General features: G+C 67.3%; 57 protein-coding genes (2 of these 57 running past the window's edge). 29 read left to right on the top strand and 28 right to left on the bottom strand.

Annotation, left to right across the window (positions count from 1 at the left end):
• Both ACZY1G_RS23350 and ACZY1G_RS23345 read left to right on the top strand, forming a co-directional pair.
• Nucleotides 1-136, top strand: partial view of a hypothetical protein gene (locus tag ACZY1G_RS23350; RefSeq protein ID WP_463817464.1) — the 3' portion only. It extends 914 nt beyond the left edge of the window; only the last 136 of its 1050 coding nucleotides appear in the window; its start codon lies off the left edge, out of view; the stop codon is at nt 134-136.
• A gap of 18 nt (nt 137-154) precedes the next feature.
• Nucleotides 155-796, top strand: a complete 642-nt coding sequence (locus ACZY1G_RS23345) for a GPR1/FUN34/YaaH family transporter (RefSeq protein WP_463817463.1) — start codon at nt 155-157, stop codon at nt 794-796.
• Between the two features lie 290 nt (nt 797-1086).
• Here the strand turns inward: ACZY1G_RS23345 and ACZY1G_RS23340 are convergent, their stop codons facing one another.
• The 4 genes from ACZY1G_RS23340 to ACZY1G_RS23325 are packed head-to-tail and all read right to left on the bottom strand — an operon-like array spanning nt 1087 to nt 5588.
• Nucleotides 1087-2397: an NtaA/DmoA family FMN-dependent monooxygenase gene (locus ACZY1G_RS23340; RefSeq protein WP_463817462.1), complete on the bottom strand. Its 1311-nt coding sequence runs from the start codon at nt 2395-2397 to the stop codon at nt 1087-1089.
• 1 nt (nt 2398) lies between these two features.
• The gene (locus ACZY1G_RS23335; protein ID WP_463817461.1) at nt 2399-3718 is read right to left on the bottom strand and encodes an LLM class flavin-dependent oxidoreductase; all 1320 of its coding nucleotides are present in this window, start codon (nt 3716-3718) and stop codon (nt 2399-2401) included.
• Nucleotides 3715-4053 (bottom strand): hypothetical protein, encoded by a 339-nt coding sequence (locus ACZY1G_RS23330; RefSeq protein WP_463817460.1) that lies wholly within the window; start codon nt 4051-4053, stop codon nt 3715-3717. The genes ACZY1G_RS23335 and ACZY1G_RS23330 overlap by 4 nt, the downstream gene beginning before the upstream one ends.
• Nucleotides 4050-5588, bottom strand: coding sequence for a sodium:solute symporter family protein (locus ACZY1G_RS23325; protein ID WP_463823736.1), 1539 nt, complete (start codon nt 5586-5588; stop codon nt 4050-4052). Before ACZY1G_RS23325 ends, ACZY1G_RS23330 begins: the two co-directional genes overlap by 4 nt.
• Nucleotides 5589-5842: 254 nt before the next feature.
• Between ACZY1G_RS23325 and ACZY1G_RS23320 the strand changes: the two genes are divergently transcribed.
• Nucleotides 5843-6133: a WhiB family transcriptional regulator gene (locus ACZY1G_RS23320; protein ID WP_463817457.1), complete on the top strand. Its 291-nt coding sequence runs from the start codon at nt 5843-5845 to the stop codon at nt 6131-6133.
• The gene (locus ACZY1G_RS23315; RefSeq protein WP_463823735.1) at nt 6130-7461 is read left to right on the top strand and encodes a glutamine synthetase family protein; all 1332 of its coding nucleotides are present in this window, start codon (nt 6130-6132) and stop codon (nt 7459-7461) included. Before ACZY1G_RS23320 ends, ACZY1G_RS23315 begins: the two co-directional genes overlap by 4 nt.
• Before the next feature lie 3 nt (nt 7462-7464).
• On the opposite strand, the gene ACZY1G_RS23310 is transcribed toward ACZY1G_RS23315, so the two are convergent.
• Genes ACZY1G_RS23310 through ACZY1G_RS23285 form a run of 6 tightly spaced genes read right to left on the bottom strand, consistent with a single transcriptional unit; the run spans nt 7465 to nt 14149 of the window.
• Nucleotides 7465-10152 carry a fumarate reductase/succinate dehydrogenase flavoprotein subunit gene (locus ACZY1G_RS23310; protein ID WP_463823852.1) on the bottom strand — a complete coding sequence of 896 codons (2688 nt, stop codon included), beginning with the start codon at nt 10150-10152 and terminating at the stop codon, nt 7465-7467.
• A complete protein-coding gene (locus ACZY1G_RS23305) occupies nt 10149-10883 on the bottom strand; it encodes an ABC transporter ATP-binding protein (protein WP_463817454.1) in 735 nt (244 codons plus the stop codon). The genes ACZY1G_RS23310 and ACZY1G_RS23305 overlap by 4 nt, the downstream gene beginning before the upstream one ends.
• A 5-nt stretch (nt 10884-10888) precedes the next feature.
• Nucleotides 10889-11746: an ABC transporter permease gene (locus ACZY1G_RS23300; RefSeq protein ID WP_463817451.1), complete on the bottom strand. Its 858-nt coding sequence runs from the start codon at nt 11744-11746 to the stop codon at nt 10889-10891.
• Nucleotides 11743-13164, bottom strand: coding sequence for an ABC transporter substrate-binding protein (locus ACZY1G_RS23295; RefSeq protein WP_463817450.1), 1422 nt, complete (start codon nt 13162-13164; stop codon nt 11743-11745). The genes ACZY1G_RS23300 and ACZY1G_RS23295 overlap by 4 nt, the downstream gene beginning before the upstream one ends.
• A 17-nt stretch (nt 13165-13181) precedes the next feature.
• The gene (locus ACZY1G_RS23290; protein ID WP_463817449.1) at nt 13182-13409 is read right to left on the bottom strand and encodes a 4Fe-4S dicluster domain-containing protein; all 228 of its coding nucleotides are present in this window, start codon (nt 13407-13409) and stop codon (nt 13182-13184) included.
• Nucleotides 13409-14149, bottom strand: a complete 741-nt coding sequence (locus tag ACZY1G_RS23285) for a GntR family transcriptional regulator (RefSeq protein ID WP_463817448.1) — start codon at nt 14147-14149, stop codon at nt 13409-13411. The genes ACZY1G_RS23290 and ACZY1G_RS23285 overlap by 1 nt, the downstream gene beginning before the upstream one ends.
• A gap of 282 nt (nt 14150-14431) precedes the next feature.
• On the opposite strand from ACZY1G_RS23285, the gene ACZY1G_RS23280 reads away from it, so the two are divergent.
• Together ACZY1G_RS23280 and ACZY1G_RS23275 are read left to right on the top strand one after the other, a co-directional pair.
• On the top strand, nt 14432-15160 hold the full coding sequence (locus tag ACZY1G_RS23280) for a sensor domain-containing protein (protein WP_463823734.1): 729 nt from the start codon (nt 14432-14434) through the stop codon (nt 15158-15160).
• Between the two features lie 18 nt (nt 15161-15178).
• Nucleotides 15179-15877, top strand: a complete 699-nt coding sequence (locus ACZY1G_RS23275) for a sensor domain-containing protein (RefSeq protein ID WP_463817445.1) — start codon at nt 15179-15181, stop codon at nt 15875-15877.
• On the opposite strand, the gene ACZY1G_RS23270 is transcribed toward ACZY1G_RS23275, so the two are convergent.
• The 3 genes from ACZY1G_RS23270 to ACZY1G_RS23260 all read right to left on the bottom strand — a co-directional run bounded on the left by ACZY1G_RS23270 (nt 15874) and on the right by ACZY1G_RS23260 (nt 18965).
• Nucleotides 15874-17373: an APC family permease gene (locus ACZY1G_RS23270; RefSeq protein WP_463817444.1), complete on the bottom strand. Its 1500-nt coding sequence runs from the start codon at nt 17371-17373 to the stop codon at nt 15874-15876. The genes ACZY1G_RS23275 and ACZY1G_RS23270 overlap by 4 nt on opposite strands.
• Nucleotides 17374-17472: 99 nt before the next feature.
• Entirely contained in the window at nt 17473-18210 is a 738-nt protein-coding gene (locus tag ACZY1G_RS23265; RefSeq protein WP_463823733.1) for an SDR family oxidoreductase, read from the bottom strand.
• 14 nt (nt 18211-18224) lie between these two features.
• A complete protein-coding gene (locus ACZY1G_RS23260; protein ID WP_463817442.1) occupies nt 18225-18965 on the bottom strand; it encodes an SDR family oxidoreductase in 741 nt (246 codons plus the stop codon).
• Between the two features lie 102 nt (nt 18966-19067).
• Between ACZY1G_RS23260 and ACZY1G_RS23255 the strand changes: the two genes are divergently transcribed.
• Nucleotides 19068-19958, top strand: a complete 891-nt coding sequence (locus ACZY1G_RS23255; RefSeq protein WP_463817441.1) for a LysR family transcriptional regulator — start codon at nt 19068-19070, stop codon at nt 19956-19958.
• Between the two features lie 6 nt (nt 19959-19964).
• Here the strand turns inward: ACZY1G_RS23255 and ACZY1G_RS23250 are convergent, their stop codons facing one another.
• Together ACZY1G_RS23250 and ACZY1G_RS23245 are read right to left on the bottom strand one after the other, a co-directional pair.
• Nucleotides 19965-20228: an ANTAR domain-containing protein gene (locus ACZY1G_RS23250; RefSeq protein ID WP_463817439.1), complete on the bottom strand. Its 264-nt coding sequence runs from the start codon at nt 20226-20228 to the stop codon at nt 19965-19967.
• Nucleotides 20229-20303: 75 nt separating this feature from the next.
• Entirely contained in the window at nt 20304-22289 is a 1986-nt protein-coding gene (locus ACZY1G_RS23245; protein WP_463817766.1) for a glycoside hydrolase family 15 protein, read from the bottom strand.
• Between the two features lie 133 nt (nt 22290-22422).
• Between ACZY1G_RS23245 and ACZY1G_RS23240 the strand changes: the two genes are divergently transcribed.
• The 6 genes from ACZY1G_RS23240 to ACZY1G_RS23215 all read left to right on the top strand — a co-directional run bounded on the left by ACZY1G_RS23240 (nt 22423) and on the right by ACZY1G_RS23215 (nt 26738).
• Nucleotides 22423-22638 (top strand): hypothetical protein, encoded by a 216-nt coding sequence (locus tag ACZY1G_RS23240; protein WP_463817438.1) that lies wholly within the window; start codon nt 22423-22425, stop codon nt 22636-22638.
• 120 nt (nt 22639-22758) lie between these two features.
• The gene (locus ACZY1G_RS23235) at nt 22759-22851 is read left to right on the top strand and encodes an Ms4533A family Cys-rich leader peptide (RefSeq protein ID WP_370464399.1); all 93 of its coding nucleotides are present in this window, start codon (nt 22759-22761) and stop codon (nt 22849-22851) included.
• 126 nt (nt 22852-22977) lie between these two features.
• Nucleotides 22978-24006, top strand: coding sequence for a sulfate ABC transporter substrate-binding protein (locus ACZY1G_RS23230; protein ID WP_463817437.1), 1029 nt, complete (start codon nt 22978-22980; stop codon nt 24004-24006).
• Complete coding sequence (cysT, locus tag ACZY1G_RS23225) at nt 24003-24851, top strand: sulfate ABC transporter permease subunit CysT (protein ID WP_463817436.1); 849 nt, start codon at nt 24003-24005, stop codon at nt 24849-24851. Before ACZY1G_RS23230 ends, cysT begins: the two co-directional genes overlap by 4 nt.
• Nucleotides 24848-25660 carry a sulfate ABC transporter permease subunit CysW gene (cysW, locus tag ACZY1G_RS23220; protein ID WP_463823732.1) on the top strand — a complete coding sequence of 271 codons (813 nt, stop codon included), beginning with the start codon at nt 24848-24850 and terminating at the stop codon, nt 25658-25660. The genes cysT and cysW overlap by 4 nt, the downstream gene beginning before the upstream one ends.
• A 31-nt stretch (nt 25661-25691) precedes the next feature.
• Complete coding sequence (locus ACZY1G_RS23215) at nt 25692-26738, top strand: sulfate/molybdate ABC transporter ATP-binding protein (protein WP_463817434.1); 1047 nt, start codon at nt 25692-25694, stop codon at nt 26736-26738.
• A 14-nt stretch (nt 26739-26752) separates the two neighbouring features.
• On the opposite strand, the gene ACZY1G_RS23210 is transcribed toward ACZY1G_RS23215, so the two are convergent.
• The 8 genes from ACZY1G_RS23210 to ACZY1G_RS23175 form a co-directional block, all read right to left on the bottom strand.
• The gene (locus ACZY1G_RS23210; RefSeq protein WP_463817433.1) at nt 26753-27028 is read right to left on the bottom strand and encodes a metal-sensitive transcriptional regulator; all 276 of its coding nucleotides are present in this window, start codon (nt 27026-27028) and stop codon (nt 26753-26755) included.
• 38 nt (nt 27029-27066) lie between these two features.
• Complete coding sequence (locus ACZY1G_RS23205) at nt 27067-27915, bottom strand: sulfite exporter TauE/SafE family protein (RefSeq protein WP_463817431.1); 849 nt, start codon at nt 27913-27915, stop codon at nt 27067-27069.
• A 3-nt stretch (nt 27916-27918) separates the two neighbouring features.
• On the bottom strand, nt 27919-29307 hold the full coding sequence (locus tag ACZY1G_RS23200; RefSeq protein WP_463823731.1) for an MBL fold metallo-hydrolase: 1389 nt from the start codon (nt 29305-29307) through the stop codon (nt 27919-27921).
• A 92-nt stretch (nt 29308-29399) separates the two neighbouring features.
• A complete protein-coding gene (locus ACZY1G_RS23195; protein ID WP_463823730.1) occupies nt 29400-30404 on the bottom strand; it encodes a hemolysin family protein in 1005 nt (334 codons plus the stop codon).
• Nucleotides 30397-31779 (bottom strand): hemolysin family protein, encoded by a 1383-nt coding sequence (locus tag ACZY1G_RS23190; protein ID WP_463823729.1) that lies wholly within the window; start codon nt 31777-31779, stop codon nt 30397-30399. Before ACZY1G_RS23190 ends, ACZY1G_RS23195 begins: the two co-directional genes overlap by 8 nt.
• 93 nt (nt 31780-31872) lie before the next feature.
• Nucleotides 31873-32592 (bottom strand): sirohydrochlorin chelatase, encoded by a 720-nt coding sequence (locus ACZY1G_RS23185; RefSeq protein ID WP_463823728.1) that lies wholly within the window; start codon nt 32590-32592, stop codon nt 31873-31875.
• Nucleotides 32589-33284, bottom strand: a complete 696-nt coding sequence (locus ACZY1G_RS23180; protein WP_463823851.1) for a phosphoadenylyl-sulfate reductase — start codon at nt 33282-33284, stop codon at nt 32589-32591. The genes ACZY1G_RS23185 and ACZY1G_RS23180 overlap by 4 nt, the downstream gene beginning before the upstream one ends.
• Before the next feature lie 18 nt (nt 33285-33302).
• Nucleotides 33303-34988 carry a nitrite/sulfite reductase gene (locus ACZY1G_RS23175; RefSeq protein WP_463823727.1) on the bottom strand — a complete coding sequence of 562 codons (1686 nt, stop codon included), beginning with the start codon at nt 34986-34988 and terminating at the stop codon, nt 33303-33305.
• A gap of 315 nt (nt 34989-35303) precedes the next feature.
• On the opposite strand from ACZY1G_RS23175, the gene hemW reads away from it, so the two are divergent.
• On the top strand, nt 35304-36494 hold the full coding sequence (gene hemW, locus ACZY1G_RS23170; protein WP_463823726.1) for a radical SAM family heme chaperone HemW: 1191 nt from the start codon (nt 35304-35306) through the stop codon (nt 36492-36494).
• A 325-nt stretch (nt 36495-36819) separates the two neighbouring features.
• Here the strand turns inward: hemW and ACZY1G_RS23165 are convergent, their stop codons facing one another.
• From ACZY1G_RS23165 to ACZY1G_RS23155, 3 genes are read right to left on the bottom strand one after another with little or no spacing between them, the layout of a single operon-like run.
• Nucleotides 36820-36999, bottom strand: a complete 180-nt coding sequence (locus tag ACZY1G_RS23165) for a response regulator transcription factor (protein WP_463823849.1) — start codon at nt 36997-36999, stop codon at nt 36820-36822.
• A 31-nt stretch (nt 37000-37030) separates the two neighbouring features.
• Nucleotides 37031-39139, bottom strand: coding sequence for an ATP-binding protein (locus ACZY1G_RS23160; RefSeq protein ID WP_463823725.1), 2109 nt, complete (start codon nt 39137-39139; stop codon nt 37031-37033).
• Nucleotides 39140-39183: 44 nt separating this feature from the next.
• Nucleotides 39184-40044, bottom strand: coding sequence for an LLM class F420-dependent oxidoreductase (locus ACZY1G_RS23155; RefSeq protein WP_463817422.1), 861 nt, complete (start codon nt 40042-40044; stop codon nt 39184-39186).
• An 83-nt stretch (nt 40045-40127) separates the two neighbouring features.
• On the opposite strand from ACZY1G_RS23155, the gene ACZY1G_RS23150 reads away from it, so the two are divergent.
• Entirely contained in the window at nt 40128-40997 is an 870-nt protein-coding gene (locus ACZY1G_RS23150; RefSeq protein WP_463817421.1) for a 1-acyl-sn-glycerol-3-phosphate acyltransferase, read from the top strand.
• A 4-nt stretch (nt 40998-41001) separates the two neighbouring features.
• Here the strand turns inward: ACZY1G_RS23150 and ACZY1G_RS23145 are convergent, their stop codons facing one another.
• The gene (locus tag ACZY1G_RS23145; RefSeq protein WP_463817420.1) at nt 41002-41316 is read right to left on the bottom strand and encodes a type II toxin-antitoxin system VapB family antitoxin; all 315 of its coding nucleotides are present in this window, start codon (nt 41314-41316) and stop codon (nt 41002-41004) included.
• A 154-nt stretch (nt 41317-41470) separates the two neighbouring features.
• Between ACZY1G_RS23145 and hrcA the strand changes: the two genes are divergently transcribed.
• The 14 genes from hrcA (at nt 41471) to ACZY1G_RS23075 (ending at nt 54177) form a co-directional block, all read left to right on the top strand.
• A complete protein-coding gene (gene hrcA, locus ACZY1G_RS23140; protein WP_463817419.1) occupies nt 41471-42502 on the top strand; it encodes a heat-inducible transcriptional repressor HrcA in 1032 nt (343 codons plus the stop codon).
• 52 nt (nt 42503-42554) lie between these two features.
• The gene (dnaJ, locus tag ACZY1G_RS23135; RefSeq protein ID WP_463817417.1) at nt 42555-43697 is read left to right on the top strand and encodes a molecular chaperone DnaJ; all 1143 of its coding nucleotides are present in this window, start codon (nt 42555-42557) and stop codon (nt 43695-43697) included.
• Between the two features lie 3 nt (nt 43698-43700).
• On the top strand, nt 43701-44441 hold the full coding sequence (locus tag ACZY1G_RS23130; RefSeq protein WP_463817416.1) for a 16S rRNA (uracil(1498)-N(3))-methyltransferase: 741 nt from the start codon (nt 43701-43703) through the stop codon (nt 44439-44441).
• Between the two features lie 67 nt (nt 44442-44508).
• Nucleotides 44509-45546: a PhoH family protein gene (locus tag ACZY1G_RS23125; RefSeq protein ID WP_463817415.1), complete on the top strand. Its 1038-nt coding sequence runs from the start codon at nt 44509-44511 to the stop codon at nt 45544-45546.
• An 8-nt stretch (nt 45547-45554) separates the two neighbouring features.
• On the top strand, nt 45555-46109 hold the full coding sequence (gene ybeY, locus ACZY1G_RS23120; protein WP_463817413.1) for an rRNA maturation RNase YbeY: 555 nt from the start codon (nt 45555-45557) through the stop codon (nt 46107-46109).
• Entirely contained in the window at nt 46106-47410 is a 1305-nt protein-coding gene (locus ACZY1G_RS23115; protein ID WP_463817411.1) for a hemolysin family protein, read from the top strand. The genes ybeY and ACZY1G_RS23115 overlap by 4 nt, the downstream gene beginning before the upstream one ends.
• Before the next feature lie 46 nt (nt 47411-47456).
• Nucleotides 47457-47720 (top strand): cytidine deaminase, encoded by a 264-nt coding sequence (locus ACZY1G_RS23110; RefSeq protein WP_463817764.1) that lies wholly within the window; start codon nt 47457-47459, stop codon nt 47718-47720.
• Nucleotides 47717-48628, top strand: coding sequence for a GTPase Era (era, locus tag ACZY1G_RS23105; RefSeq protein WP_463817410.1), 912 nt, complete (start codon nt 47717-47719; stop codon nt 48626-48628). The genes ACZY1G_RS23110 and era overlap by 4 nt, the downstream gene beginning before the upstream one ends.
• A 36-nt stretch (nt 48629-48664) precedes the next feature.
• Nucleotides 48665-49342 (top strand): TetR/AcrR family transcriptional regulator, encoded by a 678-nt coding sequence (locus tag ACZY1G_RS23100; RefSeq protein ID WP_463817409.1) that lies wholly within the window; start codon nt 48665-48667, stop codon nt 49340-49342.
• 143 nt (nt 49343-49485) lie between these two features.
• The gene (locus ACZY1G_RS23095; protein ID WP_463817408.1) at nt 49486-50343 is read left to right on the top strand and encodes an ABC transporter substrate-binding protein; all 858 of its coding nucleotides are present in this window, start codon (nt 49486-49488) and stop codon (nt 50341-50343) included.
• A 6-nt stretch (nt 50344-50349) separates the two neighbouring features.
• On the top strand, nt 50350-51150 hold the full coding sequence (locus tag ACZY1G_RS23090) for an amino acid ABC transporter permease (RefSeq protein WP_463823724.1): 801 nt from the start codon (nt 50350-50352) through the stop codon (nt 51148-51150).
• Nucleotides 51147-51911 carry an amino acid ABC transporter ATP-binding protein gene (locus ACZY1G_RS23085; RefSeq protein WP_463823723.1) on the top strand — a complete coding sequence of 255 codons (765 nt, stop codon included), beginning with the start codon at nt 51147-51149 and terminating at the stop codon, nt 51909-51911. Before ACZY1G_RS23090 ends, ACZY1G_RS23085 begins: the two co-directional genes overlap by 4 nt.
• A gap of 8 nt (nt 51912-51919) precedes the next feature.
• Nucleotides 51920-53515: a gamma-glutamyltransferase family protein gene (locus ACZY1G_RS23080; RefSeq protein ID WP_463817405.1), complete on the top strand. Its 1596-nt coding sequence runs from the start codon at nt 51920-51922 to the stop codon at nt 53513-53515.
• 23 nt (nt 53516-53538) lie between these two features.
• The gene (locus ACZY1G_RS23075; protein WP_463823721.1) at nt 53539-54177 is read left to right on the top strand and encodes a YoaK family protein; all 639 of its coding nucleotides are present in this window, start codon (nt 53539-53541) and stop codon (nt 54175-54177) included.
• Nucleotides 54178-54182: 5 nt separating this feature from the next.
• Here the strand turns inward: ACZY1G_RS23075 and ACZY1G_RS23070 are convergent, their stop codons facing one another.
• Nucleotides 54183-56680: the 3' portion of a LuxR C-terminal-related transcriptional regulator gene (locus ACZY1G_RS23070; RefSeq protein ID WP_463823720.1), read on the bottom strand. Its footprint extends 121 nt past the window's final position; 2498 of the gene's 2619 nt are visible here — the last part of the coding sequence; its start codon lies off the right edge, out of view — the gene reads right to left on this strand; the stop codon is at nt 54183-54185.

Below are 56680 nucleotides of genomic sequence, written 5' to 3'. Positions count from 1 at the left end.
CGCGGAGTTCCTCCCGCACTTCGGTATCGGTACCGAGTGCGGCCTGGGCCGTCACACACCGGAGCAGCTCACCGTCGTTCTCGATGCGTGGCAGAGCTACAGCGCCGCCCGTCAGCCCGCACTCGCCACCCGTTGACCTTCCTCAGGAGAGATCATGACCGACATCGTCGAATCACCCTCGTTGACAGCACTTTCCGTCGCTGATCGCACGGAGGACACCGTGGCGCCGCCGGACGGCAACCCTGGTCTGATCGGACTGCCGCTCATCATCGCCGGCGCGGTGGGGCTGGGATTCACCAACACCGGCATCGTGTCGACGGCAGCGGCACCCGTGCCTGTCCTACTGTCGGGGACGGCGGTGGGGTTGCTGATCACCACGATCTGGGCGGCCGCCCTGCGGCAGAACGTCACCGCGACGATCTACGGGACGTTCTTCGGCTTCTACGGGAGTTACTCGGTGTTGTCGCTGGGTCTGGCGCACAACTGGTTCGGCATCCCGGCCGCCGGCGTACAGGAGACGGTGTCCCTGTGGTTGGCGAGCTGGCTGCTGACCATCGGAATCCTCACGGTCCTGACGGTCCGACTTCCGTGGACCTTCCCGGTGCTGTTCGCCGTGGTCGATGTCGCATTGGCGCTTCTGCTGCTGGGTAACGTGACCGGAAGTGTGGCCGCCACCCGGCTCGGCGGATGGGCCGTGTTCGTGTTCGTCGCCTTCGTGATCTACTTCTGGGTCGCCGCGCTCTGGCAGGAAACCGGTGGACGTGCCCTGCCGCTGGGGCGACCCCTCAAGGCGTGACCGTTCGATCCCCTCGCTGCTTTTCCTCAGGCTGATCTGATTTGCTGATGCCACGAAAATCGTTACAGCAGAGATTGTTTGAGACCACAATGACGGCCGTCGGTCTATTCCACGCGCCGGTGACAAGCCGCTTTTCCTAGCCTGTGGACATGGAGGATCCAGCGACGCCGTGGGTCATCGCGGAATTGTCGGTCACGAGGATGTCCGAACGGTGGGCGTGGACGGTTCTTGCGTTGGGTGTGGCCTTCGTTGCCATAGGTGCAATCTTGATCTCCTGGACGTGAGGACGGCTAGTCGCTGAGTATGTTGTCGCGGAGCGTCTTTGCCGGGTAAGCGTGCCGATAACGGCCGCGCCGCTGCAGTTCAGGCACCACCATGTCGACGAACTCCTCGAAGCAGCCCGGCGTGTAGGTCGCAAGCACCATGAAGCCGTCAGCGCCACCGTCGTCCATGAAATGCTCGAGCTGATCGGCCACCGTGGCCGGCGAACCGATCACCTGCGGCATCGAGAATCGGAACGAGTATGTGTGTGCGGCTTCGGCGATCGTGACGCCGGCACCTGCGCCGCTCGCCACCAGAGCGTCCTTGACGCCCTGGATTCCCGGCACCGGAATGTCGTCCAACGGCGTCGACGGATCGTAGGTGGAGAAGTCGATGCCCAACTGTCCGGACAACATCGCTAGCGTCGCCTCCGGGTGTACCAGCGATTCCAGATACTCGGCCTTCGTGTGCGCCTCGGCGTCGGTGAGTGCCACGATCGGTTGCACGCCGTAGTAGAACCTGACCGACGCAGGGTCGCGTCCCGCCGCTGCGATACGCGCTCGCATATCGCGGGTGTAGTCACGCATCGTCTCGACCGTCGGATGGATCGCGAACACCGCCTCGGCGGTCGCCGCTGCGAACCGGCGCCCTTCGTCTGACGAACCCGCCTGCCACAGCACCGGCCGGCCCTGCGGCGAAGGCGCGACGAAATGCCGCCCGCGGCAGCGGAAGTATTTCCCGGTGAAGTCGATCTCGCGAATCTTGTCGGGATTGGCGTAGATTCCACTCGTCCGGTCGGCGACAACGGCACCATGCTCCCACGAGTCCCAGAGCGCACAACACAGGTCGACGTACTCAGCGATCCGCTCGTAGCGGGTCGACCGCTCGGGCATCTGCTCGCCGTAAGCTGCGAACTCCGATGGGGAGTAAGACCCTACGATGTTCCACGCGACCCGGCCACCCGATAGGTGGTCCAGCGTCGAGAGCCGGCGCGCCATCGAGTACGGGTGCTCGAAGGCGGTCGAGAGCGTGACACCGACCCCGAGATGCTCGGTGGCGCCGGTGATCACGGTCGTCAAGGCACCCGGCTCGTGGGTCGGCGCCTGCACCGCATAGCGCACCGTTGCATCGGAGCTGCCGGCAAACGAGTTGTACGGGGCCAGCTCGTCGGCAAGGAAGATCGCGTCGAACAGCCCTCGCTCCAGAGTTCGGGCCATGTGCTGCCAGTACTTCGGGGACGCGTAATCGTAGCCGACTTTGTCGAGGGGATGGCGCCACATTCCCACCGAATGGCTGCTGACGCCGTGCTGCAGAAATGCCAGAAAGTGGGCCTTGCGCAACTCAGTACTCTTGCAGGCTCTCGCGCAGCGTCGTTCCGGGATAGCGGGTCCGGAAGCGGCCACGGCGCTGCAGTTCCGGCACCAGCAGCTCGGTCATGTCTGTGAAACAGCCTGGCGTGTCAGTCGCGAGCATCATAAACCCGTTGCAGCCGCCCTCGTCGACGTACTGCTCCATCTGGTCGGCGACATCTGACGGGGTCCCCACCGCGACCGGCGCACCCATCGACACGCCGTAGATCTGCGCTGCCTCGCGCACGGTCACCGGCGCCCCGTCCTTGGCCTCGAGAATCGCATCGAACAGGCCTCGGATGCCCTGCACGTCGGCGTCGACGACGTTGTCGTCCAAGCCGAGAGTGGAGAAGTCGAATCCTGTGTGGCCGGACAGAATTCCCAGTGCGCTTTCGATCTGCACCTTTTCGACGAACTCCGCGTAGCGGTCGTTGGCCCGCGACTTGTCGCGGTCGATGATCGTCTGCAGACCGTAGATGAGTTTCACCGAATCCGGATCGCGGCCGTGATTGTCGGCGCGGGTTCGGATGTCGTCCGCGTAGGCCCGCATGCTCTTGGGTGTCGGGAAGATGCCGAACACGGATTCGGCGTGCTTCGAGGCGAATTCGCGCCCCTGCTCGGAGGACCCGGCCTGCCACAGCACGGGCCGCCGCTGCGGTGACGGAGCGACGAAGTGGCGACCTTTGGACTGGAAGAACTCGCCCCGGAAGTCGACCTCGCGGACTTTCGAAGGGTCGGCGAAGATCCCGTTCTCGCGGTCGTACACGATCGCGTCGTCGTCCCACGAATCCCAGAGCTGGTAGAGCAGCTGCATGTACTCCTCGACCACCTCATATCGCTTGTCCCGTGGCGTCAGGTTCTCTTTGCCCATCGCCTGGAACTCGCTCTTGGAGTACGACGTCACGATGTTCCAACCGACCCTGCCGCCGGTGAGGTGATCCAGCGTGGACAGGTGACGGGCCATCATGTACGGCGGCACAAAGGACGTTGACAACGTGATGCCGATCCCGAGGTGTTTGGTGAACGCCCCGATGATCGGCACCAGTGTCGCAGGCTCATGCACCGGACACTGCCCGGCGTATTTGACGACGGGATCGGAATTTCCCTTGTAGGTGGTGTAGGGGGCCAGCTCGTCGGCGATGAACATCGCGTCGAACAGTCCGCGTTCCATCGTGCGGCCGAGGTCACGCCAGAATTCGGGCCGCGACCAGTGGTAGCCCACCTTGTCCCGGGGGTGCGCCCACATCGTCGACGCGTGGTTCATCACCCCGTGCTGGACGAAGCCCAGCAGGTGCATTTTCTTCGTGCTCATGAACTCTCGTTCTGTGTCCGGCGTTCCACAAGGAACGCGGTGATGACGGCGACGGCTGCGCCGACGGCGAGCAGGGGCGGCAAGTACCAGAAAACGCTGTTGACTCCGAGCAGCACGATCACCAGCGTCGAGGCCAGCACTGCGCCGACGGCTTTCCAGGTGAAGCCGCCTTCAGGTAGCGCGTCCCCGGAATCGAGCGGGAGTCCGGCGCGGTCGCCGACGGCGGCGTCGGAGAGCACCTCGCGACGCACCCGTCCGAACGCCTGCACGCCGAGAGTGATGTAGACAGCGGCGACGACGACACCGATCGCGACGGCGATCCAGAACGCGATCATCGGACCGGATCCGGGTCGCCGCTGGTGATCTCGCGCTCGGGCACGATCGCTCCGCCGAAGTCGACCGCGTGGTCGGATTCGATCAGCGCCGAATTCCGGCGGGTCAGGGAAGCGAAGTCGAACGTCTGACGTTGCGCCAGGCTGATTCCCACGGCAGCCACTAGGGAGATCGCCTCCAACGTAATGATTCCCTGCAACTCACCGACGAATTCGCGGACCGGGTAGCCGACGGCCACTGCCAAGACGAGGCTGGACACGAAGGCCTGCGCCGTCATTCGCCGCCAGAAGATCGCCAGTGCCAATGGAATTATGAGCGCCGCCTTGATGAAGTAGACGGTATTGACGAGTTCAACATAGTCGATGCCCGAGCTGACGACGACGCCGCCGATGACGCCGGCGATCAGAATCGAGCTCTTGGTCCATCGGAACAGGGTCTTCGGTGCGATGTCCGGCTTGGCCCGCTTGAGGATGTCCACGGCCACCACGGAGGACAGAGCCGAGAATGCGCCGTCGATCGAGGAGTAGCACGCGTTGAGGATGATCAGCACATACAGGGCGATCAGCACGATCGGCAGCCCGAGGTGGCTGATCACGTACGGTCCGACGCCGCCGGGGCCGGCCGCGCCGAGATCTTCGAGGCTGACGCCGTAGCCCAGACCGACCAGGCCGAGCAGGCTGAGCACGATCGGAATCGGGTAGAACCACAAGCCGGCCCACACGAAGGTGCGTCCCAACGTCGCCGGCTTGAGCGCCCAGGCCTTCTGCCAGAACGTCTGGTCGGCCATCGTCGAGGCGAGCAGGCCCAGCGACAGCGAGATGCCGAAGCCCGCGGCCGCGGCACCGTCGAACGCGTTCAAGGTGTTCGGGCCCGCCTGGTCGACCTTCTGGAACACGAGGCTCGGCCCGCCCACCTTGGCCAGCACGTACAGCACCACGATGGCCGCCGGCACCGTGATCAGCAGCGTGTTGAACGTGGCGGTGATCGCCGAGGTCCACAACCCGCCGAAGTAGGAGTAGATCGTGACGGTGGCAAGGGTGACGATCAAGACGACGGTCGGGTTGATGCCGAACACCACACCCATCACGAGGACCACACCGAACAGGTTGATGAAGATCTCGGCGAGCAGACCCAGCAGCATCGCCACCAACGCGATCGTGGTCGCGGGCTTGTTCTGGAATCGCTCGCGAATGAACTCGACGATCGTGTACCCGGCGGGCATCTGACGGCGCAGCCTGATCGCGAACGGCACCATCAACATCACCGCCAGACCGTTGGGCACGACGAACCAGATGAGACCTGACGTCCCGAAGGTGAAGGCCTGTGCCGAGGACATCATCACCGCCATCGACCACGTCCACACAGCGATGACGGAGCCCACACCGAAGCCGAAACCGATTCTGCGGTCAGCGATCACGAAATCGTGAGTGTTCTTCACCATTGACTTCACCACATAGGCGACGAAGAACATGAATGCGCCCAAGCCCAGCATCAGGGCAAAGCCGATGCCAGGCGACAGATTCGATGGGTGGAACACAGGACCTCCTGTGGTGCGCGCTCGCTGTGACCGCGTGCTGACGGGAAAGCGCGGCAGGAGACTGCGCCGCGAGGGCCGGAAGAGACTGTGACAGGCCCAGTGATTCGCTGTGAGCATTTGAATCACGGCGAATCAAACCACGGTGTCTGGTTACGACCTCCCGGGCGAGCTGCCACCGAGCGCGCAGGTGTGCGTTATCACTCACGTCGAGCAGATATCTGGGGGGCCACGGCGAGGTCGGAGACGATGCCACGGTGACTGCTGCACTGCCCATCGAGCCGCCGGACGAATTCTGGAGTTGGCAACTGCACGGGCGCTGCCTGGAGTTCCCGTCCGAATTGTTCTTTCCCGAGAGCGATCATCGGTCGATCCGGCGGCGCCATGAGGAAGAAGCCAAACGGATCTGCCGCACTTGCCCGGTGCTGTCCCGCTGCCGTGAGCACGCAATGAGCGTTCCGGAACGGTACGGGGTGTGGGGTGCAACCACACCCCGAGAGCGCGGCGTCGCCCCGACGCGGCGTACGGCCGGAAGGAGTTCGCGATGACGCAGATCGCCGGGCCGAGCGTGGCCGTCGACGACGTGCGGCGCGGCATCGTTGACGGCACGTTGACCGAGATCGAGGTCGCCTGGAGTGATTCTTTCGGGCACTCCGCAGGCAAGCGGATACCGGCTCGACAGTTCCTCGACCGCGCCACCGGTACCGGCTTCGCCTTCTGCGAAGCTGCGCTCGCCTGGAACACCGACGGCACGGTCATCGATTCGCTGGCGCTGACCAACTGGGCCGGCGGCTACCCGGACGTCTACGCCGTTCCCGACCTCAGCACCTTCACCCGCCTCCCGTGGCGCCCCGGCGTGGGGCACGTGATCTCCGACATCGTCACCCACCACCGCACGCCGTCGCTGCTCGATCCGCGCGGCGTGCTCAAACGTGTGCTGGCGCGACTGGCGAACCTCGGCTACACGGCCAAGATCGGTGTCGAGTTCGAGTTCTACCTGCTCGAGACCGACGGCACACCGATCATCGACGCCATCCAGGCGTACTCGCTCGAGAACGCCAACGGGCTCGACCCCCTGATTGCCGACCTCTACGAGACCCTGAGCGCCTTCACGCGATTGGAGGGCATCCAGACCGAATACGGACCAGGTCAGGTCGAGACCAATCTCGTCTACACCGACGCGCTGGCCGCCGCTGACGACAGTGCCCGTCTCAAGTACGCCGCCAAAGAGGTCGCGCGCCGGCACGGCAAGCTCGCGAGCTTCATGCCCAAACCGTTCTCCGAACATTCCGGCTCGTCTGCGCACCTGCACATCTCGCTCTGGGAGGGCGACCGCCCGGTCTTCGCGGCGGTCAACGGCGCCGAGAGCCAGATCGCCCGTTACGCGATCGCCGGCTTGTACGAGCATCTCCCGTCGATCACGCTGTTCGGCGCTCACTCGGTGAACGCCTACCGCCGTTTCGCACCGGACACGTTCGCTCCCGACACGGTGAACTGGAGCCGGGACAACCGCAGCGCGGCGATACGTTCGCTCGTGGACGACGCGCCTGAGGCGTCGCGGATCGAGTTGCGTTCCGGCGCGGCGGATTCCAACCCGTACTGGCTTGTCGCGTCAGCCCTGGCAGCCGTCGTCGCAGGATTGGAGGCCCGTCGGGAGCCACCCGAACCCGCCGCGGGAAACCTGTACGGCAAGGGTGTGCCCCTGCCCGATTCGCTGGGCACCGCGGTGGCGCTCGCCATCAAGGACGACACCATTCTCGACATCCTCGGTGAACAGTCCGTGCTGGACTTCGCGGTACTCGCACGCAGCGAATGGGACGCCTATCTCGGGCACGTCAGCGACTGGGAGCGCACGCGCTATCTCACCCGCTCGTGATGGTCAGTGTGCGGACTCCAGAGCTCGGCGGGCATAAGCCCGGACATCGGCATCGCCGTCATCGAGGGCACCGGTCAGAGCCGCGCGCGCGGCCTCTTCCGACGGCGCCCACCGGGTGAGGCTGAGCACCGCGGCCTTGCGGACGTCGAGGTGCGGGTCGGTCAGCGCACGTGAGAGCGGCGGCACGGCGGCCGACGGTGATGGTGCGCCGGCCAGCGCCCGCGCCGCCCCCTGACGGATCTGCCAGGCGGAGGAGCCCAACGCCTGCTCGACGGTCGCTCCGTCACCCTCGTGCCAGCCGATGTCGCCGATCGCGGCCAGCGCCGCAGCGCGGACCAGTGGGTCGGGATCGTCGAGCAGCAGCCGGACCGTCGGCGCGCCTGCCCGCAGTGTGCCCAGACCACCGGCCACCGCGATGCGCACCTCCCGGTTGGGATCGGTGTGTGCGGCAGCCACGCCGTCCGCGTCGTCGACCGACACCAACGCGCGGACGGCCTCGATGCGGACCCGATGATCGGGGTCTGTGACCAGGCGGCGATACGTCTCGACGTCACCGACGCGGCGCGAACTCAACACGTAGATCGCGGCGCCTCGAACCCCCGCGTCGGCCGAATCGACGACATGGGCAACCGATTCCGGGCTCGGCAACACCTCGACCAGTTCGCGTAACCCGTCTGCAGCGACCCTGCGGACCCCGGCGTCGTCATCGGACAGGGCGCCGACGAGCAGTTCGGCGTACCCATCGCACAGGTGCTCGGTCAGGACGTCGACGGCTGTGCGCCGCACTCCGGGGTCATCGTCGGTCAAGAACTGCGCGAGATCGTCGACGGACGGCTCGTCGAGCGCGAGGACCGCGGCGATCCGTGGCGAGGGTGGCGGCCCGGCAGAGTCGATCACCCGCGACAGTTCTGACGCGGGTGCCCGTCCGCCGACCAGCGCCGGCTCGGTGATCACGACCGGTTCGTCTGTGTCGCTGGGAATCTCGTCGAGCCCGGGGACGGGCACGAAGTAGGGCGCGACGGGGCGCTTGAGGAATTCGATCTCACCGCCGGGCGTCTTGCGCAGATTGAGGTGGTAGCGCCACGCCTCGTCGTCGCGGTCCGGCAGGTCGCTGCGGTCGTGGTAGAGACCCCACCGGGATTCGGTGCGGGTGAGCGACGACCGGGCGGCCATCTCGGCGCAGTCGCGGATGAAGGACACCTCCACAGCCCGCATCAGCTCGTGCGGTGTGGTGGCACCGATGCCGGCGACCTCGGCGCGCATCCGCTCGAACGTCTCCACCGCCAATGACAGCTTGGCTGCCGTCTTCGGCGGCGCCACGTAGTCGTTGACGAACCGTCGCAGCTTGTACTCGACCTGCGGCTGGGGCGGGCCGTCGGGCTGACGGAGCGGCCGGTAGATCAGCTCGTGCGCGGCCGTGATCTGATCTGCCGGCAGCTTCTGCGGCGCAGCCAGTTCCGTGGCGGTGGACGCAGCGTCGGCACCCGCGAGCTCACCGTAGACGAAAGCCCCGATCATGTAGTTGTGCGGGACGCACGCGAGGTCGCCGGCCGCGTACAGGCCAGGCACCGTGGTGCGAGCGTTCTCGTCCACCCAGACTCCGGACGCGGAATGGCCACTGCACAAGCCGATCTCGGAGATGTGCATCTCGATGTCGTGGGTGCGGTAGTCGTGACCGCGGTTGGCGTGGAAGGTGCCGCGGGTGGGGCGCTCGGTCGAATGCAGGATGCCTTCCAGCGTCGACAGCGTCTCGTCGGGCAGGTGGCTGACCTTCAGATAGATCGGACCGCGCGCGGATTCGATCTCGCTCTTGACCTCGGCCATCATCTGACCCGACCAGTAGTCGGAGTCGACGAAGCGCTCTCCGAGAGCGTTGACCTGGTATCCGCCGAACGGGTTCGCCACGTAGGCGCAGGCCGGACCGTTGTAGTCCTTGATCAACGGATTGATCTGGAAGCACTCGATTCCCGACAGTTCGGCGCCCGCATGCAGAGCCATCGCGTAACCGTCACCGGCGTTGGTCGGGTTTTCGTAGGTGCCGTACAGGTAACCCGACGCGGGCAGCCCCAGCCGTCCGCACGCTCCTGTCGCGAGGATCACGGATTTGGCTCCCACGACCACGAATTCGCCGGTGCGGCTGTTGAGTGCGGCCGCACCGACCGCGCGGCCCGCCGACGTGAGTACCCGCACCGGGACCAACCGGTTCTCGATGCGGATCTTCTCCCGCATCGTGCGCTGCCGCAGCACGCGATAGAGGGCCTTCTTGACGTCCTTGCCTTCGGGCATCGGCAGTACGTAGGAGCCCGAGCGGTGCACGCGGCGCACGGCGTACTCACCGTGTTCGTCCTTTTCGAACTTCACCCCGTAACGTTCGAGGCGCTGGACCATAGCGAAACCGCGGGTGGCGGTCTGATAGATGGTGCGCTGGTTGACGATTCCGTCGTTGGCCCGGGTGATCTCGGCGACGTAGTCCTCCGGGGTGGCCTTGCCGGGGATCACGGCATTGTTGACGCCGTCCATGCCCATGGCCAGCGCGCCCGAATGCCTCACGTGGGCCTTCTCCAGCAGCAGAACGTTCGCGCCGTGTTCGGCGGCGGTGAGCGCGGCCATCGTGCCGGCTGTCCCGCCCCCGATGACCAGGACGTCACAGTCGAGCCGAATCGCGTCGTCGAGCGAGGGAATCTGCATCAGGACACCAACTCCGAATTCTCGAGTGCGGCAATGACCTCGGCGCGCAGCGCAGTGCGCGGCACCGAGGGATCGCGAGGATTGGGAACGTCGAGCAGCGCGCGCAGCGGTTGACCGGCGCGGCCTAGTACGGCGACGCGGTCGCCCAGCAGCAGTGCTTCGTCGACGTCGTGAGTGACGAACACGATCGTGGTCGGATGCGCGCACCAGGTGTCGATGAGCAGTCGCTGCATCGTGGCGCGGGTCTGGGTGTCGAGCGCGCCGAACGGTTCGTCCATCATGACCGCGCGGGGCGCGCCGGCCAGCCCGCGGGCCAACTGGACACGCTGCCTCATGCCACCGGACAGGCGCTTGGGCAGGTAGTCCTCGAAACCGGCGAGGCCGACGTCGGAGATCCACCTCAGCGCTTCCTCACGACGGAACCGTCGGGGTCGGCCTGCCAGGGCGAGCGCGAGTTCGACGTTGGATTGCACGGTGCGCCACGGCAACAGCGCGTTGTCCTGGAACACCATGGACCGGTCGCGCGAGGTCGTGACGATGGGATCCCCGTCGCCCAGCACAACCCCCGCATCCGGAGCAAGGAGGCCGGCCAGAGCGCGCAGAACCGTCGATTTGCCGCACCCCGACGGGCCGGTCAACACCAAGATCTCACCCGGCGCGACAGTCAGGTCCAGTCCGTCGACCACGGGGGCGCCGCCATAGCTGAGGGTGACGTCGCGAAGCGTGAGACTCATCCCGGTCACCGGTCGTTCTCCTCGCCCCGGGGGAGCCACCGTGTCACGCGTCGCCCGACCAGTTCCACCCCGGCCGAGGTGGCGAATCCGAGCACGCCGATGGTGATGATGCCGACGAACACGTCCGGATAGGCGAGCACGGTGTAGGCCTGCCAGGTCCGGTACCCGACCCCCAATCTGCCGGAGATCATCTCCGCGGAGATGACGCAGATCCACGCGACTCCGATTCCGACGGACAATCCGCCGAACACACCGGGCAGAATGCCGGGCAGAACGACCCGGACGAGGACATCTCGACGGGTTCCGCCCAGCGTGCGCACGGAGTCTTCCCACAGGGTCGGCAGGGCTCGGACAGCGTGGCGGGTGCTCACCATGATCGGGAAGTAGGCAGCGAGGAACGTGATGAACACGATCCCGGCCTCGTCGGTGGGGAACAACAGGATCGCGACGGGAACGATCGCGATCGCGGGGATCGGCCGGGCCAGTTCGGTCAACGGCCCGAGGACGTCGGCCGACCTCGGCGATCGACCGAGCAGGATGCCGGTGATCACGCCGGCGATCGCGGCCAACCCGAAGCCGGTCAGGATGCGGATCAGCGACTGGCCGAGATCGAGCCAGTAATCGGGCGTGCCCAGTCGCGCGGCGAACGCGTGGACGATCTCGGTGACGGTCGGCAGAGTGTCGAACCGCAGCCACAACCGCACGTCGTTGGCGGTCAGCAGCTGCCACAGCCCGATCGCGGCGGCGACCGACGCGACACGCACCAGCGCCGACGGCCAACTGCGGCGGCGTGCCGGTGGGGGTGGCAGCGCCACTGTCGCCGGCTGTTCCGCGGCGCCGAGCACCGCCGGGACCGTCGTCATACTGCACCCGCCAAGGCCTGCTGGTAGTCGACGACGACCGCGCCGGGGTGCGTAGCGGTGTAGCGGCTTGCTCCCGCCGCCGTGTCGAACGGTAGGTGGCGAGTGCCATCGCGGACCCAGACGGACTTGTCGGCAAACCAGCGGGTGCCGAACTCGGAATCGGGCACGTAGGCAGCGCGGACGGTGTCACCTCTGGCGGCGGCATCGCGGACGGCGCGCAGCAGGCAGTCGGGGTTCGCCGCCGCTTGCGTGGTGTCCTTGCCATCGATCCACACTTCTCCCGCGAGCGCCGCATCGGTGACCTCGAGGCCGCACACGGGATCACGGCCGCGCAGCACCGAGGGGTTCGCGGTCTTGTCGAGGGTCGCTTCGTAGTCCTGGCCTCGGTCGGCGTACGCCTTCTTCAGCGGATCGGCATTCACGAAACCGGGCACGTCGAGCGGCGCGAACTCACCGATCGATTGCAGGTACGGCACGTCACCCTGAAGAGCCTGTACGAGAGAGGGTTTCAGGGTGGCGTCGAAGCTGGTGCCGCCGGGGCCGTTGTACAGATAGACGACTTCCGGCGGAAGTCCACTGTTCTCGGCGACGAGGTTGGCCGACTCGAGAGGGTGTTGGTTGAGGTAGTCGGTCGCATCCAACTGCGCCTGGAGGAACGCATCGAGCACCTCGGGGTGGCCACTCGCGTAATCACGGCGTACGACGACCCCGTGGAAGGTCGGGTACTTTCCCTCAGCGCCGTCGTAGAGCAACGTCGCCTTACCCTGGAACGCGAGCAGACCGGGCCATGCCACGAATTGTGAAAGTGCGTTCACCTGACCGGATTCCAGCGCGGACGCGCCGACCTGCGGCTGCTGGTTGAGCACCTCGACCCCGTTCTTGGGGTCGATGCCGGAATTATCGAGTGCACGCACGAGTGTGCCGTGCCCGGCTGAACCGACACTGGCTGAGACTTTCTGGCCCTTCAGGTCGGCGATGGTGCGGGCCGGCGAACCGGGCGGAACGACCACCATGTTCAACGATCCCGTCGGGCTGTAGCCGGTGACCGACACCAACTCCGTGCGTGCCCGCTCGTTGGCTTGGGTCTTGGACCCGTTGATCAGTAGCGGATAGTCACCCATGGAGCCGATGTCGATCTTCTCTGCGACCATCTGGGCGGTGATCGGCGCACCGGTGTCGTAGTCCTGCCATTCGACCTGATAGGTCGTGCCCGAGGACTTTCCGAGGTCGGAGAGTCGCTTCTCCAGAAAACCTTTGGCGCGCAGCAGTGTTCCGGCCGTCACGGTGTTGATGGTCTTGGACTGATATCCCACGACGACGCGGATGGTGTCGGCCGACGATGATTGACCGCCGAGTGAGCATGCGGCCAGCGAAGCGGTGGTGACGGCGGTGAGCAGCAGAGAGAGTGGGCGTTTCATCGAACGTGCCGGCGTTCTCATCGCAGGAGGTAGGGCATGTTGACGGTGACGGCGCCGGTGGGGCAGCGGGCGGCGCACGGCCCGCAGTACCAGCATTCGTCGACATGCATGAACGCTTTGCCGTTGGCGGGGTTGATGGCCAGCGAATCCAGCGGGCAGATCTCCACGCACAGCGTGCATCCCTCGATGCACAGGGATTCGTCGATGGTGACGGGAACGTCTACGCGCTGGGTGACCTGGGCCATCATTCTCCTCTGATCAGGTTGCTGCGCAGCGTGATTCGATCGCCGCGAAGCCGGATGTACTCGAGGTCGACGGGCCTTCCGTCGTCGAGGTGGGTGAGCCGCTCGAGGAGCAGCAGGGACGCGGACTGCGGCACCTGGAGGATGGCGGCGGAATGCGGGTCGGCCGACACGGCCTCGACCGCGACATCGGCGCCACCGAGCCGCTGGGCGGTGACGAGCTCGATGAGGGCGAACACATCATTGTGCTCCAGAGAGTGCTCCAGGACGGCCTCGCCGATGTCACGCGCGAGGTAGGTCATGTCGAGGCTGAGGGGCAACTCGCCGAGAAAGCGGAGCCGCTCGATGAACACGACGGAGTCACCGGGTTTCACAGCGAGTCGGGCCGCCACCGACGGCGGGGCGCTGACCGTCATCGAGGCGCGGACCTCGTTGCGGATGTCGCCGTAATCGCGAAACGTCTCCTTCAGTCCCACGAGGTGATTGAGCCCGTGGTCGTACTTGCGGACCGCGACGCGGGTACCGACCTTGGGTTCCCGGTCGATCAAGCCTTCGGCCTTGAGCACCGCGAGTGCCTCGCGCACGGCGTTGCGCGACACGAGGAAGTCGGCGGCCAGGTCGGCTTCGGTGGGCAGACCGTCGGGATAACCGCCGGCATGGATCTGGTGGCGCACGACGTCGGCCACCAGGCGTGCCTGGTCGGCGCGCGGTCTGCGCAACGGAGTCGGCGCGGGCTCGGTCATCGTTCACCTCCTGTCGGAACAGCGTTGGTGGCGACGCTAAAGGGGGCCGAGACGCGAGCCGTCGCCGTCACGGTGAGTGCCGGCCACGCTGCCGACAATGCGCCACCCGATAGCGGCTCGGACCTGCGCGGACAGCGCCGAACATCGCCAATGCGCCACCATCTCGGCGGCGGGCGAATTTGCGATCCCGCTGAGCAGAAGTCCACGCTGGCGTTCGCTGATGGCGACCGTGTTCTCGCCGAACCGGTCGCGCCCGCACGCCCAACGTGCTATCGAAGGGGTGTGTCCATCAAACTCGCGGCGGCTGCCGGCGCCTGCCTGGTGCTCGCCGGCTGTGCGGCCGCGCCGGTGGACGACCGGCCCGTGGTGAGGATCGCCGAAGCGGCTCAACCGACACCGGCTCTTCCGCTCGGCCAGTTCCTCCCGACGACGCCCGAGTTGGCGGCGCAATTGGGCACCCCACCCAGCGGCTTCGCCGGCCACCTCGTGCAGGGCGGATCCGACATGCTGCTGCGCAGCGTCGGCGCCGGCGAAGCGTCACCGCCCGACTGCCTCGGTGCCGCGTACCGGATGCAGCAGGCGGTCTACGACGGCAGCCCCGTCCAGTCGGTGGCCACCAACTCCTGGGCGGGTGGCACCTTCGACGGACCACCGGTCAGCGCTTTCTTCGGCATCGTCCAGATGGGCAGCCCGTCTGCCGCGCAAACGTTCTTCGCCACCACCAGCGAGCGCTGGCGGCGATGCAACGGGGTCACGGTCGCTCGTGATCAGCTCGGAGCCGGCGAACTCAGCAGGATCGCCGACGTGGCCTTCGACGACAGTCAGATCGTGTCGGCTAACGTGCTGCACACCTCGGCGGGTACTGCGTCGCCGACCGCTCACCGTGCGGTCGCCCTGGCCGGCGACTGCATCGTCGAGGTCGAGATCGCCGACCCACGCCCCGCGGGCCAGGATCGGTCCGCCGTCGGCGTCGCCGAACTGATCGCGAACAAGATCGCCGCGCACCGCTGACGGTGCGAGAATGGCGCGGTGAAATCTGTGCCGTGGGTGAGCGGTGTGCTGCTCGCCGCATCGACTGTGCTGGCCGGGTGCGTCAGCACGGTCGACGGTGCAGCCGTGCGGGCCAGCGGGGCGGGCCGCGAAGTACCCGTGCTCGACGACGCCGCGCTGGACCGGCTCCTGCTCAGCATCGGTGAGGTCAACGGGATTATGGGTAGCACCCAGATGCAGGTCGCCGGCGATGTCGACGAGATGACCGACCACTCCGACAGTGTGTCCGACGTCGACTGCCTCGGCGCCGTCTACGCAGCTGAGGAGCCCGTCTATGCCGGTTCGGGCTGGACGGCGGTACGTGACAGGGTCGCCCGAGAACCGGACGACGACAACCAGCACTGGGTCGAGCAGACCGCGGTGCGCTACCCGGCGGCACGCGACGCGCAGGCATTCTTCGAGTCGTCGTCGCAGACATGGCAGGGGTGCGCGAATCAGTCGATCGGCACCAACAACGGCGACTACAGCTGGGCGCTCGGTGCCGTCGACGTCGACGTGACCGAGGGCGGCGCGCCTCTGCTCACCCAGACGACCGAGCAGTCCGGCGCTGCGGGCTGGCAGTGCCAGCATGCCCTGTCCGTGGTGTCGAACGCGACGGTCGAGGCGTGGGCCTGCGGCTACCGCATCGACGGCGAGGCGGCCGACATCGCAACGGCGATGGTCGCCAACGCGGGCTAGTGGGTTCCCGATGATGCTGTCGTGCTTGGTGATTGGCTGACATCGAGGGTGACGTTCGGACGTCTCACCGCGATCGTGGCGCCGCCTGCGAACGCCGCGACGAGCAGCGCCACGACACCGATCGCGACCGGTGTCGAGCCGCCGACCAGGGTCGGCAGGTTCTGGAACACGAGCAGCAGGACCGCGATCAGGCCGACGAGGCCGATGCCCGGCGCGACGAAGGCCCGCCACACCGAGACATCTGAGGCGCCGGTGCGCCGCCGGCGGGTGAAGAACGCGAGAACCGCTGCGCTGGTGGCGATCAACAGGATGATGATGCCGACGGTCGAGATACCGGCGAGCCACGTGTAGAACTGGGTCACCGGATCGAGGCCCAACGCGATGCCGGCGATCACGAACAGCAGCACCACGATGCCGTCGATCCCCGACGCCAGATGCGGGGACGCGTGGCGCGGGTGGGCTTCGCCGAGCGCACCCGGGAACACATTGCGGTTCGACAGGGTGAAGACGTAGCGCGCCACCACATTGTGGAACGACAGGATGCAGGCGAACAGGCTGGTGACGAACAGCACCTGCACGATGTGCAGACCAGCCGAACCGAGATACTCCTCGGTGGCTCCTGGGAGCAGGCCCGACGGATCGGCGGCTGCCTGCTCGACCACCCTGCTGTCACCCCACGCCGTGATCAACGCCCACGTCGACACCGTGTAGAACACCCCGATCAGCAGCAGCGCGACGAAAGTGGCACGGGGGATGGTCCGTAGGGGGTCGCGCGCCTCGTCGCGGAACACCGCGGTGGCCTCGAAACCGATGAAGCTCAAGAACGCGAATAGCAGCGCTATTCCCGGTGCGCCGGAGGTGATCTCGGACGGCGACAGGAATCCGGTCGACAGTCCTTCATGGCCTCCGGTGAACGCGACGACGGCGTCCAACACGAGGACGATGGCAACCTCGGCGATCAACAGGACGCCCAGGACGTTGCGGGACAGATCGATGTTGCGATGCCCCAGCACCGTCACGACGAGCAGGGTGACCAAGGCCCAGACACCCCAGTGGATGTCGGGTGCGCCGTAGGACGAGAACAGCGCCTGTGCACCCTGGCCGATCAGACCGTAGACGCCGATCTCGAGGGCGAGGTAGGAGATCAGCGCGACGAAGGCGAATCCGAAGCCGGTGACCCGACCGAGGCCCTTGCCGATGTAGGAGTAGAACGCACCGGCATTGGGCACATGCGGGGTCAGCGCAGTGAAACCCACCGCGAACAGCAGCACCAGAACGGTACTGACGATGAAGATCGCCGGAAAGCCCGTCCCGTTGCCGCTGGCGATACCCAGCGGCACCGGACCGCCGATGACGCCCAGCGGGGATGCCGCCGCCACCACGACGAAAACGATGCCCCACACGCCGAGGGTGCCCCGTAATCGCCGGTGGGATGGGGGGTTTCCCGTGTCAGTGGCGGTGCGTGCATCACCGACGTCGTCAATCCGATTCGCCATGGTTCGTCCTCGAGGCCGGGCAACAGGTCGACGGACAGTAACGCCTCCTGGGCCCGGCTCCGGAGAGTTGCGATCAGCACGATTGCGACGGGGCCGTGATCACAGATCTGATGCGCCGCCGTCGACCAGGAACTCGGTGCCGGTGGTGTAGGTGGCATCGAATCCGAGGAAGATGATCGCCTTGGCTACTTCCTCGGGTTCGCCGAATCTGCCCATCGGATTCGTGGGCTTGATCTGTTCGAGGAACTCGCGGGCGGCCTCCGCCGACATCGTGCGTTCGAGGATGCCGGTGTCGATCGGACCGGGGGACACCGCGTTGACCCGCACGCCGCTGTCGAGGAGTTCGCGGGCGAATGTCCGTGTCATGGAACGCAATGCCGCCTTGGTCGCCGAGTAGACGCTGGTCGTCGCAATCCCCTTGGTGTTGCTCACCGACGTCGTGAGCACTACGGAGCTGCCCGCCGGTAGCAGAGGAAGGAATTTCTGCAACGTGAAGAACGGCGCTTTGGCATTGAGTTCGAAAAGCCTGTCGTACATCGCTTCTCCGGTGTCGGCGACCATCGCGGTATCGGTGCCGCCCGCATTGAGGACCAGCAGGTCGACGCTGCCGAACTCGGTCCTCACCCGCTCCACGAGCGCATCGATCCCGGACACGGCATCGCTTTCGACGACGACGGCGCCCTGGCCCAGTGTCGCACGCGCGGATTCCAGCGAGGAGGGGGTTCGACCCGTCACCAGCACGCGTGCGCCGCCGTCGAGCAGGAGTCTGGCGGTGGCCAGCCCGATTCCGCTCGTTCCGCCGGTGACGACCACCCTTTTCCCATCGTAGACAGTCATGTTCGCGTCTCCGCTCATAGTTGTGATTCGCCCCCGTCGACGACGAGCTCTATTCCTGCGACATAGGTCGCGTCGAAGGCCAGAAACGCCATCGCAGGGGCGAATTCGTCGGGATGCCCCCACCGTTGCATCGGACTGCTGGCCTGGAACTCGGCCTTGAGTTGCGCGGCCTTCTCCGGTGCCTCCTTCTCGAGCTTGCCGGTGTCGATCGAGCCGGGGCTGATCGCGTTGACACGAATTCCCCTCGGCAGCAACTCCTTACTGAGAGTCCGGGCCATCGATCGCAACGCCGCCTTGCTCGCCGAATAGACGCTCAGAGCATCCCAGCCGGTCTGATTCGCGATCGAGGTCGTCAGCACCACGCCGCTGCCCTCGGTCAGCATCGGAGCGAGCTTCTGCACCGTGAAGAACGGCCCCTTGGTGTTGATCGCGAAGACGTCGTCGAAGGTCTGCTCCGTGACCGCGAAGAACGGGTCGAAGCTGCCGATGCCCGCATTGACGATCAACGCGTCGAGGGTGCCGAATTCGCGTCGGACGCGAGTGGCCAGATCATCGATCGCCGCGAGCGAGCCCGCGTCGCTCTGCACTGCGATCGCACGCTCGCCGAGCTGGCGGGCGGCATCGTCGAGCGTGTCCCGATTCCGCCCCGTCACCATCACCCGGGCACCGTTGTCGATCAGATGACGTGCGGTGGCCAGTCCCAGGCCGCTGCTTCCGCCGGTGATCACCACGCTCTTGCCGTCGTATCTGCTCATGGCATCGAGTCTTCGACGCACGGCGGCAGCTGTCCAAGGCCTGTTCGGTACCCCGCCATACCGAAACGGAATACTCGCGATCGGCGTCGGGTTGGACGGCGGGTGAACGATCTCGGCGTCGATCTGGAACTGCGGCTGGTCCGGTATTTCACCGCGGTCGCCAAGCATTCGAATTTCAGCCGCGCTGCCGACGAACTCCATGTGGGGCAGCCGTCCCTGAGCAGGCAGATCCAGCGCCTGGAGCACCGCCTCGGTGTCCGCCTGCTCGACCGCACACCGCAGGGCGCGACGCTGACCGAGGCGGGTACGGCGTTCCTCCCCGAGGCGCAGGCCCTCCTGCACGCGGCCCGCCAGGCGGCGCGCACCGCGCGTGCCCATGCGCCCTCGGGCACGATCGTCATCGGCTACGTCGAGGATCTCGTCGTCACACCCGCCGTCCGCGAACTGCGCCGAGCGCATCCGCAGGCCGACATCGTGACCCGACACCTGGAATGCCACGAACAGGGCGTGTTCACCGACGGCCAGGTCGACGTGCTCGTCGCCCGGGCGCCGCTGTTCATCCCGACCGACGACGTCCGTGTGTCGGTCCTCTACGAGGAGCCGCGCATGCTGGTCCTGCCCGCCGATCACGAGCTGGCCCACCGGACGTCCGTGTCGTTGGATGACTTCGCGAAGGGCGAGACGATCATCTGCTCGCACGGCGGAACCCGAGCGGTCTTCCCGGTCGAGACCTACCAGCGAGCAGACCCGGGGCCTGTGTCCGCCGGTCCCGTCGTCGAAAGCTTCGAGGACAGAATGGAACTCGTCGCAAGCGGCCAGGCCGTCGCGGTCCTTCCCGTGGGCGACCGCCGTAGCTCGGTCCGCCCGGACCTGGCCACGGTCCCCCTCGAGGGTTTCCCCGTGAGCAGCGTGGTGGTCGCGACGCGGATCGGTGAGACGAACCCGCTGGTCGCCGACTTCCTCGCTGCGGCGAGAACGTCGCTTGTCAGCTGAGCGCGCTCAGCTGACGGCGCTCAGCGCCCGCCGTTCCCGCCCGACCGCGTCGCCCCACGCAGCGAACGCTTCGGCGTGCTCGGCCGTCGACGCCCCGGTGGCGACTGCGACCAATCCGGCAGCGGCACTTCCCAATCCGATGCCGGTTTCGCGGACCACGCGAACCAGCTCGTCGAACGCTTCCGGTCGGGAGTAGCCCCGTACGCCGATCAAGATGCCCACGGCTATGTCGATGAGCTGACGAGACGTGTCGTCTGAGCGCACATTCATCCGTCGATGGTCAACCCTCGCGCCGTCTCGCGGAAAGCGTTGCGCGCAGGCAGACGCAAAATCGCGACCCTCTTGTTACACAGGCCCGTTCGCCGGCTGGAAGACCCCCGAGCTGTCGGCTTCCTCCTCGGCGCGGATCACGTGCACCACGGCATTGATCAGAGCCAGGTGGGTGAACGCCTGGGGGAAGTTCCCGAGATGCCTGCCGGTGCGCGGTTCGATCTCCTCGGCGTAGAGGTGCAGCGGGCTGGCGAACGACAGCAGACGCTCGCACAGGTGCCGGGCCTGATGGATCTCACCGATCTCCACCAGCGCCGACACCAGCCAAAACGAACAGATCGTGAACGTGCCTTCTTCGCCGGCCAGACCGTCGTCGGTCTCCTCGACGCGGTAGCGCAGCACCAACCCGTCCTCGGTCAGCTCCTCGGCGATGGCCAGCACGGTGGCGCGGATCCGCGGATCCTCCGGCGGCAGGAAGCGGGTCAGCACCGCGAGCAGCAGCGAGGCGTCGAGCGCGTCGTCGCCGTAGCGCTGGGTGAGCACGCCTCGGGAGTCGACCCCGTGCGCGAGGATGTCGTCCTTGATCTCCTCGGCGATGGCTCGCCACTGCTGTGCGTAGGACTTCTCGCCTTCCAGTTCGGCGAGTTTCGACCCGCGGTCGAGCGCCACCCAGCACATGATCTTGCTGGAGGTGAAGTGCTGCGGCTCGCCGCGCACCTCCCAGATGCCGCGATCGGGCTCGCGCCAGTGCTTGATCGCTTCCTCGACCTGCTCTTTGAGGACCGGCCACAGTGTTTCGGGGATCTGCTCGCGGGACTTGGTGTGCAGGTACACCGAGTCCAGCATCGTGCCCCAGATGTCGTGCTGCATCTGGTCGAAGGCGCCGTTGCCGATGCGCACCGGGCGGGCGTTGTCGTACCCGGAGAGGTGGTTGAGTTCCTCTTCTACGAGGCTGCGTTCCCCGCCCACCCCGTACATCACCTGCAGCGGATGGCGCTGGCCGTTGTTGGCGCCCGACACATCGGCGATGAACGCGAAGAAGTCGTCTGCCTCACGGTCCAGGCCCAACGTGTAGAGACCCCACAGAGCGAATGTTGAATCGCGCACCCACGCGTAGCGGTAGTCCCAGTTGCGTTCTCCCTGGGGCGTTTCCGGCAACGAGGTGGTGGGTGCGGCGAGCAGCGCGCCGGTGGGGGAGTAGGTCAGCCCCTTCAAGGTGAGCGCACTGCGCTGCAGATACGACCGCCACGGATGATCCGGGAAGTCGCCGACGTTGATCCACTGCCGCCAACACTCGCTGGTCTGCCACATCTTGTCGGCGGCCTCGTCGAACGTCTGTGGCGCGGGATGGCCCGACCAGCTCAGCGCGACGAAGACCTTGTCTCCCTCTTTGAGCCGGGTCCTGGCGCGCGCCTCACGGCCTTCCAGCCCGATTCGCAGGTTGGTGGTCAGCCGCAGCGTGGGGTGGGAGTCCGGGTTCTTCGTCGCCCGTGCGATCGCCTCCCCGTACGCCTGTGCCGAGTACTCCCAGCTGGCGCTGGTGCGGTGATAGTCGAACGACGGCTCGCAGTTCATCACCAGCTCGACGGTCCCGCTCACGCAGCGCACCGTGCGCAGCAGGATGTGCTCGGCATCCCAGTCCATCGGGGTGCGGCGGTGGGTGCGCGACCGTCGTTCGAGGTCGTGCCACGGACCCATGACCAGCGCGTCACGCACGATCAGCCAGCCGGTGTGGGTCTGCCAGGTAGTCTCCAGGATCAGGCTGCCCGGCAGGTAGCGGCGGGCGGCGGGAACAGACACCCCATAGGGCCCCAACCTGAAGTGGCCCGCGCCGCGGTCGAGGATCGCGCCGAACACGCTCGGCGAGTCCGGCCGCGGGACGCACAGCCATTCCACCGACCCCGCCGAGGAGATCAGGCAGGTGTTCTCGCAGTCGGACAGGAACGCGTAGTCCGCGATCGGCGGGAAGGGGTTGCGCAGCGGAGCCGAGCTGGCGTACGCCGGGGCGGTGGCCAGGGCGAACGCTGACGACTCTCCGTTGGCGCTCACGGCGCTCGCCATGGAGTCGGACACGGCCTCGCTGGGCTGGGAAACCATTTGCTCATCATCGACTGCCCGGCGCCCTGGCGTCTACTCAAACGCCGGAGTGCAGCGCGAGGGACCGATGCGAACCCGGTACGCATAGTCTGGATCGGTGGGCGGATTCCTCGGGTGGTGGGACGGCGTCGAACTGTGGCTCACCGGGCTGCCGTTCGTCCTGCAGACCGTGGTGGTGATGCCTGTGGTGCTGGCGCTGGCATACGGGGCGGCCGTCGTGCTCGACATGGTGGTCGACGGCGGGACCAAACTGCAGGCCCACCTGCGCCGCCCGCGGGCAGACCCGACGGGCGACGTCGAGGAAGGCCGGTGAGTGGTATGCCGCGGTCGCGGGTGACGCTTGCGCTGATCGCGCTCATCGTGCTGGTGATCCTGATGTGGTTACTGACTCGCTGACCACCAACTGACACAGGGTGGTGTTATTCTTCGCGCCATGCAGACGGCGAGCGGCGTCAACGGGGGTCACATCGTGGCCCTCATTGCCGTGGGTTTCTCGGCCGTCGCTGACGTTTGTTGTTGTTGCTGACTCCTCACCCCGTTCGGCGGTCAGGTGTTCGGCAACCGTGTCTCGTGCCGTTCGTGCACGGTCAGCCCCCACCTTCCGCGTGACCGGATTCCGCTCGACGTTCGTAGAAACCCGGAAAGGTCGCTCATGAAACTCCACAACCGCTGGCGCGCGGTAGCAGCGCTGGCCCTCACCACGTCACTCGTCGCGGCATGCGGTGGTGGCGGCTCCAGCGATGTCGCCGGCGAAGGCGGCGGAGCCGCCGCCGACACGACGTTGACGCTGGTGGCCTACGCGGTGCCCGAACCCGGGTGGAGCAAGATCATCCCCGCGTTCGCGGCCACCCCCGAGGGCAAGGGTGTGGCGGTGACGACCTCCTACGGCGCCTCGGGCGACCAGTCCCGCGCCGTCGTCGACGGTAAGCCGGCAGACATCGTGAACTTCTCGGTCGAGCCCGACGTGACCCGTCTGGTGAAAGCCAAGAAGGTGGCCGACGACTGGAGTGCCGGCGCCACCAAGGGCATCCCGTTCGGTTCGGTCGTGTCGCTCGTGGTGCGCAAGGGCAACCCCAAGAACATCAGGGACTGGGACGACCTGTTGCAGCCCGGCATCGAGGTGGTCACGCCCAGCCCGCTGAGCTCCGGTTCGGCCAAGTGGAACCTGCTTGCGCCGTACGCGGCCAAGAGCGACGGCGGCAAGAACTCCGAGGCGGGACTGGACTTCGTCAACAAGCTGGTCACCGAGCACGTCAAGACGCGGCCCGGATCGGGTCGTGAGGCCACCGATGTCTTCCTGCAGGGCACGGGCGACGTGCTGATCTCCTACGAGAACGAGGCGATCAACGTCGAGCGGCAGGGCAAGCCCGTCGAGCACGTCAACCCGCCGCAGACCTTCAAGATCGAGAATCCCGTCGCGGTGGTGACGTCGTCGCAGCACCAGCAGCAGGCCAACGCCCTGAAGAACTTCCTCTACACCCCCGAGGGGCAGAAGCTGTGGGCCGAGGCCGGTTTCCGGCCGGTCGACCCTGCGGTCGCCGAGCAGTTCGCAGGCGATTTCCCGACGCCGCAGAAGTTGTGGACGATCGCCGATCTCGGCGGGTGGGGTGACGTGGACCCGGCGCTGTTCGACAAGGACAACGGCTCGATCACCAAGATCTACAAGCAGGCGACGGGATGACGTCGATCGCCGTCGAGCCCGCAGCACCGAGTGCGCCCCCGCGGGGGCGTAACCGGCACGGCAGTACGTCGCTGCGCGTGGGCGCCGCGACGCTGTGGTTGTCGGTCATCGTGCTGCTCCCGCTCGCGGCGATCGTCTGGCAGTCCGCGACGGGGGGATGGCACGCGTTCTGGTTGGCCATCACCTCCAACGCGGCGATCGAGTCGTTCAAGGTGACGTTGACCATCTCGGTGGGAGTGACGCTGATCAACGCGGTGTTCGGGCTGATCGTCGCGTGGGTGCTCACCCGCGACGACTTCCCGGGCAAGCGACTCGTCGACGCCGTGATCGATTTGCCGTTCGCCCTGCCCACGATCGTGGCCAGCCTCGTGATGCTCGCGCTCTACGGGCCGAACAGCCCGGTCGGGCTGCACCTGCAGCACACCAAATGGGGTGTGGGGATCGCGCTGCTGTTCGTCACGCTGCCGTTCGTGGTGCGGTCGGTGCAGCCGGTGCTGCTCGAACTCGACCGTGAGGTGGAGGAGGCGGCTGCGTCGCTGGGCGCCACCAACCGCGTGATCTTCCTCAAGGTCATCCTGCCGGCGCTGCTGCCCTCGCTGCTGTCAGGCGCCGGTCTGGCGTTCTCGCGGGCGATCGGAGAGTTCGGCTCTGTGGTGCTGATCGGCGGGGCCGTTCCCGGAGAGACCGAAGTGTCCTCGCAGTGGATCCGCACTCTCATCGAGAACGACGACAAGGTCGGTGCCGCGGCTATTTCTATCGTGCTGCTGGTGATCTCGTTCTTGGTGCTGTTCGTGTTGCGGGCCCTCGGTGCTCGGGCGGCCAAACGGGAGGAGCTCGCACCGTGATCCTGTCCCCGGCGGTGAAGCTGCTGCTGCGATGGGTGGCCATCGGCTACGTCGCGATCCTCGTCTTGGTGCCGGTCGGGCTGATCCTGTGGCGCACCTTCTCCCCGGGGATCGGCGAGTTCTTCGCCTCGATCGGCACCCCTGCGGCGATCTCGGCGCTGCAGCTGTCCCTGCTGGTGGTCGCGATCGTGGTGCCTCTGAACGTGTTGTTCGGAGTACCGACCGCGTTGGTGTTGGCGCGTAACCGCTTCCGCGGCAAGAGCGTTCTGCAGGCCGTCATCGACCTGCCGTTCGCGGTCTCGCCGGTGGTGGTGGGTGTCGCGCTGATCCTGCTCTGGGGATCGGCGGGGCTGTTCGGCTTCGTCGAGAACGACTTCGGGCTGAAGATCATCTTCAGCTTCCCCGGCATCGTGCTGGCCAGCGTCTTCGTCACCGTCCCGTTCGTCATCCGCGAGGTCGAGCCGGTCCTGCACGAAATCGGCACCGACCAGGAGGAGGCCTCGGCGACGCTCGGCGCGCAGTGGTGGCAGACGTTCTGGCGCATCACGCTGCCGTCGATCCGCTGGGGCCTGACCTACGGGATCGTGCTGACCATCGCCCGCACCCTGGGCGAGTTCGGCGCGGTGATCATGGTGTCGTCGAACCTGCCTGGCCAATCGCAGACGCTGACGCTCCTGGTCGCCGACCGTTACAACCGCGGCGCCGAGTACGGCGCCTACGCGATCGCCACGTTGTTGATGAGCGTCGCCGTCCTCGTCCTGGTCGCGCAGGTGATCCTCGACGCCCGCCGGGCCAAGGCCGCACAATGAACATCGACCACGACCCGGGAGTCACACCCTCATGACCCACGCGATCACCGTCTCCGGCGCCAACAAGCGTTACGGCGATTTCGCCGCGCTCGACAACATCGACTTCGTCGTTCCCGCCGGGTCGTTGACGGCGCTGCTGGGGCCCAGCGGATCGGGTAAGTCGACGCTGCTGCGCGCGATCGCCGGACTGGACGAACCGGACACGGGCACCATCACGATCCACGGTCGTGACGTCACCGACGTGCCGCCGCAGAAGCGTGGCATCGGGTTCGTGTTCCAGCACTACGCGGCCTTCAAACACCTGACGGTGCGGGAGAACGTCGCGTTCGGACTCAAGATCCGCAAGCGGCCGAAGTCTGAGATCAAGGACAAGGTCGACAATCTCCTCGAGGTGGTCGGGCTCGCCGGATTCCAGACCCGCTACCCGAACCAGCTCTCCGGCGGTCAGCGTCAGCGCATGGCGCTGGCTCGCGCGCTCGCCGTGGACCCGCAGGTGTTGCTGCTCGACGAGCCGTTCGGCGCGCTCGATGCGAAGGTGCGCGAGGACCTTCGCGCCTGGCTACGACGCCTGCACGACGAGGTTCACGTCACGACGGTCCTGGTCACTCACGATCAACAGGAAGCGCTTGACGTCGCTGACCGGATCGCGGTGCTCAACAAGGGCCGCATCGAGCAGGTGGGTTCGCCCACAGACGTTTACGATCGGCCCGCCAACGCGTTCGTGATGGGTTTCCTCGGTGCGGTGTCCACGCTCAACGGGGCGCTGGTGCGCCCGCACGACATCCGCGTGGGCCGCAATTCGGACATGGCGATCGCCAGCACGGACGATTCCGTGCTGTCCACCGGCGTCACCAAGGCGGTCATCGATCGCATCGTGATGCTCGGTTTCGAGGTGCGGGTGGAACTCACCAACGCCGCTACGCACACGCCGTTCACCGCGCAGATCACGCGCGGCGATGCTGAGGCGCTGGGGCTCAAGGCCGGTGACACCGTCTTCGTCCGGGCCACCCGGGTGCCGCAGCTGCCCGAGGCGGCGACGACAGAGGCCGCGGTTGCCGAGGTCGCGCAGATCTCGTAGGTCAGGCCCTTTCGTCAGGCCAAAGCCAGGAAGAGCTTCTCCAGCTCCTCGACACTCATCTCGCGCGAACCGCCGTCGGACGCTTTGCCTTCGGTGATGCACTCCCGAAGGCCGGTCGCGACGATCTTGAAACCGGCGCGGTCGAGTGCCCGAGACACCGCGGCGAGCTGGGTCACGACGTCCTTGCACTCCCGGCCCTGCTCGATCATCGAGATCACGCCGGCCAGTTGGCCTTGCGCACGACGGAGTCTGTTCAAGACAGCGCCGATGGCTTCTTCGTCACCGACCATGACGGTTCCTTCCGGGGGTTCGGGGGTTGCCGACGATCTTACCCACGGGGGTATAACGCTCGGATCGGGCAGAAGTATCCCAGCCGGCAGGATGCGTACATCGCGCCCGTCAGAACCGTGAGTGCCGCCGTCAGGACGCCGACGAGCGGATGGATCTCCTGGGCCAGGATCAGCGAGGCCATCATCAGGATGAACCAGCCGAAGCCGGTGCGCAGGACCTCGACGCTGGCCAGTGTGGTGAGCCTGGCTCCGGCCAGGCCTCCGACCACCGCGGCCCCGGTCACCGCTGCCGCCAACCCCCAGTCGATCGTCGTTGTCGACAGATGGCCAGCCAGACCGGCGAATGAGTTCATGACGATCACCACCAGCGAGGTGCCGATCGCGGTGGGCATCGGCAGGCCGCCCAGCAGGGCGAGCGCGGGCACCACCAGGAATCCGCCGCCCGCGCCCACCAGGCCGGTGACGAGGCCGACGGCCGCGCCCTGCAGCAGCAGAGCGCTCGGTCGGCCGGTGGGGGAGTCCACCGTCTCGGCGGAGCGGCCGCGCAGCATCGCGATCGCCGCGGTGATCATCACCGCGGCCAGGCCGACCAGCAGCAGCGAGCCGGGAAGGAACTGGCTGACCCAGCCGCCGGCGTAGGCACCCGCCATTCCGGCCGCGCCGAACACCAGTCCCGTCCGCCACCGCACGTGTCCGGCGCGCGCGTGCGATATCGCGCCGACGGCGCTGGTCACGCCGACCACCACCAGTGACGTCGCGATCGCGTCGGCGGCGTCGAGGCCTGCCACGTAGGCGAGTAGCGGGACCGTCAGGATCGAACCGCCACCGCCCAGAAGGCCGAGCGACAGCCCGACCCCCAGGGCGAGGACGACGGTCAGCGCGATCATGACTCAGGCGTTCTGAGTGGTCTCGGCCCACGCGCCGAATCCGCCGAGGATGTCGCTGACATCGGCGAACCCGTTGCGGCGCAGCACACTTGCCGCCACGGATGAACGGTAGCCGCCTGCGCAGTAGACGACCGTCGGTGCCGACGGGTCCAATTCGACGAACCGGCCAGGCAATTGGCCGACGGGGATGTTGACCGCGCCGGGGATCATGCCCGCCTCGGTCTCTCCGGGATTGCGGACGTCGACGATCTGGAGACCGGCGATGCCGGCGGCCCGCTGATCGAAGTCCTCGGCGGACAACCGGGATGCGACCTGCACGTGGTCGGGGTGGGTCAGCATCGCCTGCTCGGGGTTCTCGAGGTAGCCGATCACCCGGTCGAACCCGATGCGGGCCAGGCGGTTCTTGCCTTCGAGCTCGTAGCCGGGGTCGGTGATCAGGACGATGTCGTGGTCCGGCGTGACCACGGAGCCCGCGAATTCGGCGTAGCGGCCCTCGAGTCCGATGTTGACCGCCTCGCGGAAGTGGCCCTGCGCGAATTGCACCGGGCTGCGGCCGTCGACGAGCACAGCGCCTGCGGCCAACCGTTCCTCCACCTCGGCGTAGGTGAGCGCCGGGGGCGCCTGATCCTCGTCGAGCAGGGCGCGGTCCTTCCGGTTGAGGGTGGCGTCGTAAGCGAAGTAACCCGGCGCGGGTGGCTGGCCCTCGGTGACCAGCGCGATGAATGTCTCCCGGTCCGGTGCGTTCAGCGCGTAGTTCCAGCGCTTCTGCTCGCCGATGGTCGAGGACAATTCGGTGGACAGGTTCTTGCCGCATGCCGAGCCGGCGCCGTGTGCCGGGTAGACGCGGGTGTCGTCGGGCAGCGTCATCAGCTTCTGGTGCAGCGAGTCGTACAGCATCGTCGCGAGCTGCTCGCGGGAGTAGCCGACCGACGCGAGCAGGTCGGGTCGGCCGACGTCACCGATGAACAGGGTGTCGCCGGTCAGCACGCCATAGGGCGCCACATCGGCGGCGCGTTCGTAGACCACGGCGCTCATCGACTCGGGTGTGTGGCCGGGGGTGTGCCGGAACTCGAGAGTGACCCCGCCGTCTGAGCCCAGCGTGTACCGCTGCCCGTCCTCGACGCCCAGGACGTCGAACTCGGGCGACGCCACCGACGAGTAGACGATCGTGGCTCCGGTGGCATCGGCGAGCTCGAGATGGCCGGACAGGAAGTCGGCGTGGAAGTGGGTCTCGATCACCAGCTCGATGTGCAGGCCCAGCTCGCGCGCGTCGGCGAGGTACTCGGCCACGTCGCGTTGCGGGTCGACGACGACTGCGCGCCCGGACGTTTCGTCGCCGATCAGGTACGACGCGTGCGACAGGCAGTCGAGGTAGTACTGGATGAACTTCATCGTCCGTCTCCTTTGATACCCTAGGGGGTATATACCGATACGACGAAGATATACCCCCTTGGGTATAGGAATCAAGGAATGGGCGGTGTGAGCTACGCCGCGTCGATGGCCAGCAGGCGATGCATCACGTCGGTCAACGTCAACACCCGCACGCCACCGCTTCCGGGCACCACGGCGAGGTGCGTCCGCGTGCTCTGCATCAACTGCAGGGCCTCGTAGATCGGCAGGTCCGCCGACAACGTCACCGCGGGCCGCATCAGCTCGCGCGCCCGCGCGGTGGAGGCCAGGCCGTCGCGCACGTGCACGACCCCGACGACGGTGCCGGTCGACTGGTCGCCCACCAGGAGTCGTAGATGACCGGATTCATTTGCGGCAGAACGGATTCGCGCTGTGTCGGCCTCGGGGGCGACCCAGCCGCTCGGCGACGCGGGACGCGCCAGCTCTTCGACCCGCAGGCCGTTCAGCTCCAGGGCGCTCGACAGCTTCGCGTGATACTCCGCGTCGAGCGTGCCGGCGGCTGCGGAGTGCTCCACCAGCTGACGCAGCGTCTGGGGGTCCTGACTGTCGGCCAGTTCGTCCACCGGAACGACGCCGACGCGGCGCAGACACCAGTTCGCGGCCTGGTTCAACGCATGCAACAGGGGACGTGTGACGAACATGAAGCCGCGCATCGGTGCGGCCAACAGGGCGGCCGACCGCTCCGGATGGGCGATCGCCCAGGACTTGGGGGCCATCTCACCGATCACCAGGTGCAGGAACGTGACGATGACCAGGGCCAGGACGAAGCCGCCGACGTCGGCAAGCCAGGTCGGTGCGCCGATGTCCTTCAACCACGGCGACAGTGCATAGTGCACAGCCGGTTTGGTGATCGCGCCGAGTAGCAGGGTGCAGGCGGTGATCCCGAGTTGAGCTCCCGCCAGCACCACCGAGAGTTCGGCGGCGCTGCGCAGCGCCGCACGGGCGCCTCGGCTGTCGGCGGCCGCGTCCTCGAGCCGGCTGCGCCGGGCAGCGATCAGGGAGAACTCGACGGCGACGAAGAAGGCACTCAACGCGATCAGAGCCGCGGTGATCAGGGATATGGACCACAGGCTAGACATCGTTGTCCACCCGTGATTTCGGTCCGGTGACGGCCACACTCAACTGCACGCGCGCCGGGACGCGCCGGCGTACGGCACGGACCTCGGCGACCAGTGCCCGCTCGACGGGCGGTTGTGTGCTCAGGAAGTCGGACGGTTCGGCGGACAGGGGTACCGACACCCGGTCGCCGACGGCCGGTAGTCCGTCGGCGTGTGCGATCACCATGCCCGCCACGGTCTCGTAGTCTCCGACCGGCAGGGTCACCCCCAGCACCCGTTCCGCCTCGTCGACGGGGAGATCCGCGGCCACCAGCCAACCGTCCGCGACCTCGGTCACGGCATCCTGCTGTCGCGTTCCGTCATGCTCGTCGTCGATGTCGCCGACCAGTTCCTCGGCCAGATCCTCCATCGTGACGATCCCGGCGAACCCGCCGAACTCGTCGATGACGACGGCCATCTCTTGCCGCGAATCTGCCAGCGCGCGAACGACATTCGGCAGTGGCAGCGTCTCGGGTACGACGACCGCCTGCCGACAGTGATCTGCCGCAGTTCCCGCCGCCGCATCGATCGACAGCAGGTCGTGCAGGTGGATGACGCCGACGACGTCGTCGTGCCCAGCCGCCACGACCGGGTAACGAGTATGCGCAGACGCCATGCGCGCCAACACATCCGACACCGGCTCGGTATCGAGCACCGTGTCGACGCGGGCCCGCGGGATCATCGCGTGCCGGGCCGTGGAGGTGGGGAAGTCCAGGATTCGGTCCAGCAGTGTCGACAGTTCCACTGGAATCTCGCCCGCCTCACGCGATGTCGCGACGATGTACTCCACGTCGCGTGGTGTGGCGGAGTGCTCGACGTCGTGTACCGGTTCGATGCGCAGCACGCGCAGCAGGAGGTTCGACGACTGATCGAACAACCAGATCAGCCAGCCGAACAGCATCAGGTACGTGGTGGTGGACCAGGCCAGCCGCCGCGCCAGCTGCTCGGGCCGGGCCAGCGCGAGGTTCTTGGGGAACAGCTCCCCGAACAGCATCTGGATCACCGTCGAGGCGCCGATCGCGGCCACGCCGCCGATCGCGACGGCGATCGCGACCGGAATCCCCGAACCGCCCAGCAAGGCCTCGAGGCCACGGCCGATCAATGGCTCGGCGGCGTAACCGACGAGCAGCCCGGTGACGGTGATCCCCAGCTGTGCGCCCGAAAGCATGAACGACGTGCGCTTCGTGACGGACAGGGCACGTTCGGCGGCTCGGTCACCGGCGTCGGCGCGTGCCTTCAGTCGGGATCGGTCGACCGCCATGTAGGCGAATTCCTGGGCGACGAAGTATCCCGTCGCCACCGTGATCGCGAACACCACGACGAGGCCAAGCAGAATTGCAGCAACGGCGGTCAGCATGTGACCGCCTCGGGTCTATGGGGGTGCATCGAGTCCTTGCTCGTCCAGCCGTCAGGTGGCCCCGATCGTACGTGGGATCGGTGTCTTCGCTGGTCAGGCAGCTGCGTGGGTGGAGCGAGCGGTGTCGAAGCGATCCAGCACCGTCTCGGCGACCTGACGATGGGCACCCAGCGGCGCCGACATCGGGATGGCCTCCTGCCGCGCGTACGCCGCGACCCGGTCGGTGATGCGACCCGGCGCGAGAAACCACGGTGCGATCACCAGACGGATCGCCCCGCGCCTCCGAAGATCGGCGACCGCCTCGGCAGGAGACGGCGACGGGCCCGTCGCGAACGCCGTGGTGGCCGTCCACCGCGTCGTCAGCACCACCTCACGTGCGACGGCGCCGGTGCGGGCGTTGGCCTGCGCATGCGACGACCCGACTGCGGTGACGATCACGCCGACGTCCGGGTCCAGGCGTGAAACCCCGGCGTGCTCCAGGCGTTGCCGCAGCACCGAGATGAGGCGCTCGTCCTCACCCAGAACCTCGGCCTGACGGGCCTGCGAGCCGGACTCCTCGATCATGGCCGGGATGTCCACACGCGCATGGTAGGCGTCGGCCAGCAGCAGAGGCACCACCACCGCACGTCCGCGCGGTAGAGCCGTCAGGACGTCGACGAGATTGGGCGAGTTCTGCTCACAGAACGCCACTCGTGCGTCGAGGCCGGGGCGCAGGCGGCCGATGCACTCGACGATCGCCCGAGCGGTCGCGGCCGAGCGGGGATCTGCGCTGCCGTGAGCCGTCAGCACCAACGAGTCCGCGCGCAGGGTCACGACGCGTGCAGCCCGCACTCCGTCTTGGCCTGCCCGAGCCACCGGCCGCTGCGCGGATCGGCGCCGGCGATCGGCTTGGCGGTGCACGGCGCGCAACCGATCGAGGGGTAGCCCTCGTCGACCAGCGGGTTCACCAGGATGCCGTGGGTGTCGATGTAGTCCTGCATGTCATCGTCGGTCCACGCCGCCAATGGGTTGATCTTCACCAGCCCGAACGCCTTGTCCCAGCTGATCAGCGGGGCGTTGGCCCTCGTCGGCGCCTCGACTCGGCGGATGCCGGTCACCCACGCCGAGTAGCCGCGCAGCGCCTTCGACAACGGCTCGACCTTGCGTATCCGGCAGCACTCGTTGGGGCTGCGCTCGAACAGGTTCTTGCCGAACAACGCATCCTGCTCGGCGACGGTGTTCTCCGGCCGCACGTTGACGACGTTCACGTCGTAGACCGCCTCGACCGCGTCCCGGGTGCCGATGGTCTCGACGAAGTGGTACCCGGTGTCGAGGAACAGCACGTCGACACCCGGACGCACTGCGGCGGCCATCTCGACGAGCACCGCGTCCTGCATGTTCGACGCCACGATGTAGTTGCCGGCGAAGTTCTCGTCGGTCCATCGCAGCAGGTCGACGGCTGAGGCATGCGGCCCCAACTCCGCCGCGCCGCGTTCAGCCAGCTGCTGCAAGTCCGTCTCGGTCATCACGTCGGTCACGTCACATCACCTCAAGTCCGCGTCGTCTGCTCGTAGTGCCCACGTAGCGAAACGCTCGCCCTGCTCCCGTTGTTTCACGAAGTTACGAACAACCCGCTCGATGTAGTCGCCGAGCTCCGTGGCGACCACCTTGTGCTGGCGCAGCTTGCGGCCGAAGCCACTGTCGAGACCCAGACTTCCCCCGAGGTGGACCTGGAAACCCTCTTCGGGACCGTCACCGTCGTCGACCATCTGGCCCTTGAACCCGATGTCGGCGACCTGGATGCGGGCGCACGAGTTCGGGCAGCCGTTGATGTTGATCGTGATCGGCACGTCGAGCTGGCTGTTGATGTCCTCGAGCCGCTTCTCCAGCTCGGGCACCAGCACCTGCGAGCGGCTGCGGGTCTCGGCGAAGCTCAGCTTGCAGAACTCGATGCCGGTGCAGGCCATCAGGTTGCGCCGCCAGTGCGACGGGGTGGACGGCAGCCCCAGCGCATCCAGACCGGTCCGCAGCTCGTCGAGCTTGTCGTCGGGGACGTCGAGGATGATCAGCTTCTGATACGGCGTGAACCGGATACGGTCGCTGCCCGCCGCTTCGGCGAGGTCGGCGACCTTGGTCAGGATCGTGCCCGACACGCGGCCCGCGATCGGGGCGACCCCGACGGCGTTGAGGCCGTTCTTGAGCTTCTGCACGCCGACGTGGTCGATGGGACGGGTCACCGGCTCGGGGGCCGGCCCGTCGATCAACGGGCGCTTCAGGTACTCCGTCTCGAGAACCTCGCGAAATTTCTCGACACCCCAGTCCTTGATCAGGAACTTCAGGCGCGCCTTCGAGCGCAGTCGCCGGTAGCCGTAATCACGGAAGACGCTGACCACGCCCTCCCACACGTCGGGCACCTCGTCGAGGGGAACCCACGCACCGACCCGTTGCCCCAGCATCGGGTTGGTCGACAGGCCGCCGCCGACCCACAGGTCGAAGCCCGGACCGTGCTCGGGATGCTCGACGCCGATGAAGGCGACGTCGTTGACCTCGTGGACGACGTCCTGCAGGCCCGAGATCGCGGTCTTGAACTTGCGCGGCAGGTTCGAGTACTCCGGCTTGCCGATGTAGCGCTTGACGATCTCGTCGACCGCGGGGGTGCCGTCGATGACCTCGTCGAGCGACTCGCCGGCCAGCGGCGAGCCGAGCACGACGCGCGGGCAGTCGCCGCACGCCTCTGTGGTCTGAAGTCCGACCTCGTCGAGCCGGCGCCAGATCTCCGGCATGTCCTCGACGCGGATCCAGTGGTACTGGACGTTCTGCCGGTCGGAGATGTCGGCGGTGTCGCGCGCGAACTCGGTCGAGATACCGCCGAGCGCGCGCAGCGCCGCCGCGGTCAGTGCGCCGCCGTCGCTGCGCACCCGCAGCATGAAGTACTCGTCCTCGAGCATGTCGGTGTTCTCGTCACCGGTCCAGGTGCCGTCGTAGCCGGGCTTGCGCTGGGTGTAGAGCCCCCACCAGCGGAACCGGCCGCGCAAGTCACCCTTGTCGATCGACTCGAAGCCGTTCTCGGCGTAGATGTTCTCGATGCGAGCCCGCACGTTGAGCGGGTTGTCGTCCTTCTTGGCCTGCTCGTTGGCATTGAGCGGCTCGCGGTATCCGAGCGCCCACTGGCCTTCGCCGCGGGGACGCTTGGCGGGCTTGGGTGTCGCCGCAGGTGTTGTTGATGTCATCTTGGCTCCTGGATCGGAGCCGGCGTTCGTCACTGCGCACTGTCACCGGGGGCTGTCCGGCGACGCAGATCCGGCGGCCAGCTGAAAAGTGCAGGTGGGCAGGTCTACGAGGTCACAGAGGACAACAACAGCTGCTGCACACACGCTTGAAGTCGACGTGACGACGGATCACCAGCGCTACGCAGGTGGGCAGGATGCCGGCGTCGATCACCCGGCCATTGTGCCACGAGGGGGCCCACCGATCCCAACCGGCACAGATTTGCGCTCACCGCGAGCAAAAGTCCCCGCCGCCGGGTCACCTGGGACACTGGTCGCATGTCCGTCGTGTCCACCCAGGCCGCGCAGCTCCCGGAGCTGACGCTCGCCCCCGGTGCACCGTTCGGCCTCTACATCCACGTGCCGTTCTGCGCCACGCGCTGCGGATACTGCGACTTCAACACCTACACCCCGGCCGAGCTGGGCGGTGCTGTCTCGGGTGCCACGCCCGCCGGCTGGCTGGCCGGGTTGCGCACCGAACTGGCACTGGCTGCGGCCCGGCTCGGGACCGCGCCGCAGGTGTCCACGGTGTTCGTCGGCGGCGGAACCCCGTCCCTTCTCGGGGCTGCCGGGCTCACCGCGGTGCTCGATGCGATCCGCGAGCACTTCACGCTCGCGCCCGACGCGGAGGTGACGACCGAAGCCAACCCGGAATCGACATCGCCGGTGTTCTTCGACGGTCTGCGCGCGGCCGGCTTCACGCGGGTGTCGCTGGGCATGCAGTCCACCGCGCCGCACGTGCTGGCGACGCTGGATCGGGTCCACTCCCCGGGCCGACCGCTGGAGGCGGCGCAGGAGGCCCTGCGGGCGGGCTTCGAGCACGTCAACATCGACCTGATCTACGGCACCCCGGGGGAGAGCGACGACGATCTGCTTCGGTCGGCCGACGCCGCGATCGAGGCGGGTGTCGACCACGTGTCGGCGTATGCCCTCATCGTCGAGGACGGCACCGCGCTGGCCCGCAAGGTGCGCCGCCGCGAGCTTCCCGCTCCCGACGACGACGTACTCGCACGTCGCTACGAACTGCTGGACCGCAGGCTCGCCGACGCCGGCTTCGACTGGTACGAGGTGTCGAACTGGTCGCGTCCCGGTGGTGAGTGCCGGCACAACGTCGGCTACTGGAACGGTGGGCAGTGGTGGGGCGCCGGACCGGGAGCGCACGGCTATGTCGGCGCCATCAGATGGTGGAATGTCAAGCACCCGAACGCCTATGCCATGTCCCTGGACAAGGGTGAGCTGCCCGTCGCCGACTTCGAGCACCTCGACGCGGCGACGATCCACGTCGAGGACGTGATGTTGCGGATGCGGCTGCGTACCGGGCTGCCGACCGCACTGCTGGATGACGACGAGCGGGCCCGCGCGGCGCGCATCGTCGACGACGGCCTGCTGCGTGCCGACGGTGATCGGCTGGTGCTCACCGACCGGGGACGGCTGCTGGCCGACGCGGTGGTGCGGGACCTGTTGAGCTGAAAGACGTTCTGAGACACCCGGATCACGCAGCACCTCGGGCGAACGACAGCGCGGAGTATCGGGGCGGGCCTTGGAGGGCGTCGGAGTCCGCGTCGTGTGGCCATTCGCGGCAGATGTCGGCGAAGCACACCTCCAGCCGCACGCTGGGATTGGGCGTTTCGCACGTCTGTCTGGTGATCACGTCGCGTCCCCTTCGTCGAATCTGCGCCAGTGCGGCTTTCGACTAGGGACTGTGCCAACGCGGGTGGTACGCGGACATCCGCTGAATTACCGATTCAGCTACGCATGCGAGGAAGGGAACGTTCGTAGGTATGCGCGCCGTGGTTCAGCGCCGCCTGGCCACCCATCCGGCGATCTGGCTGCGCGAGTTGAAGTCCAGCTTGGTCAGGATGTGCTGCACGTGGCTGTCGACGGTGCGGCTGGACAGCACGAGCTTGGCCGCGATCTCGCGGTTGGTCAGGCCGTCGGCAACGAGGTGCGCGACTTCGCTCTCGCGGGCGGTCAGCGGTGATTCCGGTGCCGGGGCGGGACGATCGTCATCCGACGCGGTCCCCCCGACGAGGTCGGCGGAGAGCTGGTCGAGGCGCAGCGACGCGCCTTCGGCGATGAACGCATCCGCTGCGGATGCGCCGAGCGGCGTCTCGAATACGGTTCTCCGTGGCGACTTCGCAGTTGTGCAGATACGTGCCGAAGGCCTGCATTGACGTGCCGAGGCTGTCCCACAGTGTGCGAGCCGCCCCGAGCAGCCGCGCGCTCTCGCCATACCGGGCGTCGGATGCACTGATCCAGGACAGCAGTTCGATCATGTGCACGATGCCGAGTTGGTCGCCGAACTCGACGGTGACCCGCAGGCCTTCGCGCGCCACATCGGTGGCCCCCGCGAAATCCCCGCGATGCCATTTGTTGACCCCCAGGGCCCACGACGCGTACGACGTCGCCCAGCGCTCCCCGAAACGAGCGCTCGACTGCAGCGACGCCTCGCACAGCGAGGCGGCCCTGTCATGTTCACCGGTGAACACGCACACGACCGCGAGCTGGAACAGCATGCCCAGCGCCGAAGCGCTGTCGCCGCGCGCTTCGTGCCGGGCCAGCGCCTGCTCGTAGAACGTTCGCGCCTCGGACAGTTCGCCATCGAACAACGCGGCCATGCCGCGAAGTTGCGCGATCAGACCGTCGAGCCCGGGAACGTCGATACCGGACGCCATCTCCTCCTCGGCCTCGTCCAGTCGCGCGTGCGCGGCCGCGGGCTCGCCCCGCAACAACGCGAGGTAGGCGTCGACCCCCATCGCGGTGGCTTTCGCGGGCGATGGCTCGGTGTCGGCGGATGCCTCCAGGGCCTGGGTGAGCCACTGGCGGCCCTCACCGAGGTTTCCTCCGGCGATCCAGAACCACTGCAGGTTCGTGGCAAAGACACACGCCTGCTCGACACGGCCTGACGCGATGCAACCGTCGAAAGCGGTTCGGAGATCGGCGTGTTCCGCCGCGAGCCGCGCGAGCCACTCTGCCTGCTTCGGGCCGCACCATTCCTCGAAACTCTGGGCGGCCAAACGCTGGAAGTACTCCCGGTGTGACTGCTGAACGAGCCCGGACTCCGCCATCGCCGCCAGCCGGTCCCGTCCGTACTCCCGCAGCGTCTCCAGCAGCCGGTAGCGCACCTGCTCACCAGCACGATCCACGATCAGTATCGACTTGCGAACCAGAGAATCGATCAGGTCGATGATCTCGTCGGCATCCAAACCTTCACCGGCGCAGACGGTTTCGGCGGCGGTCAAGACGAAGCTGCCGGCGAACACCGAGAGGCGAGCCCGCAGCGTCTGCTCTTTGACCGAACACAGCGCGTGACTCCGGTCGATGAGCGCCGCCAGGGTCTGGTGCCGCGGCAGGGCCGAGCTGTTGCCCGCACTCAAGAGCTGGAAGCGGCGGTCCAACCGGTCCAGCACCTCACCCACCGGAAGGGACCTCAGCCGGGCCGCGGCGAGTTCGATGGCCAGGGGGATGCCGTCGAGGCGTTCGCACAGCCGGGCCACCAGCGCGCTGTTGTCCTTCGTGATGTCGAAGCCCGACGCGCTGTTGGATGCGCGGGCGCGAAGCAATGCCACGGAGTCGAATTCGTCGAGTTTCGACGGGTCCAGCGGAGTCCCGGAGCGGGGCGTCGACAACGGCGGCACGGTGAAGATGTGCTCGCCCAAGACATTCAGCGAGTGGCGACTGGTGACGAGGAACTGCATCTTCGGCGCGCCGCGCAGGACCTCGTCGACGAGACCCGCGCACGCGTCGCTGAGGTGTTCACAATTGTCCAGCACGATCAGCATGTGCTTGCCGCCCAGCTGATGTCGCAGCTGCGACAGCGGCGCCTTCGAGGTGTGGTTCTCCAGCCCGAGCGTCGTTGCCACCGTGTCGGCCAGCAGGGTGGCGTCCTTCAACGCCGCCAGTTCGACGAACCACGCGCCGTCGGCGAACGCCCGCTGTGACTCCGCGGCCACCTTCATCGCCATCCGCGTCTTGCCCACACCGCCGACGCCGGTGAGCGTCACCAGCCGCGAGGCGGACAACTGTGCTCGCAGCACGGCGACCTCGGACCGCCGCCCGACGAAGCTGGTCACGTCCGCTGGCAGATTGCCGTCGCTGCGCGTCATGGATCGCATGGCAGCTGAGATGATAGGCACGGACGTGATCAGAGCTGGCCTGATCAGGCCAGCGCGGCTGCCAGCCGGCGCCACTGCTCCCGCGGGAACTCCCGTGGATCCGCGGTGAGTACCTGGATGCACACGTGGTCGGCGCCGGCGTCAAGATGCTCGGTGACCCGCCGCAGCACGGCCTCCTCGTCGCCCCAGGCGATCAACGCATCGAACAGCCTGTCGCTGACCGTGCTGAGGTCCTCCTCGGTGAACCCGGTGCGCAGGATGTTGTTCGCATAGTTCGGCAGTGCCAGGTAGGAGCGCAGCCAGTCGGTGCCGATCGCGCGCGCCTCGTCGCGGCTGTCGGTGAGCAGCACGCTCTGCTCGGGCAGCAGCATCGGACCGTCGCCGAGCACCTCCCTCGCCGTCCGGGTGTGGTCCGGGGTGGTCAGATATGGGTGGGCACCGGCAGCGCGGGTCGCCGACAGCTCGAGCATCTTCGGGCCGAGCGCCGCGAGCACCCGGTTACCCGTCGGCACCGGGGTCTCCGATGCGTCGATGCCGTCGAGGAACGCCTTGGTGGCGGCCAGCGGTTTGCGGTAGCGGCCCGGCTCCTGTGAGTCGATCAGCGGGGCGTGGCTGACCCCGATGCCCAACAGGAAGCGCTCGCCATGGGTCTGGGTCAGCGTGGCGTAGCGCGCGGCCACCTCGGCCGGCTCGTGCATCCAGAGATTCAGGATGCCGGTGGCGATGACGGTCTTCGACGTCGCGGACAGGAGATTGTCGACCGCGTCGAGCACCGGCCCGCCGACGTCGGGGATCCACAGCGCCGGGAACCCGAGCTCGTCGAGCTCTGCGGCCGCCTCGGCGGCCTCTCCGGCGTTGCCGTACCGCAACTGCGAACTCCACAACCCGACACCTGTCAATTTCATAGCTCTACTCATACCGTGCGCGCACTCGGCTCCGCCAGCACCGGGCGTGTGCTTCGATAACCCCCGACGTGAAGGGGGTTGCCGTGGCGGACGCGGACGAGCGGGGTCGGCTGGAGAGCCTTGCCGACGGAATTCTGTCCGCGCTCGACGGCGTGGCCGAGAGTCTGCGTGGTGAGCCCGTCGTCGACGACGCGATCGCGCGGGCCATGGCGGCGGTCGCCACCGTGGGAGGCGAGTTCGTCCGGCGCTACCACCGGCTCGACATCGAGGCGTCGATCGACGCGCCGGATGAGCCCGTGCTATTCGTCGCCAATCACGGCTTCGGCGGCGTCGTCGACCTGAACGTCTTCGCCGTCCGGGCAGCCCTGGACGAGATGCAGCTGGACCGCCCGCTGACGATCCTGACCCATCAAATGGCCTGGACGCTGGGGGTGGGCCGACTCTTCGAGCCGCTCGGCGCCCGTCCGGCCAACCGCGACAGTGCCGTGGAGGCCTTCGCGGAGGGTCACCACGTCCTGGTGTTCCCCGGTGGCGACAAGGACGCGGCGAAGACGTTCGAGGAGCGCAACCTGATCAAGTTCGACGGCCGCACCGGCTTCGCCCGGCTCTCCATCGAGCAGCGGGTGCCGATCGTGCCGCTGGTCACCGCCGGGGCGGGGGAGTCGCTGCTCGTGCTGTCCAGCGGCGAGCGGCTGGCGCGGGCTCTGCGCCTGGACAAGGCGCTGCGCGTCAAGGCGCTGCCGGTGAGCGTGTCGGTGCCGTGGGGTCTCAACGTCGGCGCCGTCGGCATGCTGCCCTACCTACCGTTGCCGACCAAGCTGGTGACCCGCGTGCTCGCGCCGATGAACCCCGAGCAGGACGAGACTGCCGAACAGTTCGCCGGACGCGTGGAGGCTGCGATGCAGGACGCGATGACCGACCTGACCCGGGACCGCAAGCCGCTGCTGGGGTGAGGGCTCAGCCCGTCTGCGGCGCGGGCATGTCCATGTCGAACACCCGCGCGTGCAGCACCGTGCGATTACGCAGCGCTGCCCGCACCGCGCGGTGCAGCCCGTCCTCGAGATAGACGTTGCCGCGCCAGCGCACCGCATGGGGGAACAGGTCGCCGTAGAAGGTCGAGTCCTCCGACAGCAGCCGGTCCAACGCGAGCACCGTCGTCGTCATCACGAGCTCGTCGAGGCGGATCTGGCGGGGAGGAATCTGGGCCCATTGCCGGTGGGACAGACCGTGATCCGGATACGGCCTGCCATCGCGGACACCCTTGAAGATCATCGACGCGCCTTTGGTTGCCTACCATCGCTTTTGCTTAGCTTCGCAAGGTTAACCCGACGCCGACGAGTGCGCCGGACCGCTCAGACGCGATCACTGCTGTTGATGACCGTAAAATGGACCGGTCGGTCACATGCGAGTCGAAGTGGGGTGAGCAATGGGTAGCGCTGATGAGCGCCGATTCGAAGTTCTCCGCGCGATCGTCGCCGATTTCGTCGCGACGAAGGAGCCCATCGGCTCCAAGACCTTGGTCGAGCGACACAACCTCGGGGTGTCCAGTGCGACCGTGCGCAACGACATGGCTGTGCTGGAAGCCGAGGGATACATCACCCAGCCGCACACGAGCTCCGGCAGGGTACCGACCGAGAAGGGCTACCGCGAGTTCGTCGACCGCCTCGACGACGTCAAGCCGATGTCGGGGGCGGAGCGACGCGCGATCCTTTCCTTCCTCGAATCCGGCGTCGACCTCGACGACGTGCTGCGCCGCGCGGTCCGGCTGCTGGCGCAGCTGACTCGCCAGGTCGCGATCGTGCAGTACCCGACGCTGTCCACATCGACCGTGCGCCGCCTCGAGGTGGTCGCACTGACCCCGGCCCGGCTGCTGCTGGTCGTGATCACGGACTCCGGGCGTGTCGATCAGCGCATCGTCGAACTCGGGGACGGCATCGACGACGCCCAGCTGTCCCAGTTGAGGGATCTTCTCGGCCAGGCGCTCGAGGGCAAACCGCTGGCCGCCGCCTCGATCGCGGTGTCGGACCTCGCCTCGCACCTCACCGGGCAGGGCGGGCTGGCCAACGCGGTCGGCCGGGCCGCCACAGTTCTGGTCGAGACGCTCGTCGAGCACACCGAGGAGCGTCTGCTGCTCGGCGGCACGGCCAACCTGACCCGCAACACCGCCGATTTCGGTGGCTCGCTGCGGTCGGTCCTGGAGGCGCTCGAGGAACAGGTGGTGGTGCTGCGGCTGCTGGCCAAGCAGCAGGAGGCGGGCCGGGTGACCGTGCGGATCGGGCACGAGACCGAGGCGGAGCAGATGGCCGGCACCTCGGTGGTCAGCACGGCCTACGGTAGTTCGGGCAAGGTGTTCGGCGGCATGGGCGTGTTGGGTCCCACACGGATGGACTATCCGGGAACCATCGCCAACGTCGCCGCAGTTGCTCTCTATATTGGCGAAGTCTTAGGTAGCCGCTGATCTGTGCTGCGCTGGGTATGCAGCACGGATCGACGGGTGGGAGAGGTTGAGCGTGGCACGCGACTATTACGGCTTGCTCGGAGTGAGCAAAGGCGCCAGCGATACGGAGATCAAGCGCGCCTATCGCAAGCTGGCCCGTGAACTGCACCCCGACGTCAACCCCGACGAAGAGGCGCAGGCGCGTTTCAAGGAGGTCAGCGCCGCCTACGAGGTGCTCAGCGATCCGGAGAAGCGCCGCATCGTCGACATGGGCGGGGACCCCTTGGAGTCCGCGGGCGCCGGGGGCGGCTTCGGTGGCTTCGGCGGTCTCGGCGACGTCTTCGAGGCATTCTTCGGCGGCGGCGCCACATCCCGCGGTCCGATTGGCCGCGTCCGGCCCGGCTCGGATTCGCTGCTGCGGATGCGTCTGGATCTCGAAGAATGCGCCACCGGGGTGACCAAGCAGGTCACCGTCGACACCGCGGTGCTGTGCGACCTGTGTCACGGCAAAGGCACGCACGGTAACTCGACGCCGATCACCTGCGACACCTGCCACGGCCGCGGCGAGGTGCAGACGGTGCAGCGCTCGCTGCTCGGTCAGGTGATGACGTCGCGGCCCTGTCCGGTGTGCGGCGGTGTCGGTGAGGTGATCCCCGATCCGTGCAACCGGTGTGCCGGTGACGGGCGGGTGCGGGCGCGCCGCGAGATCAGCGTCAAGATCCCCGCCGGTGTCGGCGAGGGGATGCGGGTGCGCCTGGCAGCTCAGGGTGAGGTAGGGCCCGGTGGCGGTCCTGCTGGTGACCTGTACGTCGAGGTGCACGAGAAGCCGCACGATGTGTTCGTCCGCGACGGCGACGACCTGCACTGCACGATCTCGGTTCCGATGGTCGACGCCGCGTTGGGCACCTCGGTGTCGGTGGACGCGATCCTCGACGGTCCGACCGAGATCACGATCGGTGCGGGTACGCAGCCGGGGTCGGTGACGACGCTGCGTGGTCACGGGATGCCGCATCTGCGCTCCGGTGTGCGCGGTGATCTGCACGCCCACATCGACGTGGTGGTGCCGTCGCGGCTGGATCACGACGACATCGAACTGCTGCGAGCCTTCAAGGAGCGCAGCCGCGACGCCGCGCAGGTGCGATCATCGCAGAATTCGGCCACGAACAACGGCGGCGGCCTGTTCTCCCGGTTGCGCGAGACGTTCACGGGTCGCTGACGTTTGCGGACCCTGTTCTACGTCGACACGGTTCCCGCCGTCGGTGAGCTCGCCGTCGTCGACGGCGACGAGGGATTTCACGCCGCCACGGTGCGCCGCATCCGCCCCGGGGAGGAGCTCGACGTCGGCGACGGAGCCGGCACCGTGGCGGACTGCGTCGTCGAAGACGTCGCCAAGAGTCGGCTGACCGCGCGGGTGCGGGGACGCACCCATGTCGAACCGCGCAGGCCGATGGTCACCGTGGTGCAGGCCCTGCCCAAATCGGAGAGGGCCGAGCTCGCTGTCGAGCTGGCGACCGAAGCCGGGGCAGACGCCTTCGTGCCATGGCAGGCGGCCCGGTGCGTCGCCCGCTGGGACGGCGCTTCCAAGGTCGACAAGGGTCAGCGCCGGTGGGCCGCGGTGGCACGGTCGGCCGCCCGTCAGTCCCGTCGCCCGCACGTCCCCGCCGTCCACGACGTCGTGTCCACTGCCGGACTCGCTGAGCTCGTGCGGGCCGCAGACCCCGAACCGGTTCTGGTGTTGCACGAATCGGCGGATCGTCCGCTGGCCGAGGTGCCGCTGGCCGACGCCGCGGCGGTGATGCTGGTGGTCGGCCCGGAGGGAGGCATCTCCGACGCCGAACTGGCCACCCTGACCGGGGCTGGTGCGCGAATCGTGCGGCTGGGTCCCTCCGTGCTGCGGACCTCCACGGCGGCCGCCGTCGCGCTGGGTGCGCTCGGGGTGCTGACCCCGCGCTGGTCCTGACGCTAAACTGGGACTTCAGCATCGATCAGCATCCACCCGCTTTCAGGAAGCAGGCAGAAAACCCCACGTGACGCCCCGCGAGACGAACGCAGGCTCGGACAGTTCGCAGGTCCGCAGCAGCATCACCGTTCCGCCCGACCTCGTGGTGGGCCTGCTCGGCCGCTCCGACGAGAACCTCCGGGCGCTGGAATCCCTGCTCACCGCCGATATCCACGCCCGTGGCAACGCGCTGACCGTGTCCGGTGAACCGGCCGACGTCGCGCTGGCCGAACGGGTGGTCTCCGAGCTCCTGGAGATCCTCGGCAGCGGTCAACGGCTCACGCCCGACGCCGTGCGGCACAGTGTGGCCATGCTGACCGGGGCCGGTGACGAATCACCGGCCGACGTGCTGACTCTGGACATCCTGAGCCGGCGCGGCAAGACCATCCGGCCCAAGACGCTGAACCAGAAGCGCTACGTCGACGCGATCGATCACCACACCATCGTGTTCGGCATCGGGCCGGCAGGCACAGGCAAGACCTATCTGGCGATGGCCAAGGCCGTCAGCGCTTTGCAGTCCAAGCAGGTCAGCCGCATCATCCTGACCCGACCCGCCGTCGAGGCCGGCGAACGTCTGGGCTTCCTGCCCGGGACGCTGAGCGAGAAGATCGATCCCTATCTGCGCCCGCTGTACGACGCGCTGCACGACATGATGGATCCGGAGCTCATCCCCAAGCTGATGAGCGCCGGCGTGATCGAGGTCGCGCCGCTGGCCTACATGCGCGGCCGCACGATCTCCGATGCGTTCATCATTCTCGACGAAGCGCAGAACACCACCGCCGAGCAGATGAAGATGTTCCTGACCCGGTTGGGCTTCAACTCGAAAATCGTTGTCACAGGCGACATCACTCAGGTCGACCTGCCCGGTGGGGCGCCGTCGGGGCTCAATGCCGCCATGCGGATTCTCGATGGCATCGACGACATCCACTTCGCCGAACTCACCAGCGCCGACGTGGTGCGTCACCGGTTGGTGTCCGAGATCGTCGATGCCTACGCCAAATTCGAGGAGCCGACTCTGATGAACCGGGCCCAGCGCCGCTCGGGCACCGGACGGCCGAGGCGGTAACGACACCCATGACCATCGAGGTGTCCAACGAGTCGGGCATCGACGTCTCCGAATCCGAACTCGTGAGCGTCGCGCGCTTCGTGATCCGCAAGATGGACGTCAACCCTGCCGCCGAATTGTCGATGGTGCTGCTGGATTCGGCCGCCATGGCCGACTTGCACATGCGCTGGATGGATCTGCCCGGCCCCACCGACGTGATGAGCTTCCCGATGGACGAGCTCGAGCCGGGCGGGCGTCCCGACGCCCCCGAACCGGGCCCGGAGATGCTGGGCGACATCGTACTGTGCCCTGAGTTCGCCGCCAAGCAGGCGACTGACGCTGGCCACACGCTCGGACAGGAGCTGGCCCTGCTCACCGTGCACGGGGTGCTGCATCTGCTGGGGTACGACCACGCCGAACCCGACGAGGAAAAAGAGATGTTCGCCCTGCAGCGTCAGCTGCTCGAGGAGTGGGTGGCCGAACAGGTCGAGGCTTACCACCAAGACCGGCAGATCGAGAAGGATCGCCGGTTGCTCGACGAATCCCGGTATTTCAACGAATCCCACTTCGGCGACACTCCGTGACCGGGTTGGGCCAGCTCGTCGGGGCGATCCTGCTGATCGCCTCCGCGGGCCTCTTCGCCGCGATCGACGCCGCGGTCAGCACTGTGTCGATGGCTCGTGTCGAGGAGTTGGTGCGCGACGAACGACCCGGCGCGGTACGCCTTCTCCAGGTGATGGCCGATCGCCCCCGTTACATCAATCTCGTTGTGCTGCTGCGTATTGCGTGCGAGGTGAGCGCGACGGTGCTGCTGGCGGCCTACCTCGACGACTATCTGGGCGTCAGTGGCGGCCTGATGACGGCGGCGGCCATCATGACGGTGATCAGCTTCGTCGCGATCGGCGTGGGTCCGCGCACCGTGGGCCGGCAGAACGCCTACACGATCGCGTTGGTCTCGGCGCTTCCGCTGCAAGGCATCTCGGTGGTGTTCACCCCCGTGAGTCGGCTGCTGGTCCTGCTGGGTAATGCGCTCACGCCGGGCCGGGGATTCCGCAACGGGCCGTTCGCCTCGGAGATCGAGTTGCGTGAGGTGGTCGACCTCGCCCAGCAGCGGGGTGTGGTGGCCGACGACGAACGCCGGATGATCCAGTCGGTGTTCGAACTCGGCGACACCCCGGCGCGCGAGGTGATGGTGCCGCGCACCGAGATGGTGTGGATCGAATCAGACAAAACAGCCGGTCAAGCCACATCGTTGGCGGTGCGCAGCGGGCATTCCCGGATCCCGGTGATCGGTGAGAACGTCGACGACATCGTCGGTGTTGTCTATCTCAAAGACCTTGTGCAGCGGACGTACTCGTCGCGCAACGGCGGCCGGGACACCTCGGTGGCCGAGGTGATGCGCAAGCCGGCGTTCGTGCCGGACTCCAAGCCCCTGGACGCGCTGCTGCGCGAGATGCAGCTCGACCGCGTGCACATGGTGCTGTTGGTCGACGAGTACGGCGCCATCGCCGGTCTGGTCACGATCGAAGACGTGCTGGAGGAGATCGTCGGTGAGATCGCCGACGAGTACGACGTCGACGAGGTCGCTCCCGTCGAGGATCTCGGCGAACGCCAGTACCGGGTGTCGGCGCGGTTGCCCATCGAGGATCTCGGCGAGCTCTACGACCTCGAGTTGTCCGAGGACCTCGACGTGGACACGGTCGGTGGACTGCTGGCTCTCGAACTGGGCCGGGTTCCGCTGCCCGGCGCCGAGATCATCTGGGACGGGCTGCTGTTGCGTGCCGAAGGCGGCCCGGATCCGCGCGGGCGCGTCCGGGTCGGCACGGTGCTCGTCAGTCCGGTCGACCCCGAACCCGAGGACACGGAGGACAGCGAACGTGAGTGAACTCGATGCTGAAGACGCCAAATTGGTGGTGCTCGCCCGCGGCGCCATGGCGCGCGCGGAGGCGAGCAGCGGGGCCGCGGTACGCGACGCCGACGGCCGCACCTACGCCGGCGCCCCCGTGCGGTTGACGGCACTGGAGTTGACGGCCCTTCAGGCGGCGGTCGCGGCGGCGGTGTCCAGCGGCGCGACGGGTCTGGAAGCCGCTGTGGTGACCGGCGGTGACGCCGACGATCCTGGTGTCGCCGCGGTGCGCGAGTTGAGCGCGGACGCCGCGATCATCGTGACAGACCGGGCCGGAACACCGCAGTGAGCGACGAATTCCGGTCAGGCTTCGCGTGTTTCGTGGGAAGGCCGAACACCGGGAAGTCCACGCTGACCAATGCGCTGGTGGGCGCCAAGGTGGCGATCACGTCGAACCGGCCGCAGACCACCCGCCACACGATCCGCGGAATCGTGCACCGGGACAGCTTCCAGATCGTGCTCGTCGACACCCCGGGGTTGCACCGGCCACGCACGCTGCTGGGGCAGCGGCTCAACGATCTGGTCAAGGACACCTACTCCGAGGTCGACGTCATCGGCCTCTGCATCCCGGCCGACGAAAAGATCGGACCGGGTGACCGTTTCATCTACGAGCAGATCCGCGCGGTGGCGCCCAGGACCACGCTGGTCGCTATCGTCACGAAGATCGACAAGGTCAGCAAAGAGGCTGTGGCACAACAGCTGATCGCGGTCAGCGAGCTCGTCGGTCCTGAAGCGGACATCGTGCCAGTCTCGGCGACCGAGGCCACCCAACTCGACGTGCTGACCAACGTCATCGTCTCGCATCTGCCGCCCGGTCCGGCCTTCTATCCCGACGGAGAGCTCACCGACGAGCCCGAAGAAGTGCTGATGGCCGAGCTGATTCGCGAGGCCGCGCTCGAGGGTGTCCGCGACGAACTGCCGCACTCGCTGGCCGTGGTCATCGACGAGATCGAGGAGCGGGAGAGAAGAGACGATCAGCCGCCGCTGATCGCCGTGCACGCGATCCTCTACGTCGAGCGGGATTCGCAGAAGGGCATCGTCATCGGCAAGGGCGGTGCCCGGTTGCGCGAGGTCGGCACCGCGGCGCGCACACAGATCGAGAAACTGCTCGGCACCAAGGTCTACCTCGACCTGCGGGTCAAGATCGCCAAGAACTGGCAGCGCGATCCCAAACAGCTGGGGAGGCTGGGGTTCTGATCGGGTGATCCGCTCGTGCTGTGTCAGAGTGGACCGGTGAAGTACGGGCAGGGGTGGGAACCGCCGGTGGTGGACTGGTCCTCGACGCGGGGGCGGATTCTGCTGGCGGCGTCGGTGTTGTTCGCCCAGCGGGGCTATTTCGGCACCTCGACCCGCGACATCGCCGAGGCCGTGCAGATCCGGCAGCCGTCGCTGTTCCACCACTTCCAGGCCAAACACGAGATCTTCCGCACGCTGGTCGAACTCGACCTCGGGCCGTCGATCGCGCGGATGGACCGGAGGCTGGGGGAGACGTCGAGCTGGGCCGAGAAGCTCCACCTCGCCATCGCCTGCGACGTCCAGGAGATCCTGGTGCAGCCGTTCGACGCGCGGGGGCTCTACCAGGACGCGGTACTGGCGCTCGATGAGTTCGAGGCCGAGCGACGCGGCATCGAGACGTTCCACCGGCAGATCGAGCGCGTGGTGACCGGGGGTAGGCGCGCAGGCGAGTTCGCGTCGTTCGAGCCGTCGTTCGTGGTGCGCGCCACCAACGGCGTGCTGTTCGAAACCCTGCGGGAGCAGGGCGGGCCTGCAGGGCCGGTGCATCGGCAGCGCCCCGTCCAGGCGGCCGACTTCGTAGTGCGCTCACTGTTGCTCGACCAGGCCCGCCTCGACGGCATCCGGACCGTCACGAGACGCCGTCTCAAGGAACTGGCCTCCTCCCGCGCCAGCTGAGCACCCGTGTCCGGCAACCCGGCCGTGTGACATCCGGGTAAAACATCTCGCCGATCCGTGGCCTATCGATCGATAGTGGCCTATCGTCCGATAGGTAGATCGGGTGGCGTGGTCCATCCGGCACCGGAGTTTTGGGAGGACCCGTGACAGGACCATTGAAACACTCACTCGTCGCCGTGGTGGCCGCTGCTCTGAGCATGGGGTTGGGTGCCTGCTCGTCGGATGATTCCTCGACCGCCGAGCCGACCGGACCGGCGAAAGTCCAACCGCCAGCCATCCTGCAGGCCGGCACCTTGAAGATCTGTGCCCCCAACGACGGCACGCCCCCCAACGTCTACCACGACGAATCCGGTGAGTTGATCGGCAGCGAGGTTGACCTGGGCAAGGCGCTCGCCGCACAGATGGGGCTCAAGCCGCAGTTCGTCGAATCCGCCTTCGCCGCAGTCATTCCGACGCTGCAGGCCAAGCAGTGCGACGTGATCATGGCGCAGCTCTACATCAAGCCCGAGCGCGAGGCCGTCGTCGACTTCGTGCCCTACGTCTACTCGGGCACCGGCATCGCCGTGGCCAAGGAGAAACCGGCCGATGTCACCGGACTCGACGACAGCCTGTGCGGCAAGAAGGTCATGGTGGCCGTCGCGACCACCGCCGAGTCCCTGGCGATGGAGCAGTCCGACAAGTGCGCCGCCGCAGGCAAACCCGCCGTGGACGTCAACCGCAGCAACCAGGCCGACGTGTCGCTGCAACAGCTGCAGAACGGCCAGGTCGACGCGTTCATGGACACGGCCGAGACGCTGGGCTACTACCAGACCAAGACCGGCGCGAAGATCCAGACGGTCGGCGCACCGTTCGGCACGATCAAAATCGGCGCTGCCACGCTCAAGGGCGACACGGCGCTGCACGACGCCATCGCCGCCGCGCTCGGCGAATTGGAGAGCAACGGCACCTACGCCAAGATCCTCGACGAGTGGGGCATGTCCGACCTCAGCATCCAGAAATAGGCTGCGATGCAATTCGACTGGCAGTTCTTCTGGAATTCGCTGTTCACCCCGAGCGACGCGTTCCTCGAGGGATTGACGCTGACGATCGTGGTGTCGGTCATCGCGATGGTGCTCGCCACCGTCGTCGGGCTGGTCATCGCCCTGATGCGCCGATCCCCGTACGCGGTCGTTCGATGGTGCGCCAGCATCTACATCTGGGTCATCCGGGGCACGCCCCTTCTGGTACAACTGGTGATCATCTACACCGGTCTGGCCGCGGTGGGGCTCTACCAGTTCCATGACGTCTCGCTGCTCGGTCTGTCGGTCAAAGCCGCCGTGCAGGCCGCCATCGTCGGGCTGATGATCAACGAGAGCGCTTACATCGCCGAGATCATCAGGGCCGGACTCGATTCGGTGGCCAAGGGGCAGTTCGAGGCGGCCGCCTCCCTGGGTATGACGACGACCAAGCTGATGCGCTGGATCATCGTGCCGCAGGCGCTGAGGGTGATGGTGCCGCCGCTCGGCAACTCTTTCAACGGGCTGATGAAAACCACATCGGTGCTGTCGGTGATCGGGGTGAGCGAGATGTTCCTGGTCACCCAGTCGATCAGCTCGGCGACGTTCCACACGTTCGAGATCTTCATCGTCGCGGCCATCTACTACCTCGCGCTGACGACCGTGTGGACCTACATCCAGGCGTGGATCGAGAACCGACTGGCCCGCCAGCTCGGCATCGACGCGCGGGTCAGTCTGACGCAGCGGCTGTTGGGTGCCCGACGGTCCGCGTCACCGGCGGCCGAGCAGCTCGAACTCAAGGAGGCGCGATGACCGCGTCGGTGACCCCGGTGGTGTCGGTGCGTTCGGCGTGCTGCTCCCTGGGTGGGCGGCGCGTTCTCGACGACGTGAACCTCGACGTGCACCGCGGTGAGGTCGTGGTGCTCATCGGCCCGTCCGGCGCGGGTAAGACCACGCTGCTGCGTTCGCTCAACCACCTCGAGACGTTGGACAGCGGCGAGGTCCTGATCGCGGGCGAGTCGATCGCACACGGCACGGGTGGCCGCACCATCGGCAAGGGCGAGCTCGCCCGCCGCCGGCGCGAGATCGGTTTCGTGTTCCAGCATTTCAACCTCTTCCCGCACATGACTGCGCTGGAGAACGTGTGGAACGGCCCGGTACGCGTGCTGGGCCAGCCGAAGGCGAAAGCGGCAGAAGACGCACGCGCCCTGCTCGAGCGCGTCGGCCTGGCCGACAAGGCGCAAGCGCGACCCAGCCAGCTGTCGGGCGGTCAGCAGCAGCGGGTCGCGATCGCGCGAGCGCTGGCGATGCGGCCGAAGGTCATGCTGTTCGACGAGCCGACCAGCGCGCTCGATGTCGAGATGGTCGGCGAAGTGCTGCAGGTGATGCGGGAGCTGGCCGCCGAGCAGATGACCATGGTCATCGTCACCCACGAGATGCGCTTCGCCCGAGATGTCGCCGACCGGATCGTGGTGATGGACGCCGGCCGGATCATCGAAGACGCCGCGCCCGCAGAGTTGTTCGCCAATCCCCGCAGCGAACGTACGCGCACGTTCCTGTCCACGATCCACTAGGAGTCCCCGTGCTCACCTCCAGCGGTCCGACATCGTCGACCGGTGCTGTCGCCACGCCGCACCGGCTGGCCACCGACGCTGCCGCCGAGATCTACCGCGACGGCGGAACGGCCATCGACGCGGCGATCGCGGCGGCCGCGGTCCTCACTGTCGTCTATCCGCACAACGTCGCGCTCGGCGGTGATCTCATCGCGCTGGTGCGCACCCCCGACGGCGTCACCACCTGTGTGAACGCCTCTGGATGGGCAGGTGCAGCGGCCGACCCCGACGCGATGCGCGCGAGGCACGGGGACAGGTTGCCCGACCGAGGTGTGGACACGGTGACGGTGCCTGGTGGGGTCCGCGGATGGGAAGCGTTGCGGCGCTTGGGCGGCGGTCTGCGCTGGAGCAGACTGCTCGAACCTGCCGAACGCGTCGCCCGCGGCGGAGTGCCCGTGGCCGCGTCGGTCGCTGCCCACCTCGACGATGCCGAGAACGCCGACCTGGCGGGCATCGTCGACTTCGACACCGTGTTCCGCCCAGCCGGTCGGACGCTGAAGGAGGGCGAGATCTTTCGCCAGCCGGCGCTGGCCGACACGTTCGCCGCCCTGCGGTTCGGCGGACCCGACGAGTTCTACACCGGAGCTCTGGGGCGGCGCACGGTGGCCTACCTACGCTCACGTGGCTCGGTGCTGCAGGACGCGGACTTCGCCGACTTCGCTGCGGAGGTCACCGAGCCCCTGTCGGTGCAGTATCGCGCGCTGACGGTGTTCACCAGCCCGCCCAACACCCACGGGTTCGTCATGCTGCGGGCGCTGCGGGCTCTCGACGCGCTCGGCGTGCGGGCACCGCTCGGCGAGGACTTGCCGACGCTGATGCAGATCTTCGGTCACGCGAACCTGCTGCGGACCGCCTGTCTAGCGGACCCCCGACAGTCCGACGTGGACATCGCCGCACTCGTCCACGGCGACCTGAGTACCCGTGCCCCGCTCGCGGGCGCCCGTGACATGACGGGCTCGGTGCCCGCCGGTGACACCGTCGGGGTGGCCGCCGCCGACGGGCAGGGCTTCGCCGTGTCGCTGATCCAGAGCGTGTATCACGCCTTCGGCTCCGGATTGATCGATCCGCAGACGGGCATCCTGTTCCACGACCGCGGAACCAGTTTCGACCTCACCCACGGCTCACCGAACGTGCTGGCGCCACGCAAACGGCCGCGCCATACGCTGATGCCCGCGCTGACGACCGAGGGCGGTAGGCTCCGCCACGTGCTGGCCACGATGGGCGGGCAGGGCCAACCTCAGATCCTCACCGAGATCCTGCTGCGGATGCTCGACGGAGCTGCGCCTGCCGATGCGGTCGCGGCGCCACGCGCGATCGTCGGCCGCCAGACCCACCTCGCCGGTGCAGACACGACCTCCGTCGAGGACGGCTTCGACGAATCCGCCCGCGCGGCGATGACGCGGTCCGGCTTCGACGTGCTGGAGCTCCCCGCGCACAGTGAGTCCTGCGGTCAGGCGAATGTCGTTGTCGCTCATGCAGATGGTTCGTTGGTGGCGGCCAGCGACCCGCGTTCGGACGGCTCGGCGGCCGTCGTCCACCATGTGCGTCTTCCGGCTCGCGCGTGACTCGTCACCTGCGGGTCGGCCTGATGCTGACCCTGACGGCGGTGACGGGGGCGCTCGACGCGGTGGGTTACCTGAGCCTGGATCGGGTGTTCACCGGGAACATGACCGGCAACGTGGTGATCCTGGGGATGGGCATCGCGTCGGAGGAGGGCCTGCCGGTTGCGGGCCCGCTGATCGCGCTGGGCGGCTTCACCGTCGGCGCTGCGGCGGCCGGCCTACTCACGCGGGGTCGGATCGCCGGCTGGAATCGCGTCGTGACCCTGACGCTGTGGACCAACGCCGTGGTCCTCGCGGTGGTGGCGACCGTGTTGACGGTCCCCACCCCGGCTGGTTCGTCGGCGGGCGGAATCGCCTGTGCGACAACGCTTGCTGTCGTGATGGGCATGCAGGCTGCGATCGCGCGGTTCCTCGCTGTGCCGGATATGACCACCGTCGTCGTGACCTCGACCATCACCTCGTTCGCGGGAGAGACGCTGCTCGCCGGTGGCCTGGGATGGGTCGCGCACCGGCGGCTGTGGGCCGTGGTGTTGATCTTCACCGGCGCGCTGGTGGGGGCGCTGCTGACACGGGTGGGCGTCGGGGTGCCGGTCTATGTGGCGGCCGCGGCGGTGCTCGTCTGCGCGCTGATGGGGCACCGATACTGGGATCGCGCGCCCGCCTGAGAGCGTCACCCCCCAACCGTCGGCGGCGGCCTGACCAGAGCCGCGAGCTCCTCACGGGTGGCCGTACCGGTCTTCGACATCGCTCGGTGGGTGTGGCTTTCCACCGTACGGACCGACAGCGACAAGCATTCCGCAATCATCCGGTTCGTCATGTTCTGCCCGATCAGAACGGCGATTTCGCGTTCGCGGTTGGTCAACGGCAGCGGAACGAGGGCGCAGCTCAGAGCCGGGGTGCGAACCCCGCTTTTCTCGGCGAGCTCCGACGCTCGCTTGACCATCTGCAGCGCCGAGCCGCGCTTGCCGCTCTCACTATGGAGCTGGGCGGCGTATGCAGCGGCATCGACCGCTGCCACCACGTCACCCATGTCCTCGAATTCCCTTGAGAGAGCATCGAGCTGATGAGCGTCCGAGTTGCACAGAGCGCTGGCGAATCGGGCCAACGTCCCGACGCGCACCCCCTCGACAAGGGGTTCGAGCTCGCGCAGACGTGCCGCACATCCGTGGTGACCGAATTGAACGGCGGCTTGCAGGCACGAGACCTCCGCGGCGAACTGTCCCCTCGACGCCGCGCGTTGGGCCGCGGCCAGGACTGTGCTGATCGCAACGCTGTGGGCACCCTGTGCGGCTGCGAGCCACGCGCGTGCGCGGCTCTGCTCGTAGTCCAGCAGTCGGAAAACCCGTGGTGTCTCGTCGAGGTGGGCCAACGCAGCCGCAGCCTCCTCTGCCTGACCGCGCATCGCCAGAGCCTCGATGTAGGGGATGCAGTATCGGAACGCCCACCCACTTCGATGATCCACACGCAGCGCGTCGACCGCCCGCCCCAGCAGACTGCACGCGGAACGGAGGTCCCCGGCTGCCAAGGCCCCTCGCCCCGCCACCGCAGTGCCGAGGAGGCGAGCAGCACCTGGAAGCTCCGCGGCCTGGTTGCGGATCCGCGTGCTCAACTCGACCCCTTCGAGGACCCGGCCCGCCATGACCAGAGCGCTGACATGCGAGTCGGCGATGTTGAAGCGCATCTGTGGGGCGTCGAAAGAGCGTTCCGCGGCGCGGTATCCGTGGTCCGACGCGTCGACCGCGGCAGTCGTTCGCCCGGCGTCGCCATGAATGGTTGTCAAGACCCATGCCAACTCAACGCCGACGACCGCGGGCATCGAATCGACAGTCAAACGCTGGGACGTCAGGAGGGCCGCTTGCGGGTCGTCCGTCGCGAACGACGCGACCGTGAGAAACGCGTCGATATAGGCGCGGTCCTCGGCCGATGCCTCCAGCGATGCCGCCGAGATGATCTCCTTCGATGTCGCAGGCTCGCCCAGCGCCCACAGCATGTTGCTGGCCCGCAGAAAAGCACATCTCGCACGTTCAGGACCCGACAGTGCGGCGTGATCGAGACCTCTGAGCGCTTCCTCGGCTTCCTCGCCGCGCCCGAGCCACGAAAGTGCATGCGCACGAACCGAAACGGCGTCGAATCCCCCTCCCGCACCGCTTGCGGCGCTGGCAAGTCTCTCGGCGAGAGATAGATCCGCCAACCACACAGCGCCGCGCGCCGCTCTGGTCAGGAATTCACCATCCAGAGGCCGGTCGGAGCCCAGGCTGAGTGCGGCGCGGCGGACGAGCACGGGGATGTCCTGGCTGGCATCAGATGCGGCGAGTTCATCAGCGACCAGGCCGCGCAGCCGTCGTAGTTTGGTCGCCGGCGCCCGCCGTCGCCGCACTTCTCCGTAGATCGGATGCGCCAGCTGTACCGTCAATCCGGCGTCGGTCGGTTGGACGGTGATCAATCCGCGAGTCTCGGCGTGCTCGACAGCACGAGGATCGGTCATCCGCTCCAGTGAGGCCAGCTCCATCGGCTCGCCCACTGCAAGGGTGTCGAGGACATCACTCACGGAATCGGGCAGTCGGCCGATACGTGTTTCGATGAGTTCGGCAAGTGATGGCGGCACCGTCGGCGCACCGGTCCAACGCCACACGCCGTCGTCGCGGTGGAGTCTGTCGGCGCTGACCTCCTGGTCGACGATGTGGCGGAGGTACAACATGTTCCCGCGCGTGAGCGTCCACAATCGTGCGATCGAGTCGGAATCAACGGGGGCACCCATCACCTGGGTCAACAGCGCGGAGGTGTCGTCCACCGTCAGTGACTGCACATCGATTCTCTCGAATCGGCCCGTCGTCCAGATTTCCTGCACCGCAGGCGATAGCAGCTCACCGTCGCGCACGGTGAGCATCAATTTCGCCGTGGCGCGCTGCATGATCTGATGGACGACGAACGCCGACAGATCGTCGAGGTGGTGTGCGTCGTCCACGGCGATCAGGACTCGTGTGTTCTGCGGCGTGTCGGTCAGGGAGCCGATGACGCCCTGCAGCAACTCCGTAGAGTTCGTCGCGCCTTTGGGAACCCAGGCGCTGAATGCGCCGAGGGGAACCGCGCGTCCGGAGGCTGTCCCCGTGATCAGTCGTGTTGTCCACTCGTCACCGCCGGTGACCGACACGGCTTCGCGGGCGATCC

It is taken from the genome of Mycobacterium sp. IDUB_5 (assembly GCF_055419565.1).
Note: the sequence above shows the minus strand (reverse complement) of the source record. Positions and strands in the feature narration are given on the sequence as shown.

Bases quoted from the DNA above. Each gene is read 5' to 3' on its own strand.
- ACZY1G_RS23345 (WP_463817463.1), top strand. From the start codon at position 155: ATGACCGACATCGTCGAATCACCCTCGTTGACAGCACTTTCCGTCGCT.
- ACZY1G_RS23335 (WP_463817461.1), bottom strand. From the start codon at position 3,718: ATGAGCACGAAGAAAATGCACCTGCTGGGCTTCGTCCAGCACGGGGTG.
- ACZY1G_RS23330 (WP_463817460.1), bottom strand. From the start codon at position 4,053: ATGATCGCGTTCTGGATCGCCGTCGCGATCGGTGTCGTCGTCGCCGCT.
- ACZY1G_RS23315 (WP_463823735.1), top strand. From the start codon at position 6,130: ATGACGCAGATCGCCGGGCCGAGCGTGGCCGTCGACGACGTGCGGCGC.
- ACZY1G_RS23305 (WP_463817454.1), bottom strand. From the start codon at position 10,883: ATGAGTCTCACGCTTCGCGACGTCACCCTCAGCTATGGCGGCGCCCCC.
- ACZY1G_RS23300 (WP_463817451.1), bottom strand. From the start codon at position 11,746: ATGACGACGGTCCCGGCGGTGCTCGGCGCCGCGGAACAGCCGGCGACA.
- ACZY1G_RS23295 (WP_463817450.1), bottom strand. From the start codon at position 13,164: ATGAAACGCCCACTCTCTCTGCTGCTCACCGCCGTCACCACCGCTTCG.
- ACZY1G_RS23290 (WP_463817449.1), bottom strand. From the start codon at position 13,409: ATGGCCCAGGTCACCCAGCGCGTAGACGTTCCCGTCACCATCGACGAA.
- ACZY1G_RS23285 (WP_463817448.1), bottom strand. From the start codon at position 14,149: ATGACCGAGCCCGCGCCGACTCCGTTGCGCAGACCGCGCGCCGACCAG.
- ACZY1G_RS23270 (WP_463817444.1), bottom strand. From the start codon at position 17,373: ATGGCGAATCGGATTGACGACGTCGGTGATGCACGCACCGCCACTGAC.
- ACZY1G_RS23265 (WP_463823733.1), bottom strand. From the start codon at position 18,210: ATGACTGTCTACGATGGGAAAAGGGTGGTCGTCACCGGCGGAACGAGC.
- ACZY1G_RS23260 (WP_463817442.1), bottom strand. From the start codon at position 18,965: ATGAGCAGATACGACGGCAAGAGCGTGGTGATCACCGGCGGAAGCAGC.
- ACZY1G_RS23250 (WP_463817439.1), bottom strand. From the start codon at position 20,228: ATGAATGTGCGCTCAGACGACACGTCTCGTCAGCTCATCGACATAGCC.
- ACZY1G_RS23245 (WP_463817766.1), bottom strand. From the start codon at position 22,289: ATGGCGAGCGCCGTGAGCGCCAACGGAGAGTCGTCAGCGTTCGCCCTG.
- ACZY1G_RS23235 (WP_370464399.1), top strand. From the start codon at position 22,759: ATGCAGACGGCGAGCGGCGTCAACGGGGGTCACATCGTGGCCCTCATT.
- ACZY1G_RS23230 (WP_463817437.1), top strand. From the start codon at position 22,978: ATGAAACTCCACAACCGCTGGCGCGCGGTAGCAGCGCTGGCCCTCACC.
- cysT (WP_463817436.1), top strand. From the start codon at position 24,003: ATGACGTCGATCGCCGTCGAGCCCGCAGCACCGAGTGCGCCCCCGCGG.
- ACZY1G_RS23215 (WP_463817434.1), top strand. From the start codon at position 25,692: ATGACCCACGCGATCACCGTCTCCGGCGCCAACAAGCGTTACGGCGAT.
- ACZY1G_RS23210 (WP_463817433.1), bottom strand. From the start codon at position 27,028: ATGGTCGGTGACGAAGAAGCCATCGGCGCTGTCTTGAACAGACTCCGT.
- ACZY1G_RS23205 (WP_463817431.1), bottom strand. From the start codon at position 27,915: ATGATCGCGCTGACCGTCGTCCTCGCCCTGGGGGTCGGGCTGTCGCTC.
- ACZY1G_RS23200 (WP_463823731.1), bottom strand. From the start codon at position 29,307: ATGAAGTTCATCCAGTACTACCTCGACTGCCTGTCGCACGCGTCGTAC.
- ACZY1G_RS23195 (WP_463823730.1), bottom strand. From the start codon at position 30,404: ATGTCTAGCCTGTGGTCCATATCCCTGATCACCGCGGCTCTGATCGCG.
- ACZY1G_RS23190 (WP_463823729.1), bottom strand. From the start codon at position 31,779: ATGCTGACCGCCGTTGCTGCAATTCTGCTTGGCCTCGTCGTGGTGTTC.
- ACZY1G_RS23180 (WP_463823851.1), bottom strand. From the start codon at position 33,284: ATGACCGAGACGGACTTGCAGCAGCTGGCTGAACGCGGCGCGGCGGAG.
- ACZY1G_RS23175 (WP_463823727.1), bottom strand. From the start codon at position 34,988: ATGACATCAACAACACCTGCGGCGACACCCAAGCCCGCCAAGCGTCCC.
- hemW (WP_463823726.1), top strand. From the start codon at position 35,304: ATGTCCGTCGTGTCCACCCAGGCCGCGCAGCTCCCGGAGCTGACGCTC.
- ACZY1G_RS23160 (WP_463823725.1), bottom strand. From the start codon at position 39,139: ATGCGATCCATGACGCGCAGCGACGGCAATCTGCCAGCGGACGTGACC.
- ACZY1G_RS23155 (WP_463817422.1), bottom strand. From the start codon at position 40,044: ATGAAATTGACAGGTGTCGGGTTGTGGAGTTCGCAGTTGCGGTACGGC.
- ACZY1G_RS23145 (WP_463817420.1), bottom strand. From the start codon at position 41,316: ATGATCTTCAAGGGTGTCCGCGATGGCAGGCCGTATCCGGATCACGGT.
- hrcA (WP_463817419.1), top strand. From the start codon at position 41,471: ATGGGTAGCGCTGATGAGCGCCGATTCGAAGTTCTCCGCGCGATCGTC.
- ybeY (WP_463817413.1), top strand. From the start codon at position 45,555: ATGACCATCGAGGTGTCCAACGAGTCGGGCATCGACGTCTCCGAATCC.
- ACZY1G_RS23110 (WP_463817764.1), top strand. From the start codon at position 47,457: ATGGCGCGCGCGGAGGCGAGCAGCGGGGCCGCGGTACGCGACGCCGAC.
- ACZY1G_RS23090 (WP_463823724.1), top strand. From the start codon at position 50,350: ATGCAATTCGACTGGCAGTTCTTCTGGAATTCGCTGTTCACCCCGAGC.
- ACZY1G_RS23085 (WP_463823723.1), top strand. From the start codon at position 51,147: ATGACCGCGTCGGTGACCCCGGTGGTGTCGGTGCGTTCGGCGTGCTGC.
- ACZY1G_RS23075 (WP_463823721.1), top strand. From the start codon at position 53,539: ATGCTGACCCTGACGGCGGTGACGGGGGCGCTCGACGCGGTGGGTTAC.